This is a genomic window from Sphingomonas sp. Leaf28 (assembly GCF_001421685.1).
Classification (GTDB): domain Bacteria; phylum Pseudomonadota; class Alphaproteobacteria; order Sphingomonadales; family Sphingomonadaceae; genus Sphingomonas; species Sphingomonas aurantiaca.
In genome coordinates this window covers 56,358-114,028 of the sequence record NZ_LMKX01000008.1, presented here as the reverse complement: position 1 = coordinate 114,028, position 57,671 = coordinate 56,358, and the positions used below count along the sequence as shown (strand labels likewise).

The following is a 57,671-nucleotide window of genomic DNA, read 5'->3' as shown; positions in this document are numbered from 1 at the left end:
CCTGACGTCGCCCCTCCAGGGCTGGGCATCGCCTCTCGAGGCGGTCCCCGACCCGGTCTTCGCCGAACGGATGATGGGCGACGGGATCGCCGTCGACCCGACCGGCGATTGCCTCCATGCGCCGTGCGACGCGGTCGTGCTGAGCGTCCATGCCAGCGGCCACGCGATCACGCTGCGGACGGCCGAGGGCGCCGAGCTCCTGATGCATATCGGGCTCGACACGGTCGCGCTCGGCGGCCGCGGGTTCAGCCCCTGCGTCACCGAAGGCGCGACCGTCGAACGCGGCGACCCGCTGATCCGCTTCGATCTCGACCTGCTGGTCTGCGAAGCGCGCGCGGTCATCACGCCGGTGATCGTCACCAACCCCGAGCGCTTCACGATTCTTCGCCGCGAAACCGACAGACTGGTCGGCGTCGGCGAGGCGCTGATGACGCTCGAACCGCGCGACGGTGCCGCCGATGTCGCGATCGTCGAGGGTGACACCGTCCGCCGTACGATCGTTGTGCCTTTGGTCCACGGCATCCACGCGCGGCCCGCCGCGCGGATCGGCGAGATCGCGCGGAAATTCGTGTCCGAGGTGAAGATCACCAAAGACGAGCGCGACGGCAACGTCCGCAGCCCGGTCGCGCTGATGGCGCTGGGCGTAAAGCTCGGCGACGAGATCACGATCGCCGCCACCGGCCCGGACGCCGCCGACGCGCTCGCAGCGATCGGCGACCTGATCCTCGGCGGCATGGGCGAGAAGGCGCCCCCGGGCGTAAACGCACCCGCCCCAACCGCCCCCTCGTTCCCCCGCGAAGGCGGGGGCCCAGGAATCTCGAACGATAGCGCCCCTGACTCCTGGCCCCCCGCCTCCGCGGGGGAACAGCCAGTCGCCGTGGGGAAGGTTTTGACCCTCCCCGCCGACGGCCGCCTCCCCGGCGTCACCGCCTCCCCCGGTATCGCGATCGGCCAGGCCGGACTCTTCCGCCTCGCCGAGATCGCCGTCGTCCGCGAAGGCGCCGACGCAACCACCGAACGCACCGCGCTCGACGCCGCGCTCGCCACCGTCGCAGACCGGCTCGCTACCAAGTCGGCAACCGCAACCGGTGCCGAACTCGCGATCCTGACCGCGCATACCGCGCTGCTCGACGACCCCACGCTGACCGACGACGCACACGCGGCGATCACCCGCGGCGACAGCGCCGCCTATGCCTTCCGCACCGCGATCCGCGCGCAGGCCGATGCGCTCCACGCCACCGGCGACGCACGTCTCGCCGAGCGCGCCGACGACATGCTCGATCTCGAACGCCAGGTGCTCCGCGCACTCGCCGGCGAGGATCTCGACGAACGCCTCAGCTTCCCGCCCGGCACGATCCTGCTGGCGGACGACCTGCTCCCCTCGCATCTGCTCGGGCTCGACACCGCGTCGATCGTCGGCTTCTGCGTCGAGCGCGGCGGGCCCACGTCGCACGTCGCGATCCTCGCCGCGACGATGGGCCTCCCCGCGCTCGTCGCGATGGGCCCCGCGCTCGCGGAGATCGCCGCCGGCACGCCGCTGGTACTCGACGCCGGCGCGGGACTGCTCCACGTCGCCCCCGACGCCGCGACGCGCGCCACCGCACAGACCGCGTTCGACGCACAGACCGAACGCCGCCGCGCCGCGCTCGCCAACGCCGCGCGCGAATGCCGCACGCAGGACGGCGTCCGTATCGAGGCGTTCGCCAATCTCGGCTCGGCCGACGATGCCGAGTCCGCGGCCCGCAACGGCGCCGAAGGCTGCGGCCTGCTCCGCACCGAATTCCTGTTCCTCGAACGCGACAGCGCGCCGAGCGTCGAGGAACAGACCGCAGACTACCAGCGCATCGCCGACACGCTCGACGGCCGCCCGCTGATCGTCCGCCTGCTCGACATCGGCGGCGACAAACCCGCGCCCTATCTGCCGATCGCAGCGGAGGAAAACCCCGCACTCGGCCTGCGCGGCATCCGCGTCGGGCTCGCGCACCCCGAGATGCTCGACGCACAGCTGCGCGCGATCCTCGCGGTCCGCCCCGCGGGCCAGTGCCGCATCATGGTGCCGATGATCGCAAGCCTCGCCGAACTGCGCGCGGTCCGCACCGCGCTCGACGCCGCCGCTGCCGCGACCGGCCATACCGAGCCTGTCGCGCTCGGGATCATGATCGAGACGCCCGCCGCCGCGATCACCGCCGACCTGCTTGCCAGCGAAGCCGACTTCCTCTCGATCGGCACCAACGACCTGACGCAATACGCGCTCGCGATGGACCGCGGCAATCCGGCGGTCGCCAGCGACCTCGACGGGCTCCACCCCGCCGTCCTCCGCCTGATCGCGCGCACCTGCGAAGGCGGTGCGGTCCACGGCAAATGGACCGGGGTCTGCGGTGGGCTCGCCTCCGATCCGCTCGCGGTGCCGATCCTGATCGGGCTCGGCGTCACCGAATTGTCGTCCGCGCCCGCGCTCGTGCCCGAGATCAAGGCGCTGGTCGCGACGCTCACGATCGACGCCTGCCGCGCGCATGCCGCGGCGGCGATGTCCTGTATCTCAGCCGCGGACGTGCGAACGCTCGCCCGGAGTTTCCGCCCATGAAGTCGCTGCTCGAAGCCCTCCAGCCGCTCGGCCGCGCGCTCATGCTGCCGATCGCGGTGCTCCCCGTCGCAGGGCTCTTGCTACGCCTCGGCCAGCCCGACCTGCTCGACATCGCGGTGCTCAGCGCCGCGGGCGACGCGATCTTCTCGCATCTCGGCCTGCTGTTCGCGATCGGCGTCGCGACCGGCTTCGCGCGCGACGGCAATGGCGCGGCGTGTCTCGCGGGCGTGGTCTGCTACCTCGTCACCACGCAGGGCGCGCAGGCGCTGATGACCGTGCCTGCCGACGCGCTGAAAGGCCTGACCGGCGACACGATCGCGCTCGCCATCGCGGCGTGGAAGGCCAAGGCGATCGCGCGGCTCGACGTGCCGATCGGCATCCTGTCAGGGCTGATCGGCGGGAGTTTCTACAACCGCTTCTCCGCCATCGCGTTGCCCGAATATCTCGCCTTCTTCGGCGGACGCCGGTTCGTGCCGATCGTCAGCGGTCTCGCGGGGCTCGCGCTCGGGATCATCGTCGGCCTTGGCTTCGGCGCGCTGAGCACGGGCATCGACGGCCTGAGCTACGGGATCAGCGGTGCGGGCGGGTTCGGCCTGTTCGCGTTCGGGCTGCTCAACCGGCTGCTGCTCGTCACCGGGCTGCACCATCTGCTCAACAACATCGTCTGGTTCGTCGCGGGCGACTATCACGGCACGACCGGTGATCTCCGGCGCTTCTTCGCAGGCGATCCGGAGGCCGGCGGGTTCATGGCCGGGTTCTTCCCGGTGATGATGTTCGGCCTGCCCGCCGCGTGCCTCGCCATGTACCATGCGGCGCTGCCCGAGCGGCGGAAGGCGGTCGGCGGCATGCTGCTCAGCCTCGCGCTCACATCGGCGCTGACCGGCGTGACCGAGCCGATCGAGTTCAGCTTCATGTTCCTCGCGCCCGTGCTCTACGCGATCCACGCGGTGCTGACGGGCGTGTCGATGGCGCTGATGAACGCGCTGGGCGTCAAGCTCGGCTTCGGCTTCTCCGCCGGGCTGTTCGATTACGTGCTGAACTACGGCAAGGCGACCAAGCCGCTGCTGCTGCTCCCGGTCGGCCTCGCCTATGCCGCGATCTACTACGTCCTGTTCCGCACCGTCATCAAGCGCCTCGACCTCCCGACCCCGGGTCGCGAGCGCGATGCGCCGGTAGCGGCGGTGCCGATCGCAAAGAGCGAACGCGGCGCCGCGTTTGCCGAAGCGCTCGGCGGCGCCGCGAACCTCACCAGCGTCGGCGCATGCACCACCCGCCTGCGCCTGATCGTCGCCGACCAGGGGGCGGTCGACGAGGCACGGCTGAAGGCGCTCGGCGCGCGCGGCCTGATCCGGCCATCGGACAACGCGCTCCAGATCGTGCTCGGCCCGATCGCCGATTCGGTCGCGGTCGAGATCCGCGATGCGATCGCGGCGGGTGGCGTCACGCCCGTGGCGGCCGCTCCGCTGCCCGGGGTTGCCGACATCCGCCTCACGCCGGCGACTCTGGTCGCGCTGGGCGGCGCGGACAATGTCGAGGCCGCGACGCAGCATGGCACGCGCCTGCGCATCCGCCTCAAGGACACCGACCGCGCGTCGGCGACCGCGCTCGAAGCGCTCGGCGTCCACGCGATCGCGCGCCCCGCCCCCGGCCTGCTGCATCTGCTGACGACCCCGGGCGCAACAGTCGTCGCGTGACACACAGATAGACACATACGAGATGTTTCATATAAATCGGCAATACGGCCTGACATATGAGACATGATCGGACACATACCGGGACATCCCTACAACAACGATCCAGCAAAACATCGCTGGATAATCTTAGACCCTATACTGTCATCTTCGCTCCATATCGGATCGATCGGACTGCGGCCGCAATCAGCGGATCGCAGGTCGATCGATCTTCAAAGGGGTTTAGATGCGTAAGACTTTATTCTGCGGCGCGGCGCTCGCGGCGCTGATCCTGCCCGCGATGGCACAGGCGCAGTCGACCGGCACGGTCGACGCGGAATCGGATATCGTCGTCAGCGGGTCGCGGGCCAAGCCCGACGTCAACGGGATCCAGACGCCCGACACGCCCAAGGCCAAGGCGGTGCTGACTCAGGAACTGATCGAGCGTCGCACGCCCGGCCAGACGATCCTCGACACGATCAACCTGGTGCCCGGCGTCAACTTCACCAACAGCGATCCTTACGGCGGCTCGGGTGGCCAGCTGCGCATCCGTGGGTTCGACGGCAATCGCATCTCGCTGACGTTCGACGGCATTCCGCTCAACGATTCGGGCAATTACGCGATCTATTCGAACCAGCAGCTCGACCCTGAGCTGATCGAGCAGGTCAACGTCAACTTCGGCGCGACCGATGTCGATTCGCCGACCGCGAGCGCGTCGGGCGGCACGGTGAACTACCGGTCGGTGATGCCGAAGGACAAGCTGGGCGCGACCGTCGCCTATTCGCACGGCACCAACGACATGAACCGCGTCTTCGCCAAGATCGATACCGGCGTGTTCACCTCGTTCGGCACCAAGGCCTGGGTCTCCGCCAGCGAGCAGCGCTACGACCAGTTCCGCGGATCGGGCGAGATCAACCGCCAGCAATATAACGCCAAGCTCTACCAGCCGATCGGCAGCAAGGGCGATTTCATTGCGTTCGGCGCGAACTACAACCAGAACCGCAACAGCTCGTACAGCAACCCGACCCTGGCCAATATCCGCACCAAGCTGGGCGCGTCGGTCGTGCCCTCGACCGGGGTGAGTGCCGACACGCCCTACACGCTCGACCTCAACAAGGCCCAGTATGACGCGGTCTTCGACGACACGTCGAACGCCTATCTGTACGACCAGAGCTGTTCGCTGCCCTCGGCGAGCGGCGTGAACGGCACCAGCCAGAACGACCGGTCGTCGTGCGGGAATGCTTCGGGCACGGCGATCAACCCGTCGAACACCGGCAATTTTCGCATCAATTCGCGCTACACGCTGAGCGAGAAGCTCGTCTTCACGTTCGACGGTGCGTACAGCTTCACGCGCGCCAATGGCGGCGGCTCCGCGGTCTTCGCCGAGAGCAACGCCAACGCGACCAACGGCGCGGGCACGGCGGCGGCGACCAGCGTCTACACCTATCAGCTCCAGCGATTGGGTGCCGGCACCGCGGCGGGCGTCGATATCAACGGCGATGGCGACACGCTCGACTACGTCCGCGCCTATTTCCCGTCCAACACGCGCACGCAGCGTTTCACCGCGATCGCCGGGCTTCGCTATGACATCGACGCCGACAATGCGGTCCGCTTCGCCTATACCTGGGACCGCGCGCGCCACCGCCAGACCGGCGAGGCAAGCCAGCTCGACTCGACCGGCAATCCGTACGACGTGTTCAGCGCGCTCGACGGCGAGGGCAGTTCGGCGATCCTCGACGCCGCGGGCAACGTGGTCAACAAGCGCAACCGCCTGTCCTATGCGATCCTCCACCAGGTCTCGGGCGAGTATCGCGGGTCGTATTTCGGGGATGCGCTCAAACTGACGCTCGGCCTGCGCGCGCCGTTCTTCCGCCGCAACCTGACCAACTATTGCTACACGATCCCCGGCAATTCGAGCGACGGCTATTGCACCTCGCAGACCGCCGCGCAGGTTGCCGCCAACCCGACCACCGCCACCTATGGTGCGCCGTACAAGAACCGCATCAAGTCGTACAACGCGGTGCTGCCCAACGTCGGGCTGACCTATGCCTTCACCCCGAACGCGAGCATCTTCGCCAGCTACGCCAAGGGCTTCTCGGCACCGCGCACCGACAATCTCTATGCGTTCGACGACGTGAAGATCGCGCCGGTGAACGAGGTGAAGCCCGAGAAGACCGACTCGTTCGATCTCGGCCTGCGCTATTCGTCGCGACTGATCCAGGCGCAGCTCGCCGGCTGGTACATCCATTACGACAACCGCATCATCTCGACGCTGACCACGCTCGAGGGCGGCGGCACGCTGACCACCGATCGCAACGTCGGCACGGTCAAGAGCAAGGGCGTCGACGCGAGCCTCGGCATCACCCCGATCCGCAACGTCTCGCTCTACGGGTTCGCCTCGTACATCGACGCCAAGCTGCAGGACGATGCGGTCGACCCGACCACCGGCGCGATCACCGCGGCGACCGCGGGCAAGTTCGTCGTCGAAACGCCGAAATGGCAATTTGGCGGCCGCGTCCAGGCATCGTTCGATCCGGTTTCGATCGGCGCGCAGGTCAAGCATGTCGGCAAGCGCTACGTCACCGACGTCAACGACCTGATCGCGGCGGGCTATACCACGGTCGATCTCGACGCGCGGTTCGACCTGGCATTTGCCGGGCTCGACAAGAGTTTCTTCCAGCTGAACGTCTCGAACCTGTTCAACGAACGCTATTTCGGCAATCTGAGCACCGGCACCTCGTCGGCGAGCACGACGCGCTACACGTTCGGTGCCCCGCGCACCGTGATCGGCTCGGTCCACTTCGAGTTCTGACCCGAAACCGCCCCGTCGTCCTGCGGGATGACGGGGCGGCCTTCGAAAAGGCGGCGCATGAAAAAGGGCGGGGTGGTGACCACCCCGCCCTTTTTCATGCCGACCGGCGCTGTCCCCCTTCCCTTGCGTGGGGAGGGGGACGGGTTCGCCTAGAACTTGACGTTCGTGCTGACGAAGAACGCCCGGCCATACGGGTCGTAGGTCGACGGATAGGTGTTCGCCTGCTGCTGGTTGTCGCCCATGATCGGCGGCTGCTTGTCGAAGATGTTGTTCACGCCGACCGACCAGGTGAAGCCCGGCTTGATGTCGAACGCCGCGGTCAGGTCGAAATAGTGATACGCCTTGATCCGCTCGACCGCATAGACCGTACCGCTGTCGTCGTCCTTCACCGGCGAGAGGTAGCGATAGAGCACCGACACGGTCACCGGACCGGTCGAATAGGTCGTCCGCGACGACAGCCGCCACTTCGCATAGGGGTTGCCGCAGGTCTGGCCGAACTTGCCCGCGCAGTTGATCGTCAGATCGGGAATCGCGGCAAGCGGGTTGTAGTTGAACGCGATCAACCGGGTTCCGCTGACTCGGAAATCGAGCTTGCTGCTCTCCGCACCGAACGCACCGAAGCCGAGTGGCAGGCCGTAGCGCGCCTCGAAATCGACGCCGCGGGTGGTGACGCCGCCGGTATTGGCCAGCGTGTTGACCGCATCGGTGATCGCATAGCTGTTGGAATCGCGCGGCAGCGACGAGCAATAGCTGGCGTTGTACGGCGTGTAGCCATTGTCCGCATCGCCGTAGCAGGCGCGGATCAGGTTCGTGGTGCCGACCGTCGAGATGTAGTTGGCGATCTTGATCTTGTAGTAATCCACCGTCAGCGAGAAGCGCGGCAGGAAGCGCGGCTGCAGGACGATGCCGCCCGTATAGGTATCGGAGGTTTCCTCGCGCAGCGCGGGGTTGCCGCCGTTGACCGTCTGGATCTGCGTGCTGCCGCCGTCATAGGCGGTACCGATCAACGACGCCGGGACGCCCGTCGACACGCAGCTTGCGTTGAGGTTGGTGTTCGTCACCGCGACCGCGGTCGTGCACGGATCGGTTGCCGCCGGGAAATCCTGCGACGAGCCGCTGTAGAGATCGGACACGGTCGGTGCGCGGACGGCCCGCGAATACTGGCCGCGCAGCGACAGGTCGTCGATCAGCGACCAGACCACGCCACCCGAATAGGTGTTCACCGACTTCGCCGCGGTCGAATAATAGGAATAGCGATAGGCGCCATTCACTTCGAGCTTCTTGATCAGCGGGATGTTCGCCAGCAGCGGGACCGCGAGCTCGGTATAGGCTTCCTTGACGTCATAGCCGCCGCTCAGCCCCTCGCCCGCGTTGAAGCCGACGACGTCGCCCGACGACAGCGCGAAGTCGGGATTGTAGCTGCCATGTTCGCGGCGATATTCGGTACCGAACACGATGCCGACCGGGCCTGCACCCAGATCGAACAGGTTGCGGTTCGAGATCGACGCGCTGGCGACCTGCTCGCTGATCGTGCTGGTGTTCTGCGCGGGGATGGTGATGAAATCGGCCGCTGCCGCGCTGATGTTGCCCGCGCCGAAGATGTTGAGCGGCACGCACCCGTTGCTGGTATCCGAGCAGACCAGGTTGCCGCTCGCATCATAGGTCGTCCGCAGCGCCTGCAGCACGCGGCTGCGCGAGACGTTGCCCGACTGCGTCTCGGTCGATCGGGTGCGCGAATAGCTGTAATAGGCGTCGTAGTTCCAGCCGCCGCCGATATCGCCATTGGCACCGAGCACCGCGCGATAGGCGGTGTTGTCGAGGCTCGACACGCGCGCGCCGACTTCGGTCAGGCGGCGGTAGATCGTCGAGGTGACATAGCCGTCGCCGTCGGTATCGCGGCCGCGGAGCAGCGCCTGCGAGCTGGGCGACAGGAACGACGAATCGACGTCGAGCGCGACCGATCCGGTGAACGGCGTCGGCGCGAGCTGGTTCTTCACGCGGTTGTTGATGAGCTGGCCCTCGGCATACACGTTCAGCGCGGGGCTGACCTCGTAATGCGTCTGCGCGCTCATCAGGAACCGCTGCTGCGGGACCTGGAGATAGTTGGACGGCGCGTAGTTATACGCGTCGGTCGACGCATTGTACGGCGTGTAGCTGCCATCGGTCTCGAACTTGCGGTTGACGCCGCCGAGCGCGAACCGCGTGCCCTCGATCGAGCCCGAACCGCCGGCGATCAGCCCGCCCGCACCATCGTCGACCAGCGCCTGCCGCGAATAATCGCGCGCGGACTGAAGGATGCCGTTGCGCTTGGTATAATCGAAATAGATCGTCGCATTGCCGCGGCCGTCCTCGAAATTGCCGCCGATCAGCAGGTTGCCGTTGAAGGTGCCGCCGTCGCCCGCCTCGTTGATGCGGTAGTTCGCCCCCGCCGCGACGCCGCTGAAGTCCTTCTTCATCACGAAGTTGACGACGCCCGAGATCGCATCCGAACCATAGACCGCCGAGCGGCCGCCGGTGACGATGTCGACGCGCTCGATCAGCGCGGCGGGGATGGTGTTCAGATCGACGACCTGGTTCGAATCATACGCGACGTACCGGCGGTTGTTGACGAGCACGAGCGTGCGCGTCGACCCGAGCCCGCGCAGATCCGCGGTCGCGACGCCGCCCCCGGGGTTGTTCGAGGCCGCGGTGGTGCTGGGGATCAGCTGCGGCAGGTCCTTCAGGACGCTCTCGACGTTGATCTGGCCCGACAGCGCGATCTCCTTAGCGCTGACGACCGAGATCGGCGAGGCCTGCCTGAGGCTTTCGCCGCCAAGCCGCGAACCGGTCACGACGATCGTGTCGCCGTCGGCGGGCTCCGCCTGACCCGCGGCGTCGGGCGCAACGGCCGATGCGGGTGCGGCGGGCTCGGCCGGCGTCGTGTCAGCAGTTTGGGCCCAAGCCGGACCGGCGATACCCAACAGTAGAGAGGACGCCAAAAGGCGTGCGCGGAAATCGAGACGCATGAATATACTCCCTGAACCGCGATCCTTGACCGCCGCGGCAGATGTTGTGGGGTACGGATAAGGTCCGCCACTCAGGTCTGCGATGCGATTTCCCGCGCGACAAGCGGTGTTCCAGTGTTCGCCGGATTAGGCCGCCGGGTGTCGTCTTGCGAACACGGTTCTATTCATGCCCTTTCATCAAACTGTCATACCGTTACAGTTGTTACAAGATTGTAACGGATGGCGGACCAGCCCACACTCTTCGCGACGACCAGACGCCGGGGCCGGACATCCGACAGGGGCTGTATGCTCCAGCGCGCGCGTTTGGCGATCGCCTGGCCGGGCCGCGCGACGGCATCGAACCGGACCGTCCGGCAGATCGAGGGATAGTCCGCCCCGCTCACTGGCGCCCCGCTCACTGGAACGTCGCCCCGCCGGCGATCGCCTTGGACGGGCTCAACCCCTGCTGTTCGAGGAACTGGTTGAGCCCCGCGACCAGATCCTGCGCGGCGCTGCTGGTGAGCGCGATCCGGCCGACGACGACGCGGTCGATGCCCGGCGGCTGGCGGGTATGGTCGCAGCGCGCGCTCTCCAGCGTCAGCACGATCACGCCGCTCAAATTCGCCAGCCCGGCGAACCCGGTCGCGAAGATTTCGGGCGCGAAGGGATTGTCGACGATCGGCGGCGAGGCGGCGGGACGGATGGGGTCGGGTGCGGATACACCCTTGATGGCAACGCGCATGATCGGCCTTTCCTGAAGCAGGCGCGGCAGCGGCCTGCGGGGCAGTAGCTAGGGCGCGGGAATGTCCTGGAAATGTCCCCGCGGGCGATCCGTGACACGCCTGCGACATATGCGCGTTCCGGCGGGCCGGACGGTCGGCGGCGGCAGCGTGGACGCGGCGATATGTTGCACGCCTGCGATCTGGCGAAACACGGGAACATCCCGGGGAAACATGCTCCCCATAGCGCCGCGGCTCACTCCCGGAGACGCAGGCATGATGTTCGATTTAGGCGCCGGTTCCCTGGCCTTGGCCATGGCTGGAACACTGGCGACGCCGGTCGCTGCCGCCCAGACCCCCGGACCGCCCCCCGGGCAGCCCCTCGGGTCTACCGCCCCGGCCCCCCTGCCCGTCGGCCGCACGATCAAGACGCTCCGTGTCGAGGGCGCGCAGCGGATCGAGGCGGAAACCGTCCTGAGCTACACCAAGCTGCGCGTCGGCAAGCCCTATACCACCGAGACGCTCGACCAGGCGCTGAAAGACCTGCAGGCCAGCGACCTGTTCGCCGATTATTCGATCGCGGGCGTCGCGGACGGCAACATCGTGCTGCGCGTGCGCGAGAACCCGATCATCAACCGCATCCTGATCGAGGGGAACAAGGCGCTGAAGAGCGACAAGATCACGAAAGAGATCAAGCTCGCCCCGCGCCAGATCTTCACGCGCACCGCGGTCCGCCAGGATATCGCGCGGATCCTCGAACTCTATCGCCGCCAGGGCCGGTTCGCCGCGGTCATCGACCCGAAGATGGTGACGCTCGACCAGAACCGGGTCGATGTCGTGTTCGTCGTCAGCGAGGGCCCCAAGTCCAAGGTCCGCCAGATCAACATCCTCGGCAACACCGTGTTTTCGGAAAGCCAGATCCGCGCGCAGATGGCGACCAAGCAGGCGCGCCTGAGCCGCCTGCTGTCGTCGGCGACCAGCTACGACCAGGACCGCCTCAGCTATGACCAGCAGAAGCTGCGGCAATTCTATCTGACGCAAGGCTATGCCGATTTCCGCGTGACCTCCGCCGTCGCCGAACTGACGCCCGACAAGAAGGATTTCATCATCACCTATGTGGTGGAGGAGGGGAAACGCTACAAATTCGGCGACGTCAGCGTCGACAGCCAGATCCGCGACTTCGACAGCAAGAAGCTGGCGGCCACGTTGCCGCTCAAGAAGGGTGACTGGTACAATGCCAAGCTCGTCGAGGATTCGGTCGACAACCTCAGCCAGACCGCGGGCCTGTTCGGCTATGCCTTTTCGGAAGTGAACCCGGAGTTCCAGAAGGACGCCGACACGCTGACGATGGGGATCAACTTCAACATCGCCGAAGCCAAGCGCACCTATGTCGAGCGCGTCGAGATCAACGGCAACACGCAGACCAAGGACAAGGTCGTCCGCCGCGAGATCCGCCTGGCGGAGGGGGACGCCTTCAACAGCTTCCAGGTCAAGCGGTCGGAGGACCGGATCAACTCGCTCGGCTATTTCCAGGACAAGATGACGATCAAGCAGCTGCCGGGCTCGGCGCCCGACCGCGTGATCCTCGAGACCAACCTGGAGGAGAAATCGAGCGGCGAGCTGCAGCTGTCGGCGGGCTATTCGAGCCTCGAGAGCTTCATCGCCTCGGCCAGCATCACGCAGCGCAATTTCCGCGGCATGGGCCAGGAGCTGCGCGCCAATGCCAGCCTGTCGAGCTATTCCAAATCGGTCAGCCTGGGCTTTACCGAGCCGTATATGTTCGACACCAACGTCGCGCTCGGCGGCGATATCTTCCGCCGCGACTACAGCTCGTACAGCACGACCGGCGACAGCAACGACACCACCTACGAACAGGTCTCGACCGGCTTCCAGATCCGCGCCGCGGTGCCGCTCACCGAATATTGGTCCGCCACCGCGCGCTACGGGCTGTCCTATGACCAGGTCACGCTAGACGAGGACACCTATTACACCAACGGCGCGTGCGACCCGGCGATCGCCGGCGCGTATCTGTGCGACGCGGTGGGCAATCGCTGGACCTCGTCGATCGGCTATTCGCTGGTGTTCGACAACACCAACAGCCGGATGCGCCCGACCAAGGGCAGCAAGCTGAGCATCAGCCAGGATTTCGCCGGGCTGGGCGGCGATACGAAATATATCCGCAGCACCGCCAACTACACCAAATACATGAACCTCGGGTCGAGCTTCATCCTGTCGGCGCATGCCGAAGGGGGCTATATCAAGGGGCTGGGGCAGGACGTCCGGCTGACCGACCGCTTCTACCTCGGCGACCCGCAGATGCGCGGCTTCGACATTCGCGGCGTCGGCCCGCGCGTGACGCGGACCTATTACGACACGTCGACCGTCCCTGCGACGCTGTCGAGCACGAACAGCTCGAACACCCAGACCGCGCTGGGCGGCACGACCTATTACCAGGCGCGGCTCGAGCTCGAACTGCCGCTCGGCGCGGGTGCGCGCGAACTGGGTCTTCGTCCGTCGATCTACATGGATGTCGGCGCGGTGTTCGGCGGCAAGCAACCCACCCTCACCGACACCTGCGCCGCCGCCAACACCGCCTCGATCGCGTGCGTCGCGGGCACGCGCCAATATACCAACACGTCGGGCGAGCTGCTGTATCTGGATTCCGCGGGCTCCAGCACGACCACCAACACCGGCACGCCCTACACCTATTCGCTGGGCACCTATAAGGAGACCTATTCGGGCAACACCGCCAGCCCGCGGCTGTCGGTCGGCGTGGGCGTCAACTGGACCTCGCCGTTCGGCCCCTTGCGGATCGATCTGGCCAAGGCGCTGCTCAAGGCGCCGGGCGACGACAGCAAGCTGATCACCTTCAACATCGGCGGCCAGTTCTAGACGAGGCTTGTCGCGCGTGGCGTCCCGCGTCAGAACGCGGCAACCTCAAGAGGAAGGATGCCCCATGTCCGTCAAGATCATCGCCTTCGTCACCGTGAAGCCCGGCAGCGAGGACGCGTTTGTCGACGCCGCGCGCATCTGCGTCGCCGCATCGCGCGCCGAGCCCGGCGTGCTGCACTACGACCTGTGGCGCGAAGCCGATGGCGAGCGCCGCTACGTGTTCAACGAGCTCTATGCCGACGACGCCGCGGTCCAGCAGCACATGGCATCGGACCATTTCAAGGCATTCGGGCTGGCCGCGCGCGATCTCGCCGCCGCGCGCCCGGTGATCATCCAGAACCACGCGATCGACGTCGCCGAATAAGCGGCACGGCGCGATGCGCGTGATCATGGCAGGGCTCGGCGACATTGCGCGCAAGGCCTATCTCCCGGTGCTGGCAGCGACGCCGGGGATCGAGCTCCATCTGGTCACGCGCGATCGCGCCGTGCTCGCCGCGCTGGGCGAGACGTACCGGATAGCGCACTTGCACGACAGTCTCGACTCGGCGCTGTCCGCGACGCGCTTCGATGCCGCGTTCGTCCATTCGGCAACGCCCGCGCACCCCGAGATGGTCGAGACGCTGCTTGGCCATGGTGCCGCGGTGCTGGTCGACAAGCCGCTCGCGGACACGTTCGACGCGGCCGCACGGCTGGTCGATCTCGCGCACCGCCAGCGCCGCCTGCTCGCCATCGGGTTCAACCGCCGCTTCGCACCCGATTATGCCGCGCTGCGCAGCGAACCCCGCGCGTTCATGCTGATGCAGAAGCATCGCCACGCGCAGCCCGACACCCCGCGCCGCGTGGTGTTCGACGACTTCATCCACGTCGTCGACACGCTGCGGTTCCTCGCCCCCGGACCGATCGCCCGGACGCAGATCGAGACGATCGTCCGTGACGGCCTGCTCAGCGGGATCACGCTGACGCTCGCGGGCGATGGCCATCACGCGATCGGCACGATGCAGCGCGACTCCGGCCTCGACGAGGAGCGGCTCGACGTCATCGCCGCCGACCGCCGCCGCTCGGTCCTCAACCTCTCCGAAACGCGCGACCAGGCCGGCACCGACACGCACGCGCGGCGCGGCGACTGGACCCCGGTCACCCGCCAACGCGGCTTCGAAGCGATGTGCGCCGACTTCCTCGCCGGCGTCCGCGAAGCCCGCCCGACTGCGGCCGAAGACATCCTCGCCACCCACCGCCTCTGCGAAGACATCGTCCGCCATGCCGAGGCGATCACGCGATAGAATCAACAGGCCTCGCACGCACCGTCTGGTTTGGGGAGGTTAGCTGCCATTCACCCGTTCGAACGTGTGGGAAGGCGCATCACTCCTATCCATTATCTCAAGGCTGAAAGGGCCACCCTGACGATCAAGTCGTAATTTCAGCGGGTTCGCGCTTCTATCAATGTCGAGGCGGCCGCTTGCGACACTTACTAAAGCATTAGGCAGCACATAGGCCCCGCCCTTATCGTATTCGACCGTATACTCGAGAATCTCGCGATCGTGTCTCATCTCACCGTTCCGGAAGGCGATCGAGCCACAACACGCATTTGCGTATGAACCGTTTGCAGTTCCAATCGGTAGCGTTGGTGGGAACGCCCACCAATAGAGCGGAAGCCCGCCGAAAACGGCGGCCAAGCCGACAAGCCGGATAATATTAACCGTACGCATCTTCGAGATATTGGCCGGTTCCGCGGGGCCGTCAACGTCCGACTCTGGGCGAAACACGAACCAAACCGCCGACCGGACGATCCCCCAAAAGACGACAATCCGTGTATAGGGGCGCCTCGACATCAACCGAGGGCCTTCCGTTTTGCAGATCGTTACCCTGTGCCTGTTCCTGTTGCTCGCCGTCGTCATCAGCGGGATGGCGTCGCGGATGTTGCCGTCCGCCTTGCCGCGGCCGCTCGTTCAGATCGCGCTGGGGGCCCTGATCGGCATGGTCGCGCATGTCCGCGTCGAGCTCGATCCCGAACTGTTCTTCCTGCTGCTCGTTCCCCCATTGCTGTTCCTCGACGGCTGGCGGATTCCGAAGGACGAGCTGGTCCGCGATCGCGGCGCGGTGCTCGGGCTCGCGCTCGGGCTCGTCTTCCTGACCGTGCTGGGCATGGGCGTGTTCATCCACTGGCTGATCCCGACGATGCCGCTGGGCGTCGCGTTCGCGCTGGCGGCGGTCGTCTCGCCGACCGATCCGATCGCGGTGTCCGCGGTCGCGCAGAAGGCGCCGATCCCGAAGCGGATGATGCACATTCTGGAGGGCGAGGCGTTGCTGAACGATGCGTCGGGGCTGGTCTGCGTGCGCTTCGCGATCGCCGCGGTACTGACGGGCAGCTTCTCGCTCGGCGAAGCGACGCTGACCTTTGCGTGGATGGCGCTCGCCGGCGTCGCGATCGGCGTCGGCGTCACCTGGGCGATCGTCGCGAGCAAGGCGGCGTTCGCGCGGCGGTTCGGCGACGAGACCGGCTCGAACATCCTGGTCAGCCTGCTGATCCCGTTCGCCGCCTATCTCGCGGCCGAGCATGTCCATGCCTCGGGCGTCCTGGCCGCCGCCGCCGCGGGCATCGCGATGACCTTCACCGGTGCGACCAGCGGAGTCGCCGCCGGCACGCGGATCCGTCGCCGCGCGGTGTGGGACATGCTGCAATTCACGCTCAACGGCGTGATCTTCGTGCTGCTCGGCGAGCAATTGCCCGAGGTGTTCGTGCGCGCGCGCGATACCGTCACCGCGACCGGGCATGTCAGCCCGTGGTGGCTGGCGATCTATGTCTTCGCAGTCGTGCTCGGCCTCGCGGTGCTGCGCTATGGCTGGGTGTGGGTGTCGATGCAGTTGACGCTGCTGCGCGCGCGGCGGCACGATGACGCCGCGGTCAGCCCGCCGCGCCGGATCATCGCGGCGATGTCGGCGGCGGGCGCACGCGGTGCGATCACGCTGGCGGGTGCGCTGACTCTGCCACTCACGCTGAACGACGGGACGCCGTTCCCGGCGCGCGATCTGGTGATCTTCCTCGCGTCGGGCGTGATCCTGTCGTCGCTCGTGATCGCCGCGGTCGCGCTGCCGCTGCTGCTGCGCGGATTGAACCTGCCGCCCGACGAAGGCATCGCGGCGGCGCGCGATCGGGCCCGGCTGGTCTCCGCCAAGGCGGCGATCGCCGAGCTCGATCGTGTCCAGCACCAGATGGCGGAGGGGCGCGACGATCCGGATCGCTTCACCGACATCGCCGCGCGGCTGATGGACCAGTATCGCGAGCGGATCGACAGCCTGGCGACGCTGCCCGAGGACCGCACCGGCCAGGCGGATGCGCCGATCGAGCGCGACATGCGGCTGGCCGCGGTCCGTGCCGAGCGCAATGCGATCTTCGATCTGGCGCGGCGGCGGGAAATCGGCGTCACGCTGGCGGAGCAGCTCGGCCGCGAGCTCGACCTGATCGACGCGCGTCTCTCGCGCCAGGGGCTTGCATAGCACGGACGGGACAGAGGTTTTGCGCTCCGCCTGTCCGTGTGACTGAAACCGGCGGAGCGCAGAAGGTACGCATTACTAAGCGAATCCTCTGCGGACCGCTTTGCAAGGACTTGGTGAATTTCTGGTGAACGGTGGCGCCCCGCCCGTCCGTGCGACACTCTCGTATCCGGGCGGGGCGCCAAGGACGCAGCGCCATGAAGCGCGCATCACTGGTGATAAGCTAGCATTAGATCGCCGGAGCGGAAGCACGGTCCGTCACGCGTGCGGCTCGCTTGGTCCGATATGTGTCCAAACCATGTCCGCCGCAGCGCGTTTCGCGCCGCAAGGACGTCGCGAAGGGCCGAACCGTCAGTCCTTCGTCGGCGTCTGCGCGTCGACCGAGGCGGGCATTTTCAGCTTCCGCAGCCGCGCGATCACGTCGCGCGCGCCCGCCGGGGCGACCTGCAGGAACAGCGCGAACAGCGCCTCGTCGTCGAACGTCTCGAGCGCCGTGGCGATCGGCAGCGCGATCGCCTGACGGCTGCGTGCACCCGGCTGCGCCTCCAGCACGATCGTCCGCCACGCCATGCCGACCGGCGCCGCACCTGTGACGTCGGCGAACTCGCCCGGCACCATGTTGCGGATCCGCAAGCGCCGCGTCGACGCCTTGGCGAACCACGCCGCGTCGCCTGCCGTCGCGATCTCCACCGCCAAATCCCGTCCGTTCATCGCCTGCCTCATATCCCGTCGATCGTCCTTGATGCCGCGCGGTGCTGCGGAAGCGCTCGCGATGCAACCCGCGCTCGGCGAAGCGGCGCAAACTGATGCCCGGATACCACAGCCGCTGCCCTCGGACAGCAACCGCGATATTCGCTATTGATAATAGTTATCAAGAACGGTAGCCGGCGCGCATTACGAAAGGGATCCCATGACACGACGTTTCGGCATAGCCGTCCTGCTGGCCTCGGCGACGACCGCCGCCCCCGGACTGGCGCAGACCGCCCCGGAGGCGCCCGCCGCCAGTCTCGACACCGGGATCGTCGTCGTCACCGGCCAGCATGCGCGCAACCAGGCGTCGTCGGGTACCAAGACGGACACGCCGCTGGCCGAGACGCCGCAGTCGATCACCGTCATCACCAGCGACGATATCGCGGGTCGCAGCCTCCAGAACCTCAACCAGGCGCTGCGCTTCGTCGCCGGCGTCACCCCCGAAACGCGCGGCGCGAGCGCGGAGGTGTACGACCAGTTCAAGCTGCGCGGGTTCGATGCGCCGGTATATCTCGACGGCCTGAAGCAGTTCGGCAGCAGCTCGGGCTATGCGGTGCCGCAGGTCGACGTCTCGCGGCTCGACCGGATCGAGGTCATCAAGGGGCCCGCGTCGGTGCTGTACGGCCAGTCGAGCCCGGGCGGCCTCGTCGCCGAATCGAGCAAGCTCCCGCTCGACCAGGCGTTGTACGGCGCGATCAGCGGGACCTATGGCAATTACGATCTCTACCGCGTCGATGCCGATCTCGGCGGGCGCGCGGGCGAGGGCGTGCTGTGGCGGATCAACGGCAGCGCGAACGGCGCCGACACGCAGCAGAAATTCGGCAAGCGCGAACGCCAGACGATCTCGGCCGCGGTGACCGCGGGTGCGGGCAGCTCGACCAGCTTCACGCTGCTCGGCGCCTATTCGCATGATCCTTACAACGGCGATTACGGCGTGTTCCCGGCCAGCGGCACGCTGCTCGCAAGCCCCAATGGCAAGCTGCCGACCAGCTTCGACGGCGGCGAGGCGGGCAACCGGTTCAGCCGCGACCAGGCCGCGCTCACCTACATTTTCCGCCATGATTTAGGCGGCGGCTGGGCGTTCCGCTCCTCGGGCCGCTATCAATATGTGAAGGCGAATCTGGGGCTGATCTACACCGCGGGCGGGCTCGATTCGCGCGATCCGACCGGCCAGACATTCCTCCGCGCGTCTTACGCGACGCGCGAAAAGCTCAACAACTGGACGTTCGACAACCAGCTGAGCGGCACGGTCCAGACCGGGCCGATCAAGCACACGCTTCTCTTCGGCGTCGACCGCCAGGTCGCGCATTCGATCGAGGACGCCGCGTTCGGATCGGCGCCGTCTCTCAACGGCTATGCCCCGGTCTACGGCACCGTGACAGTCCCGCGGACGCCAGCGGCGGTGCCCGATCCGTTCGGGGGCTATACCGTGATCCGCCAGCGCCAGCAGGGCGTTTACGTGCAGGACCAGATGGCCCTCGGTGAACTCCGTGTCGTCCTGAGCGGCCGACAGGATTGGGCACGCGCGAAGCAGGTCAACCTCGGCGTCAAGCACGACGAGCGGTTCACGTATCGCGCCGCTGCGCTCTACACTCTGCCGTTCGGGCTGGCGCCGTATGTCAGCTATTCGACCTCCTTCGAACAGCAGCCCAGCCTGATAGAGCTCAGCGATGGATCGTCGGGTCTCGCTGATCCATCGCTTGGCAAACAGCTCGAAGCGGGCGCCAAGTTCACAGTACCGGGCACGCAGATCCTGCTCTCGGGCGCGTGGTTCCGGATCGAACAGACCAACGTTCTCACCTCGACGCCGAACTTCTCGCGATCGCGGCAGACCGGTGGCGTACGTTCGCAGGGCGTTGAGTTCGAGGGTACCGCACCGCTGCCTTACGGCTTCACTGCCCGCGCCGCGTTCAGCCGCCAGCGCGTCAAGGTCACCGAAGACGCCGACGCTCCGCAGCGCGTCGGCCGGGGTCTGGAGACCGTCGGCCGTGGCGGCGCATCGCTCGGGCTGGACTGGGCCGCACCGGAGGGCGCGCTCGCGGGGCTGACGATCGGCGGCGCGGTGCGGCATGTCGACCAGGTCTATGCCGGCGTCACGCCGGGCGAGACGCAGGGCCGCAACAGCCCGTCCTACACGGTCTATGACGCGCTGGTCCGCTACGACCTGGAGAAGCTCGCGCCGTCGCTGCGCGGGCTGAGCCTGGCGGTCAACGGCGCCAACATCTTCGACAAGAAGTATCTGACGTCGTGCTTCGCCAACTATAACTGGTGCTGGTACGGTAACCGTCGCACCGCCCAGGCGACGATCGGCTATCGCTTCTAGCGTTCCTTACACGGTCCGTTCGCGATCCTCCCCGGCCAAGGGAGGATCGCTGCAAAAATGTACCGCGTTTCCTGATGCGTGAGGGAAATTCGGGGGGCGCGAAGCTGCCGCCCTCTGGAAAACCGGCTGCCGCGACGGCACTTGGGGCTCGTCACTCCGGGCTCACGCCGGGTTGACGTGGCTACCCCGACGCCGCCACCCTCGTACGCGTACACGTAAGGATCCCGGTTTCCCCATGCAGCTTGTCATCGTCGAATCGCCTGCCAAGGCCAAAACCATCGAGAAGTATCTCGGCAGCGACTATCGCGTGCTGGCCAGCTACGGCCATGTCCGCGACCTGCCGCCCAAGGACGGCTCGGTGGATCCCGACGACCAGTTCGCGATGACGTGGGAGAATTACGCCGACAAGTCGAAGCAGCTCAAAGCGATCACCGATCTCGCCAAGCTCGCCGACCGCCTGATCCTCGCGACCGATCCGGATCGCGAGGGCGAAGCGATTTCGTGGCACGTCCGCGAAGTGCTGCGTGCGCGCAAAGCGCTGCCGAAGGAGGTCGAGCGAGTCACGTTCAACGCGATCACCAAGGCGACCGTCACCGAGGCGATGAAGAACCCGCGCGAGCTCGACGACGACCTGATCGACGCCTACCGCGCGCGCCGTGCGCTCGATTACCTCGTCGGCTTCACGCTCTCGCCGGTGCTGTGGCGCAAGCTGCCCGGCGCCAAGTCCGCCGGCCGAGTCCAGTCCGTCTCGCTGCGCCTGATCGTCCAGCGCGAGCGTGAGATCGACGTGTTCAAGCCGCAGGAATATTGGTCCGTCACGGCCGAGATGGAGCATGACGGCACCGCGTTCCAGTCGCGCCTGACGCAGTTCGAGGGCAACAAGCTCGATCGCCTGTCGATCGGCAACGAAGGCGACGCGCTGCGCGCCAAGCAGGCGGTGCTCGACGGCAATTTCTCGGTCCAGACGGTCGAGACCAAGCCCGCGACGCGCAACCCGCCGCCGCCGTTCACCACGTCGACGCTCCAGCAGGAGGCGTCGCGCAAGCTCGGCTTCTCCGCCGATCACACGATGCGGATCGCGCAGGGCCTCTACGAGGACGGCGCGATCACCTATATGCGTACCGACGGTGTCCAGATGGACGGCAGCGCGATCAGCGCCGCGCGCCACGCGGTCGCGAACCGCTTCGACGCGAGCTACGTCCCCGACAAGCCGCGCCAGTATCAGTCGAAGGCGAAGAACGCGCAGGAAGCGCATGAGGCGATCCGCCCGACCGATTTCGGCAAGGACAAGGCCGGCGGCGGCGATCATGCGCGGCTGTACGACCTGATCTTCAAGCGCGCGCTCGCCAGCCAGATGGCGTCGGCGCGGATGGAGCGCACCACGGTCGAGATGGCCGACGGGACGGGGCGCAACATCCTGCGCGCCACCGGTCAGGTCGTGCTCTTCCCCGGCTATCTCGCGCTGTACGAGGAAGGCGCGGACGACACGCAGGACGAGGACGCGCGTCGCCTGCCGCGGATGAAGGAGGGCGATGCCCCCGCCAAGAAGAAGGTCGACGCCGAGCAGCACTTCACGCAGCCGCCGCCGCGCTTCTCCGAAGCCTCGCTGGTCAAGCGGATGGAGGAGCTCGGCATCGGCCGTCCATCCACCTACGCCTCGATCATCAAGACGTTGAAGGACCGCGCCTATGTCCGGATCGAGAAGAACCGCTTCTTCGCCGAGGAGAGCGGGCGCCTCGTGACGGCGTTCCTCGAACGCTTCTTCGAGAAATATGTCGGTTACGACTACACCGCCGAACTCGAGGAGGAGCTCGACGACGTCTCGGGCGGCCGCGCGCAGTGGCAGTCGGTGCTCGACGCGTTCTGGCGCGATTTCAAGCCGCGCACCAACGAGGTGATGGAGCAGCAGCCCAGCGCGATCACCGCCGAGCTCGACACCTTCCTCGCGCCCTACCTCTTCCCCGCCAAGGCGGACGGCGGCGATCCCCGCCTCTGCCCGAATTGCGGCGAGGGACAGCTGGCGCTGCGCGGTGGCAAGTTCGGCGCGTTCATCGCCTGCTCCAACTATCCCGAGTGCAAATATACCCGCCGCTTCGCGCAGCCCGGCGGTGACGCGGAGGCGGATGCGGGTCCGTCGACGCTCGGCACGCATCCCGACACCGGCCAGCCGATCGAGCGCAAGTCGGGGCGCTTCGGCCCGTATCTGCAGATCGGCGAGGGCGAAGACCGCAAGATGGCGTCGATCCCGAAGGATATCGGCGAGCTCAACCTCGAATGGGCGATCAAGCTGCTCTCGCTCCCGCGGACGGTCGGCAATCACCCCGAGACCGGCGAGCCGATCATCGCGACGATCGGCAAGTTCGGGCCGTATCTCAAGCATGAGGGCAAATATGCGCGTCTCACGACCACCGCGGACGTGTTCGAGACGGGCATGAACGCGGCGGTCGTGAAGCTCGCCGAAGCCGCGGCGGGCGGCGGTCGCACCGCGCGCGGGGCGCAGGCGCCGCTCAAGATACTGGGCAACCATCCGCGCACCGAGGCGGAGATCAAGCTGATGGAGGGGCGTTACGGCCCCTACGTCACCGACGGCACGACGAATGCGACGTTGCCCAAGTCGATCGAGAAGGACCAGCTGACGCTGGAGGAAGCCGCCTCGCTGATCGACGCGCGCGCGGCGGCAGCGCCCGCGACCAAGAAGAAGAAGGCCCCCGCCAAGAAGCCGGCGGCGAAGAAGGCACCGGCCAAGGCTGTAGCCGCCAAGGATGGGGAGACGAAGGCGGCGCCTGCAAAGAAGGCTCCGGCGAAAAAGGCCCCCGCCAAGAAAGCCGCGCCAAAGAAGAAAGCGGAAGCCTAATCCTCCCCTGCAAGGGGAGGGGGACCATCCGAAGGATGGTGGAGGGGGGCTTCCCCGAGCGTACCGGTTCGTAAACCGAGCCCCAACAACGCTACAGTCCGCGGCGAGCCCCCTCCACCCTTCGCCAAGCGGCGAACGGTCCCCCTCCCCGTTCCGGGGAGGATCAGGCCGCGCGGCGCTGGGTCAGTTGCATCCAGTCGCGCGCGGCGCGCTGTGCCACCGAGATTTCGCGCGCGGTCATGTCCTCGGCGATCTGCGCGCGGCATTCCTGCGCCGCGATGTTGCCCGACACCGCCGCCAGGTTGAACCACTTGTGCGCCTCGATCAGGTCGAGGACTACGCCCGACGCGCCGGTCGAATAGACCATGCCGAGTTCGTAGCACGCCCGGTCGTCGCCGCGCGCGGCGTCCTTCAGACGGCGTTCGATCAGGAAATTCGCGCTCTTGAGACTGCTACCCATGGTCTGCCCCCAATGTTCGTTGGGGCAGACTGCGACGATTCCCACTACGGAATGGTTAATGGGTTAACGTCTCAATTTTACAACGCGTTGCGCTATTCGATCGCGATGTTGTCGATCAGCCGGGTCGCGCCCATCCGGGCCGCCGCCAGCAACCGCCGCGGACGGTCCGCCGCGGGGTTCTCGAAGAGCGTCTCCGCATCCGCAAGCGCGACGTAGTCGATCGCGAACCCCGCGCCGACCAGAGTCGTCCGCGCATCGTCGAGCACCGAATCGACATCCTCGCCCTTCGCGATCGCGCGCGCGGCCACGCCCAGCGCGCGTGGCAGCGCAACCGCCTGCTTGCGCTGCTCGTCGTCGAGATAGATGTTGCGCGACGACATCGCGAGGCCGTCGTCGTCGCGCTGCGTCGGCACGCCGACGATATCGATCGCGAAGTCGAGATCGGTGACGAACCGCCGGACGACCGCGAGCTGCTGGTAATCCTTCTCGCCGAAATACGCCGCGTCGGGGCCGACCTGGTTGAACAGCTTGGACACCACGGTCGCGACGCCGTCGAAATGGCCGGGCCGGGCCGCGCCGTCGAACCCGTCGCTGACGCCCGAGACTCGCACCGTCGTCGCGAAACCGTCGGGATACATCGCCTCGACCGACGGCAACCAGAGCAGGTCGCATCCCGCCTCGGTGAGCATCCGGACATCGGCCATCTCGCGCCGCGGATAGCGCGACAGATCCTCGTTCGGCCCGAACTGCTTGGGGTTCACGAAGATCGACGCGACGACCCTGGTCCCCGGCCGTTTCGCCGCCTCGATCAGCGCGACATGGCCGGCGTGGAGCGCCCCCATCGTCGGGACGAGCGCCACGCGCTGCCCCGCCGCACGGAAGGCGGCGACGCTGTCGCGCAACGTATTCAGGTCCCGGACGATGTCCACGCGAAACTCCTACTCGATAAGTGCGGTCGCGGCTTCTATGAAGGGTGACAGTTACGATCAATAAGGAAACGCGCGTTGGCCACGGGCCCGGATTCTTCCCTACCTTCGACGCACGTCATCGTGTTCGCCAACGAGAAGGGCGGCACCGGCAAGTCGACGACCGCGGTGCACGTCGCGATCGCGCTCGCCGCCAAGGGCGCACGCGTCGCGTGTCTCGATCTGGATCATCGCCAGCGCACCGTCGGCCGCTATCTCGACAACCGCGCGGAGACGATGCGGCGCAACGGATCGGTGCTGCCGATGCCGCGGCACGCGACGCTGTCGGCGCAGAGCGAGGACCAGTTCGAGGATCTGTGGCATTCGCTGTGCGAGGGATCGGACTTCCTCGTCGTCGACACGCCGGGCCGCGACGATCCGTTCGCGCGCACCGCCGCCGCGCTGTCGAACACGCTGGTCACGCCGATGAACGACAGCTTCGTCGACTTCGACCTGATCGGGCAGGTCGATCCCGAAACCTATCAGGTCACGCGGCCGAGCTTCTATTCAGAACTCATCTGGGATGCGCGCAAGCAGCGGGCGCGTGCCGATGGCACGACGATCGATTGGGTCGTGCTGCGCAACCGCCTCCAGCATATCGAGGCGCGCAACATGCGCCGCGTGTCGGATGCGCTGGCGCAACTGGCCAAGCGGGTCGGCTTCCGGATCATCCCGGGCCTCGGCGAGCGCGTCATCTACCGCGAGATGTTTCCCGCCGGGCTGACGATGATCGATTCGAAGGAATTCGGCAGCATGGGCCTCGGCCATGTCGCCGCGCGCCAGGAACTGCGCGAGATGATGGCGGCGCTGCAGCTGCCCGATATCGCCGCGGAGCAGCCCCCGGTGCCCGGCGTCGCTGCGTGAAGTGGATCGTCGCCGCCGTCTTCATCTGGCTGGCCTGGCATTATCTTCGCCCCAAGCCGAAGGCCAAATCTGAACGCGCGGTGGTGACGGACGAAGCCGAGGCGCGCTCGATCCTCGGCATCGATCGCACCGCGGACGCCGACGCGATCCGCAGCGCGCACCGCCGCCTGATCGCCTCGGTCCACCCCGACCGCGGCGGCTCGACCGACCTGACCCGCCGGGTGAACGCCGCGCGCGATCTGCTGCTGAAGCGCGCGCGCTAACCTTCCGTTCTCCTGCGAGCGCAGGAGCCCAGGGTTACGAATGCTATCGCTCTTGGCCCTGGGCCCCCGCCTTCGCAGGGGAACACTCGTGAGACATAATCGTCGAGAGGCCCATGACCCACCAGTTCGATCCGACCTCGCTGCGCGAATACGACATCCGCGGGATCGTCGGCAAAGCGCTCGGCCCCGCCGACGCGGTCGCGATCGGCCGCGGCTTCGCCACCCGTATCCGCGAGGCCGGCGGTCGCCGCGTCGTCGTCGGCTATGACGGCCGCCTCTCCTCCCCCGAACTCGAAGCCGCGCTAGTGTCCGGCCTGACCGCGGGCGGCGTCGACGTCGTCCGGATCGGGCTGAGCACCTCGCCGATGCTCTATTACGCCGAGGCCACGCTAGAAGTGGATGGCGGCATCCAGGTAACCGGCAGCCATAATCCCCCCGAGTATAATGGCTGCAAGATCGTACAGGCGCATGCGCCATTTTTCGGCGACGCCATCCAGGGGCTCGCCACGCTTGCCGCGACGGGTGCCTGGAGCGAAGGCGCGGGCATTGTGACGACCGCCGACGTCCTCGATGCCTATGTGTCGCGGCTCGTGGCGGGCTATGCCGGGGGCGCGTACCGGATCGGCTGGGACACCGGCAACGGTGCCTCCGGCCCGGCGATCGAGAAGCTCGTCAAGCTCCTCCCCGGTGAGCATCATGTGCTGTTCGCCGATGTAGACGGCAATTTTCCCAACCATCATCCCGATCCTACCGTGGAATCCAATCTTGCCGATCTGAAGCGGCTTGTGGTGGAGAAGAACCTCCATTTCGGATTAGCCTTTGACGGGGACGGCGACCGGATCGGCGCGGTCGACGGGCTGGGACGCGTGATTTGGGGCGATCAGATCCTCTCCATATTGGTCGAACCTGCGCTGCGCGAGCATCCCGGCGCACCGATCGTCGCCGACGTGAAATCCTCGCAAGCGCTGTTCGATCGAATCGCGGCATTGGGCGGCGAGCCGGTGATGGCACCCACCGGCCACAGCCTGATGAAGACCGCGATGACTCGCACGGGGGCGCCGATCGGCGGCGAACTGAGCGGGCACCTGTTCTTCGCGGGCGAATATTACGGCTTCGACGACGCGCACTACGCAGCGGTACGGCTGATCCGTGCGGTTCACCTGTCCGGGCAGTCGCTGACCGAACTCTGCGACGCGATGCCCGCGCTGGTGGCGACGCCCGACCTGCGCTTTCCGGTCGACGACGCGCGCAAGTTCGCGGTGGTGGACGAGGTGATCGCGCGGTTGCAGGCGGATGGCGCCGAGATGACCCTCACCGACGGCGCACGCGTGACGACCGCCGACGGCTGGTGGCTGCTGCGCGCGTCGAACACGCAGGCGATGCTGACCGTGCGCGCGGAAGCGAAGGACCAGGCGGCGCTCGATGCGTTGCTGGCGGAGGTCGATGCGCAGCTGGCGGCGAGCGGTGTGATCCGCGACGGACAGCCCAGATAGACCACCACCCCGGCGGAGGCCGGGGCCCAAGTGGAAAGGTGGAAATAACGAAGCGCCGGCATCGGTTAGCACCGTTACCCAATTGGACCCCGGCCTTCGCCGGGGTGGTGCAGGTTGAGAGCTTGCCCTCATAATTGAGTACCGACTTAGCGGGAATGTCGACAACGCGGGGAATGGTCGCAGGAATTAAGGCGACGGCCAGACCCGATTGACACGCCATCCCCCTCGCCTACCGTCCCGCCACCACCCCAAGGAGTCCCCCCGTGGAGCGCCCAGTCGATGAATTCCGGTCCAGCACGCGCCGCTGGCTGCTCGGCAGCTTTGCCGGCTGGGGAACGCTGCTCACCTGCCTGGTCGGAATCGGCTTCGTCCTGATCGGCGTCCGCTGGCTCAGGAACCGCAGCGCGACGTACGAGATCACCGACCAGCGGCTGATCATCAAGCGCGGCATCCTGTTCAAGACGATCGACGAGGTCGAACTCTACCGCATCAAGGACGTCCGGCTCGGCTATTCGCTGCTCAACCAGATGACCGATATCGGCACGATCACGCTCACCTCGAGCGATCGCACGACGGCGGGGGGCGAGTTCAGTCTCCGCGATATTCCGATGGCGCGCGAGCGTCGCGAAGGCCTGCGCAAGCTCGTCGACCGCGCCCGCCAGCGCCGCGGCGTCCGCGAACTCGATGTCGATGACGCATACGCGCTGGATTAAGCGCGCTTTTATCCCCACATGACGGGCATGGCGCCCTCCTATCCCAAGCCCAAACAGCAACCGCAGATGATCCGGGTCGTCGACCTGGAGACCACCGGCTCCGCGCCGCCCGCGCACGGAGTCTGCGAGATCGGCTGGCAGGACGTCGCGCTCGCCGAGAATGGCCGCTGGGAGATTTACGGCGAAGGCGGCAGCCTGCTCGTCAATCCCGGCCGGCTGATCCCGCCGGTCACGCAGGCGATCCACCATATCCTCGACGAGCATGTCGCCGACGCGCCGTGGTGGCATGACTGCGCGCGGCAGGTGCTCGATCCGTGGCCGCGCCGCCTCGCGCTGGCCGCGCACCGCGCCGATTTCGAGCAGAAATTCTGCACCCCCGCGCTGACCCGCGACGCCGAGTGGATCTGCACCTGGAAATGCGCGCTGCGGCTCTGGCCCGACAGCCCGAGCTTCTCGAACCAGGTGCTGCGCTACTGGCGCAAGCCACAGGGCATGGAGCATGAGCGCGGCCTGCCCGCGCACCGCGCCTTCCCCGACGCCTATGTCACCGCGTTCCACCTGCGCGACATGCTCAACGAGGCGAGCTTTGCGCAGCTGGTCGAATGGTCGCGCGATCCGGGGCTGATCCCGCGAGTCCGTTACGGCCCCGATCGCGGCAAGGAATGGTCCGAGCTCGATCACGAGACGCTGATGGCGTTTATGACCGACCGCGATCCCGATATCCGCTTCACCGCCAACCACGAAATGGACCGCCGCAGCGGTGGCGGGCGGGTCGGCAAGGCCAGCGCACAGGACCTGCTGCTGTAGCTGCCTGTCCTCCCCTGCAAGGGGGAGGATCATGCGGCAAACGCCCTTGCTTTGCGTCATGACAGTATCGCTGGCGTAACGACCGGCGGTACCGTAGATCAATAACCCATGGTAAGCGTACGCTTGAAATTGCCCTCGTCCGAGGGGCGGGTCGCCCGGTGGCTGGTCGCGTTCATGACGCTCGGTTTTATCGCGCTCGCCGCCGCCGCCGTCGCGATCGGCTGGATTACGGTCCGCAACCAGAGCTACACCGCCGAGATCCTCCACACGCAGGACGTCCGCCAGGCGATCGCGACGCTCCAGGTCGAGATGGAGCAGTCCGAGACTGCGCGGCGCGGCTATATTCTGGTTGGCACGCCACTGTTCGCCACCGCTTATGCGCGGACCGCGGGCAACATCGTCCCCTCGATCCGCGCGATCCGCCACCTGACCAGCGACAACCCCGCGCAGACCACCCGGATCGACCGGATCGAGTCGAGGTTCGTCCGGTTGCGCGCGCTGCGTACGCAGTCGATGACGCTGGTCGCGACCGGCCGGATCGCGGAGGCACGGCGCCGGTTCGCGGTCGATGCCAGCGTGCCGCTGATGCGCGGCATCCGCTACCGCCTGCAGGCGATGGCCGCCGACGAGGTTCGCCTGCTCGCGATCCGCACCGGGCACCAGCAACGCAGCAGCGCGCTGTTCCTCTCGGTCGCAGGGCTCGCCGCCGCGCTGCTCCTGGTCGTCGCGATCCTCGCGATCCTCGTGATCCGCCGCTACACCACCGATCTGGCGGGCTCGCGCGACAGCCTGCGCGATCTGAACGAGACGCTCGAGGATCAGGTCGCGACTCGCACCGCCGATCTCAGCCGCGCGAACGAGGAGATCCAGCGCTTCGCCTATATCGTCAGCCACGATCTGCGCTCGCCGCTGGTGAACGTCATGGGCTTCACCGCCGAACTCGCCACCGCCGCAGGCCCGCTCGCCGAGCTGATCGACCGCGCCGAGGCCGAAGCGCCGCATATCCTGACGCAGGACGCAAAGCTGGCCGCGCGCGAGGACCTGCCCGAGGCGATCGGCTTCATCCGCACCTCGACGCAGAAGATGGACCGGCTGATCAACGCCATCCTCAAGCTGTCGCGCGAGGGGCGCCGGACGATCGCGCCCGAACATATCGACCCCGCGCAGCTGGTCGACACGATCATCGGTTCGATGCAGCACATCGTCGATGATCGCGGTGCGGTCGTCCGCGTCGAACGGCCGATGCCCGCGATCGTCACCGATCGCCTCGCGCTCGAACAGATCCTGTCGAACCTGATCGAGAACGCGACCAAGTATCTAAAGCCCGGCCGTCCCGGCGAGATCGTCGTGCGTGGGCACAAGGAGCGCAGCCGGGTCATCCTGTCGGTGATCGACAATGGCCGCGGTATCGATGTGCGCGATCATCAGCGCGTGTTCGACCTGTTCCGTCGCTCGGGGCCGCAGGACCAGCCCGGCGAAGGGATCGGCCTCGCGCATGTCCGCGCGCTGGCCTATCGTCTCGGCGGCACGATCGACGTGCAGTCGACGCTCGGCGACGGTGCCACCTTCCGCCTCAACCTTCCCAGCGCAATGACGATTCAGGATAGCACGCCATGAACCAGCACCAGACCGTCGGGATCGTCATGATCGAGGACGACGAAGGCCATGCCCGGCTGATCGAGAAGAACATCCGTCGCGCAGGCATCCTGAACGACATCAAGCACTTCACCGACGGCACCAGTGCGCTCGATTTCCTGTTCAACGCGGTCGACGGTCCCGCCAAGAGCGGCCCGGCGATGATCCTGCTCGATCTCAACCTGCCCGACATGAGCGGGACGGACATCCTCACGCGAATCAAGGCGGAGGGCAGCCCGCTGCGCCGCACGCCCGTCGTCGTGCTGACCACCACCGACGACAAGATCGAGATCGAGCGCTGCTATGATCTGGGCTGCAACGTCTACATCACCAAGCCGGTCAACTATGAGAGTTTCGCGCAGGCGATCCGCCAGCTCGGGCTGTTCCTGTCGGTGATCCAGGTTCCCGACGCCGAGTGAGCGGGCCGAGCGTTCTCTACATCGACGACGACGCCGGGATCCGGCGGCTGGCGGCGCGTGCGCTCGAACGCCGCGGCTACCGCATGACCGTTGCCGAGACCGGCGCGGAAGGCGTGGTCAAGGCGGCGGCCGAGCGGTTCGACCTGATCGCGGTCGATCACTACATGCCCGGCATGGACGGCCTCGAAACGCTCGAGGCGCTGCGCCGCCTGCCCGATCCGCCCCCGGTCGTGTACGTCACCGGCTCCGAGGAAGGCCGCATCGCGGTCGCGGCGCTCAAGGCCGGCGCGGCGGACTATGTCGTGAAGACCGTCGGCGAGGATTTCTTCGACCTGCTCGACGCCTCGTTCGACCAGGTGCGCGCGCGCGCGCTGCTCGAACGCGACAAGGCGGCCGCCGAAGCCGATCTGCGTGCCAGCAACGCGCGGCTCGAGGCGCTGCTCGGCGAGGTGAACCACCGGGTCGCCAACTCGCTGCAGCTCGTCTCGGCGATGGTCCGCCTGCAGGCGACCGCGCTTACCGACCCGTCCGCGCGCGAGGCGCTGGAGGATACGCAGCGCCGCATCCAGGCGATCGCGCAGGTCCACCGGCGGCTCTACACGAGCAACGATGTCGAGAATGTCGACATGCAGGAATATCTCGGCGCGCTGGTCGACGAACTCGCCGAGACCTGGTCGACCGACGCGCTCCCACGCGCGCTGACGCTGCTCGCCGAGCCGATCCGCCTGCCGACCGACCGCGCCGTGTCGCTCGGCGTGATCGTCACCGAGCTCGTCACCAACGCGTGCAAATACGCCTATCCCACCAGCGGCGGCGAAGTCCGCGTCGTGCTGCGCCGGATCGACGACGACATCGTCCTGCTCGCGGTCGAGGACGATGGCTGCGGCATTCCGGAAGATGCGGTGCCGCGCGGGACGGGGCTCGGCACGAAACTGATCCGCGCGATGGCGCAGAGCCTGCAGACGATCGTCGAATACGACCCGACGCACACCGGCGTCCGCGCCACCCTGCGCGCGACGGTAAAGTAGCGAGCCCCACCTGATCCTCCCCCGCAAGGGGGAGGTGGCGCCGCAGGCGACGGAGGGGGAGGACACGGAACAGAGGTTGCCCTTCCCGCCCCCTCCGTCAGGCTAAAGCCTGCCACCTCCCCCTGGCGGGGGAGGATTGTAGGACTCGCCCCATCGACGAGCGTCGGCTCGACCGCGCGAAAACTCTGTTCGTGCTGTATCCCGTTCGTGCTGAGTAGCGACCGAGTAGCTTCGCAGAAGCGTATCGAGGGCGCGTATCGAAGCACAGGTTCCGCGCGCCAACCTGTCCTTCGATACGCCGCTTCGACAGGCTCAGCAGCTACTCAGGATGAACGGATGAGGACGAACGGATCAGGACCATTCGGCTTCGATCAGTTCGCCGGCTCGGACAACGGCGCGAACCGTGCGACCTGGTGGCCGACCAGCCGCAACTGCTCGATCACCGCAGGGTCGTTCGCGCCGCCCTCGTCGTCGAACTTCGTGACCTGCGTATTGATCGCCGCCGCAAACGGGGTCGGCCAGCCGCGCAGCGCGTGGACGATCGAGCGGAGCGCCGCAATCGTGCTGCCCGTCGCCTGCCAGCCATAGGCCGTCGCGATCAGCCCGACCGGCATGTCGGCCAGATACGGACGCTCGTCGCGCGCGGTTTCCTCGAGCAGGTCGAGCGCGTTCTTTACCACGCCCGAGATGCTGCCGTGATAGCCCGGGCTCGCGATGATCACCGCCGACGCCCCGCGCACCGCCTCGACGAACGCCTGCTCGTCCGCGGTCCGGGTCGTCGCCTTGGGGTCGTAGAGCGGCAGCCGCGCCATGTCGGCGCCGCCGAACATCTGCGTGCGATAGCCCTGCTTTTCGACCGCATCGAGCGCGATCCGCAGCGCGCGCTCGGTCGACGACACGCCGCCGATCGTGCCGCCGATGCCAACGACCAGCGGGAGAGTCTCGGAAGCGGCCACGGTTTCATCCTGTTCGAACGTCATCGACATGCTCTTCCCCGTTTCGTCGCGCGATGACAACCGGTCTTGGACACCAGGGGCGTCGCGCCATTCTGACTGACGAACGCTGTCGCTAAGCCTCCGTACACGTTAAGCATGGCCATACGCCTGACGCAGGCAAAGTCTTGCCCGAACTGTCGTAGAACGATAATACACCTGATGTCCGCCGCTTGGCCGACCCGCTGGAACGACCGATGCGCCCCGATCCCTTCGATACCAACCGTTCCAGCGCCGGCTCGCAGGGTGACCGAGAGCCCTATGCCTATGAACGCGAACGGCTGAGCACCGAACGCGAACGCCTCCGCCAGAAATACGAGCGTGAGCGCGATGGCGAGGACTTCGAGCCGTATGACGATCGCGACGCGACGCCGCCCTATGCCGCGCCACGCCGCAAGCGTCCGATCGGCCGGTGGATCCTGCGCGGGCTCGGCATCGGCATCGTCCTTCTGGTGATCGCGATCATCTGGCTGGCGATCACCGCGCCGCTCTCGAAATCGCTCCAGCCGCCGACGCCGCCTTCGATCACGCTCACCGCGGACGACGGCACGCCGATCGCGCGGCGCGGGGCGATCATCGGCAAGTCGGTCGATGCCGCCAAGCTGCCGCCGCACGTGACCCAGGCCTTCCTCGCGATCGAGGATCGGCGCTTCTATTCGCACTGGGGCGTCGATCCGCGCGGCATCGCGCGCGCGGCGTGGGCGAACATGGGCTCGGGCGGTGTGCGCCAGGGCGGCTCGACGATCACGCAACAGCTCGCGAAGAACGCGTTCCTCGATTCGGACCGCACCGCGACGCGGAAAATCCGCGAGGCGATGATCGCCTTCTGGCTCGAGGCGTGGCTGTCGAAGGACGAAATTCTCTCGCGCTATCTTTCGAACGTCTATTTTGGCGACAACACCTACGGGATCAGCGCGGCGGCCAAGCATTATTTCGGCCGCACCCCCGACAAGCTCAACGTCGGCCAGGCGGCGATGCTGGCCGGCCTGGTCAAGGCGCCCTCGCGGCTCGCCCCCACCTCGAACCTCGAAGGCGCGCGCAAGCGCGAAGCCGTCGTGGTCGGTGCGATGGTCGATGCGGGCTTCCTCACGAAGGCGGAGGGCGACGCCGTCCGGCCGCAGCGCGTGCTCGGCAGCCGCCCGTCGCAATTGCCCAACGGCACCTATTTCGCCGACTGGATCCTGCCCGAGGCGCGCGACCAGGCGGGCGAGATCAAGACCGAGGCGACCGTCCAGACCACGCTCGATCCGAGATTGCAGCGTGCGGCGGAGCGCACCGTCGCGCGCGCCGGGCTACGGCAGGCGCAGGTCGCGCTGGTGGCGATGCGCCCGGATGGCCGGGTCGTCGCGATGATCGGCGGCAAGGACTATCGCAAGAGCCCGTTCAACCGCGCGACGCAGGCGCGGCGCCAGCCCGGCTCAACTTTCAAGCTGTTCGTGTATCTCGCCGCGATGCGTTCGGGGCTGACGCCCGATTCGACGATCGAGGACCGGCCGGTGACGATCGGCGACTGGACGCCCAAGAACAGCGACGGCCGCTATCAGGGGACGATCACGCTGCGCCAGGCGTTTGCGCGCTCGTCCAACGTCGCGGCGGCGCGGCTGACGCAGCAGGTCGGCGTGAAGGCGGTGATCAAGGCGGCGCGCGACCTCGGCATCTCGACGCCCATCCCGAGCGAGGCGACGATCGGCCTCGGCACCTCGACCGTGTCGCTGCTCGAACTGACCGCCGCCTATGCCGCGATCGCGCGCGAGCAATATCCCGTGCAGCCGCGCGGGCTGGCCGACGTCCGCGAGAAGGGCTGGTACCAGTCGCTGACCGGCGGCGCGACCGAGATACCGTCGAAGATCCATGACGAGATGCTCGATCTGCTCGCGGCGTCGATCCGGAACGGCACCGGGCGGCAGGCGAACCTGACGGTCGATGCGTTCGGCAAGACCGGCACGACCTCGGACAACAAGGATGCGCTGTTCGTCGGCTTCGCGCGCGATCTGGTGGTCGGCGTGTGGGTTGGCAACGACGACAACAGCTCGAACCCCGGGCTGTCGGGCGGCGGCATCCCGGCGCGGATCTGGCGCGACTTCATGCAGTCCGCACTCGGCATCGCGCCCGTCGCCGCGCCGCCACCCGCGGTCGAGGAGGTCGATCCGGACGCGCTGCCCGCGGACGAGGAGGGCAATGCCGGGCTGCCGTTGGGCGGCGAGATCGAAGGGATGGGCTTCAACCTGAAGATGGGCGAGGACGGCACGATCTCGGTCGGCCCCTCGCGCCGCGACCGGCAGGAGGGCCCGCCGCCCCGCGACGATCGCCGCCCGCCCGAGGACGAGCCGGGGTATGACGGGGAGCAGTGACACGCTCCACCGTCCTCCTGACGAGGGGCAGCGATCCCCTCCCCCGCCGTCATCCTGACGAAAGTCAGGACCCAGAGCCAGGAATGACACGCCTCGTGGCTCTGGATCCTGGGTCGAGCCCAGGATGACGAAGCAGACGAGTGCGTCGCAGCCGAAGCCCCCGTTGGGCAAGGGGCTGCGCGCCCCTCCCTCCCCCCGTCATCCTGACGAAAGTCAGGATCCAGAGCCACGAATGACCCCGCCCGTGGCTCTGGATCCTGGGTCGAGCCCAGGATGACGAAGCAGAAGGGGACGGCTCGGTCGAAGCCCCCGCTGGGCAAGGGGCTGCGATCCCCTCCCTCCCCCCGTCATCCTGACGACAGTCAGGATCCAGAGCCACGAATGACCCCGCCCGTGGCTCTGGATCCTGGGTCGAGCCCAGGATGACGAAGCAGAACGAGACGGCTCGGTCGCCCCCCCCCGTTGACGGCATCACCGCATCGCAGCATGTCCTGACCATGCGCTTTTTCTCCGACAACGCCGCCCAGGTCCACCCGCTTGTCATGGCCGCGATCGCCGCGGCCGACACGCTCGACACCGCCTATGCAGGCGATGCGTGGAGCCAGCAGCTCGACGGCCGCCTGTCGGCGCTGTTCGAGACCGAGGTCGCGGTCCTCTGGGTTCCCACCGGCACCGCCGCCAACTGCCTCGCACTCGCCGCGCTCTGCCCCCCGCATGGCGGGATCGTCTGCCACCGCGACGCGCACATCCAGAACGACGAGGGCGGCGCGCCTGAATTCTACACCCACGGCGCCAAGCTGTTCCTTGCCGACGGCATCGGCGCGAAGCTGACGCCCGAGACGATCCGGACCGTTCTCGATGCGATCCCCGACGACGTCCACCGCGTCCAGCCGCACGCGATCTCGATCACCAACGCCACCGAATATGGCCGCGTCTACCAGCCGCACGAGGTCGCCGCGATCGGCGCGCTGGCAAAGGACCGCGGGCTCGGCTTCCACATGGACGGCGCGCGGTTCGCCAACGCGATCGCGCGCGTCGGTTGCTCGCCCGCCGACATGACGTGGCGCGCAGGGGTCGACGCGCTCAGCTTCGGCTTCGTCAAGAACGGCGCGATGAGCGCGGAGGCACTGGTCTTCTTCAAGCCCGACCTCGCCGCCGTCACGCAGTATCGCCGCAAGCGCGCGGGCCTGCTGCTGTCGAAGGGGCGCTATCTCGCCGCACAGATCCTGGCGATGCTCGACGACCATCTCTGGCTCGCCACCGCCAGCGCTGCGAACGACGCCGCCGCCACGCTCGCCGCCGCAGCCGGCGACCGCCTCGTCCACCCCGTCGAGGCGAACGAAGTCTTCTTGCGCGCCACGCCAGAGGAAGCCGCAGCCCTGCGCGCGCGCGGCTTCGACTTCTACGACTGGGCGGCGGGCGAGATCCGTCTCGTCACCGCCTGGGACAGCCCGGCGGACGCGGTCGGCCTGCTCGCCGACGCGATCCGGGAGTTATGACCCCCGCCCCGGCCACCCCGCCGCTACCGCCGATCCAGTCGACCCGCGCGGCGGTGCTGATCCCGTTCGGCATCGTCACGCTGATCTGGGGGTCGACCTGGCTCGTCATCCGCGATCAGATCGCGGTGGTGCCGCCGAGCTGGTCGATCAGCTACCGCTTCCTCGTCGCCGGCATCGCGATGGCGATCTATGCGAGCATCAAGCGCGAGAGCTTCCGGTTCGACGCGCGCGGCTATGCGTTCGCCGCCGTCATCGGCGTCGCGCTGTTCACGTTCAACTTCAACTTCGTCTACCGTGCCGAGCATTACGTCACCTCGGGGCTGGTCGCGGTGGTGTTCGCGCTGCTCCTCGTCCCCAACGCGATCTTCGGCCGCATCTTCCTCAAGCAACGGCTCGGGCGACAGCTGATGCTCGGCTGCGCGGTCGCGATGGCGGGGGTCGCGCTGTTGTTCATCAACGAGGCGCGGGTCGATCCGCATGGGCCGCGCTCGGCGACGATCGGCATCGTGCTCACCCTGTGCGGCGTGATGGCGGCCTCGGTCGCCAACGTCATCCAGGGCAGCGCGTTCGCCAAACGCTATCCGATGGCGCCCGTGCTCGCGATCGCGATGCTGATCGGCGCGTGCCTCGATGCGGCGTTCGCGTGGATCACCACCGGGCCGCCGGTGTTCGAGCCGCGGCTCGGCTATGTTGCCGGCATCCTGTACCTCGGCGTGTTCGCGTCGGCGCTCGCCTTCCCGCTCTATTTCAACGTCATCCGCGCGATCGGCCCGGCGAAAGCCGCCTATTCGGGCGTGATCGTGCCGGTGATCGCGATGCTGCTATCGACGCTGTTCGAGCGCTATCACTGGTCGACGCTGGCGGTCGCCGGCGCGGTGCTGTCTGGCATCGGGCTGGTCATCGCACTCAGCGCGCGCAGACCCGCGCGGTAATCGCGCCAGGCGGGCGTCCAGCCGAGCACGCGCTTCGCCTTGCCGTTCGCCACCCGCCGGTTCTCGTTATAGAATCCGCGCCCCATCGCCGACAGTTCGTCGAGCGTCACGAACGGCGGCGCGGGCATGCCGAGCAGCATCGCGGCGAACGCCACGACGTCGTTCTGCGACGCAGGCACGTCGTCCGCGAGATTATACGCCCCCGCCGGCGCATCGAACCCGGCGATCACGCCCGAGACGATATCGTCGACATGCGCGCGGCTGAACACCTGCCCCGGCTGCTCGATCCGGTGCGCCTTGCCCGCGCGTACGCGGTCGAGCGGCGAGCGTCCCGGCCCATAGATCCCGGGCAACCGGAACGTCCGCGCGCCAAGCGCGAGCCAGTCCGCATCCGCCGCCGCGCGTGCGCTGCGCCGCCCGCCGCCGATCGGCGCGGTCTCGTCCACCCACGCGCCGCGCGCATCGCCGTACACACCCGTCGACGACAGATAGCCGACCCATGCCCGAGTCCGCAGCAGGAGCGCGCCATAGCGGCCGAGCACCGGGTCCGCCTCATGCTCGGGCGGCACCGACGACAGGATATGCGTCGCCGCGGCGATCTCCGCGGTCACCGCATCGCTATCGTCGAACCGGATCGATTCGCCGCGGCCGTCGCGCGTGGTGCCGACGACATGCCAGCCGTCCGCCGCCAGTCGATCGCCAAGCCGCCCGGCGGTGTAGCCCAGCCCGAAGATCAGCAGCCTGCTCATTTGCGCACCGCCTTATCCGCCATCGGCCCCTTGTAGAGCGTCCCGAAATAATCGCCCGCATTCCACACCGGCCGCTGCGCGCCGTCGGCGATCTCGCGCGCGATCCGGTAGTTCGCATCGACGAACCGCACGCCCTGATCCCACAGGATCGGCTGCGACAGGTCGTCAGACGGCTTGTGGTAATTGTTCGCCATGAAATAGGCGACCGCGGCCTTGCCCGGCCCCTTCTGGCCCGGCCACAGGAACACTGCCGGAATGCCCTTCTGGACGAAGCGGAAATGGTCGGAGCGGACGAAGATTCCCTCCTCCGGCATCGGATCGGGCGACAGGCCGACGCCGATCGCCGCCACCGCCTTCTGCACGATCGGGCCGATCGTCGAGCGCTCGGCGCCGAACACCACCATGTCCTCGAACTTGTAGGTCAGGATCGGCATGTCGAGATTCACGTCCGCGACGATCGAGGTCAGCGGCACGGTCGGGTGGTTGGTGAAATAGTCGCTGCCGACCAGCCCCTTCTCCTCCCCGGTGACCGCGAGGAACATGATCGTCCGCTTGGGCGCCTGACCGCTGGCGGTGAAGCGCCTGGCCTCCTCGATCAGGCTGGCGATGCCGATCGCGTTGTCGAGCGCGCCGTTGTTCAGCGCGTCGCCCTTCACCGGTTTGGTGATGCCGATGTGATCGAGATGCGCCGAGAGCACGACGACCTCCTTGCCGACCACCGCATCGCTGCCGGGGATCATGCCGACGACGTTGCTGCTGGCGGCGGGTACGAAGCTCGTCTTGGTGGCGACGGTCAGCGTGCCGGGCAGCGGCATCGCCTTGAACTTGGCGTTGTCGCTGTCCGCCTGCTTGGCGATCCTGGTCCACGGCGTCTTCGCACCGGCGAACAGCTTGGCCGCGCCGGCCATGCTGACCGTGCCGAGCGACGGCGCGCCGGGCGCATCGACCTTGCCGGTGCCGTCGGGGTTCGCCCACGTCATCCGCGGCGTCGCGTAGGACTCCGCCATCTTGGCGAACGTGCGGACCTTGGCCGAGCGCGGGCTCTCCAGCGTGATCACGCCGACCGCGCCCTTGGCCTGCGCGATCGCCGCCTTGGTCCCGCCCGAACCGAAGAATGCGCGCTCCTCGCCACCGAACCGCGCGGGCGAGCCGCCGAAATAGGCGACGATCTTGCCGCGCACGTCGACGCCCTTGTAATCGTCCTGGCCATATTGCGGCGCGTCGATGCCGTAGCCGACGAACACGACCGGGGCCGACACGCTGGTTTCGGCCTTCGCGCCGTTCGCCGCAGGAACGTAGTCCTCACCGAACACGAGCGGCTGCGCCGCGCCGCGACCGGTCCACACGAAATCGCCCTTGCTCGCCGCCTTGTAGCTGACCAGCGGCACCGTCTGGAGATAGCCGCCCGCATCGCCGCCCGGACGAAGCCCCGCGGCATAGAATTGCGCGGCGACATATTGCGCGGCGATGTCGAATTCGGGACTCCCGGCCTCGCGCCCCTTCATCGCATCGGAGGCGAGGAACAGCACATGCGCCTTCATCGCCGCCTGATCCGCGGGCAGCGGCGCAGCGAGCTTTGCGTTCAACGCGGCGACCGGCGCCACGACCGGCGCAGTCTGGGGCGCCGTCTGGGCAAGGGCCGACGTAGAAAGCGCGAGCACCGCGAGCGCGCCGAGAGGACGATACATCCGGAAATCCTTGCAAAGGGAACGTGTTGCAGCGGCGTAGCATGCACCGACTCCCACGCAAGCTTTGGGTCGCGGGATCAAAGACGTTCCATACCGAGAAACACCTCCCCGGCGGAGGCCGGGGTCCAGTTGGGAGACAGTGCTGAACATAGGCTGCGCTTCGTCACCGCGACCTCTCCAACTGGACCCCGGCCTCCGCCGGGGAGGCGCAATGTTCGAATGAATGCGCACCAAGCTTTGGCTGGCGATAGATCGGCGCGGCCCTATATTCGCAAAGATATGCTCGACATCCAGAACAGTCTCGCCCACCCGCTCGTCATTCGCCGCGAGGATTACACCCCGCCCGAGTGGCTGGTCCCCGAGACGAGCCTGGATTTCGTCCTCGATCCGTCGACCACGCGCGTGACGGCAACGCTGTCGGTGACCCGCAACGGCGATCATGACGGCCCGCTGCGGCTCGACGGCGCGGGGCAGAAGCCGCTGTCGGTCACGGTCGACGGCGTCGCGATCAACGACTGGCGGATCGACGGCGAACAGCTGGTCATCCCGCTTGCCGGCGCGGCGCATGTCATCGAGACGCAGGTCGAGATCGCGCCCGATCGCAACACGCAGCTGATGGGGCTCTACGCGTCGGGCGGCAATCTCTGCACGCAGTGCGAGGCGGAGGGCTTTCGCCGCATCACCTATTTCCCCGATCGCCCCGACGTGCTCAGCGTCTATTCGGTCAGGATGACCGCGGACAGGACGCACTTCCCCGTGCTGCTCGCGAACGGCGATCCGGTCGCGCAAGGGCAGCTCGACGACGGCCGCCACTGGGCGACGTGGCACGATCCCTTCCCCAAGCCCTCCTATCTGTTCGCGCTGGTCGCGGGCGATCTCGCGGTCAACCGCGGCCGCTTCACGACGATGTCGGGCCGCGAGGTGTCGCTCGGCATCTGGGTGCGTGAGGCCGACCTGCCCAAGACCGACCATGCGCTGAAAGCGCTCGAACTCGCGATGGCGTGGGACGAGACGACCTATGGCCGCGAATATGACCTCGACGTGTTCAACATCGTCGCGGTCGACGATTTCAACTTTGGCGCGATGGAGAACAAGGGCCTCAACATCTTCAACTCGCGCTACATCCTGGCCGATCCGGATACCGCGACCGATTATGATTACGACGCGATCGCCGCAGTCGTCGCGCACGAATATTTCCACAACTGGTCGGGCAACCGGATCACCTGCCGCGACTGGTTCCAGCTGTCGCTGAAGGAAGGCTTCACCGTCTATCGCGACCAGGGCTTCTCCGCCGACCAGGGGTCGCGCGCCGTCAAGCGGATCGAGGACGTCCGGGGCCTGCGCGCGTCGCAGTTCCCCGAGGATTCAGGGCCGCTCGCGCATCCCGTGCGCCCCGAATCCTATCAGGAGATCTCGAACTTCTACACTGCGACCATCTACAACAAGGGCGCCGAGCTGATCCGGATGATGGCCGCGATCCTCGGCCCGCAGGGCTTCCGCGCAGGCACCGACCTGTATTTCGATCGCTATGACGGCACCGCGGCGACCTGCGAGGATTTCGTCACGTCGATGGAGGAAGGCGGCAAGGTCGACCTGACCCAGTTCCGCCTCTGGTATTCGCAGGCGGGCACCCCGCGCGTCTCCGCCAATCTTACCTACGAAACGGGCGTGTCGCCGGACGGCGATCGCGCGATGCTGCGCCTCGCCCAGCAGGTCCCCTCCACCCCCGGCCAGCCGGTGAAGTCGCCGATGGTGCTGCCACTCAGGGTCCGGCTGTTCGGTGCGGATTCGGGCCTGCCGCTGACCGACGAGCGCCTCATCCTGTTCGACGACACGCTCGAGACGGTCGTGTTCGACGGCATCACCGAACGCCCGGTGCTGTCGATCAACCGCGGCTTCTCGGCCCCCGTGGTGGTCGAGAGCAATCGCAGCGCGGCCGATCTTGCCTTCCTCAGCGCGCATGACGACGATCCGTTCGCGCGCTACGAGGCGATGCAGCAGCTGATGCTCGATACTTTGGTCGCCTCGGCGCAGGGCCGGCCCGATCATGCCGACGTGATCGCCGCGGTTGCCAACACGCTCGACGATGCCGAACTCGATCTCGCCTTCGTCGCCGAGGCGGTGCTGCTGCCGTCCGAAAGCTTCATCGGCGACCAGATGCGCGTCGTCGATCCCGAGGCGATCTTCCGTGCGCGTGAATCATTGCGCCGCGATCTCGGAACGCAGCTCGAGGCGCAGTGGCGCACCGCCTATGCGCGCGCCGATGGGCAGCCCTACGCCTATACGCCCGAGGGCAAGGGCCTGCGTCGCCTGCGCACCGTCGCGCTCGGCTATATCGCCGCGAGCGGCGCAGACGATGCCGCCGACCTGGCGTTCGCGCAGTTCGAATCGGCGGACAACATGACCGACCGGATGGGCGCGCTGACCACGCTGGTGAGCAGCGAGTCGGCAATCCGCACGACCGCGCTCGACATCTTCTACAGCCAATATTGCGACAACGCGCTGGTGCTCGACAAGTGGTTCCAGGCGCAGGCGCTGTCGTCGCGCGACGATACCGGCGCGATCGTCGCAGGCCTTGCCGACCATGCCGATTTCAGCCTGAGCAACCCCAACCGCGCGCGATCGCTGATCGGGGCGTTCGGCGCCAACCAGCGCGCCTTTAATACCGCGGATGGGAGCGGGTATCGGTTCCTCGCCGACCAGCTGGTTGCGCTCGACCGCCTCAACCCGCAGACCGCGGCGAAGCTCCTGCCGCCGCTCGGCCGCTGGCGGCGGTTCGATTCGGCGCGCGCCGGGCTGATGTGCGCAGAACTGGAGCGGATCGTGGCCACGCCGGGGTTGTCGAAGGATCTGTTCGAGCAGGCATCGAAAAGCCTGGAGGGGTGATCCTGATCCTCCCCCGCCAGGGGGAGGTGTCTGGCACTCGCCAGACGGAGGGGGCGGACGGGGAAACCGCTGTTCCGTGTCCTCCCCCTCCGACGCCTTCGGCGCCACCTCCCCCTGGCGGGGGAGGATTAGGGATCAGGTGACCTACCGCCGCGCGCCGAAGAACGCGCGCAGGATCCCGGCCGCTTCGGTCTCGGCAATGCCCGCATAGATTTCGGGCCGGTGGTGACAGGTCGGCTGACCGAAGAACCGCGGCCCGTGCTCGACCGCACCGCCCTTCGCATCGGGCGCCCCATAATAAAGCCGCGCGATTCGGGCATGCGCGATGGCGCCGGCGCACATCGCGCAGGGCTCGAGCGTCACCCATAGATCGCAGCCTTCGAGCCGATCGCTGCCCAGGGCCAGCGCAGCGGCACGAATCGCCTGGATCTCGGCGTGCGCGGTCGGATCGGACAAGGTTCGCGGCGCATTGGCCGCCACGGCTATAATAAGGCCGTCCTTCACGACGACCGCACCGACCGGGACTTCACCGGCCAGCGCAGCATCGCGCGCCGCGTCGAGCGCGCGGCGCATGGGGTCGGGGACGGGGAACATGGCCAAACGCCCTGCCCGCCCCGCCCCGTCAGGTAAAGATCAGTTCGGCGCCTGACTGTTGGCGGGCTTCTCGACGTTGATCGTCGGGACCGCGACGGTCTTGTTCTCGGTACCGAGCGTGACCTTGGCGACGTCCGCCTGGAACTTCGGCGCCTGGACGACGCCCTGGCGGGTCTGGTCGATGTTGATGATTCCGAAATACATAAGGCCGACCACGACCAGCACGACGATCGCGAGCAGCGACAAGAGCGTACGCATAAGACATCCCCTTTTCTTGAACAGTTCGATAGCGTAACAACGTCCGCGAACGCAGCGGGTTGCAAGACCCGTACTGCGCGGATCGCAAGACACGTTTTGCGTGAATCGGTTGACGAAAGCCGGCGTGCCAGCTATCCGCGCGCCTTTCCGGGGTTCCTCCCGACACTTGAATAGGTAATCACATGTCGCGCATTTGCGAACTGACCGGCAAGGGCCGGATGGTCGGGAACAACGTCTCCCACGCCAACAACAAGACCAAGCGCACGTTCCTGCCGAACCTGCAGAACGTCACGCTGCTTTCCGATTCGCTCGAAAAGGGCGTCAAGCTGCGCGTTTCGACGCACGGCCTGCGCACCGTCGAGCATAATGGCGGCCTCGACAACTGGCTGGTGAAGACCTCGGACGACAAGCTGTCGCTCCGCGTTCGTCGCCTCAAGCGCGAAGTCGTCAAGAAGATCGCAGCCTCGGCAGTCGCCGCCTAACAGCGACGGTTGTCGGTTGCCGCTCGGTAGAGCGGCGGGCGAGACGATCACCGCGGCCCGCCCTGCATATCGCAGGGCGGGCCGTCGGCGTTTGTGCGTCTAGCGATCGAGCCGGAACTTCAGCAGCAGCGTGCGCTGGAGGACCAGCTGGTTGTCGTCGGACACGATCCAGACGATCGTCGCGCCATTCTCGATCGTGGTGTCGATCCCCTCGAAATTGTCGTGGATCAGCGGCGCGTCGATCGTCGCGACCAGGCGCCCCCTGGCGATTCGCCCCGCCGCCACGTCGCGCCGGTCGATTCGCGATATCCGCGCGGAGAATCGGAACGGCAGGCGGAATCCGCGATCGAGCGCCAGCAGGTCGCCGTTCGGCAACGCGGTGACGTCCGACGGATCGTACCGGCCATAGGGCGTGTAGGCGAATCGCGCCGGCGCCCCGCCCGCGGTCGGATCGCGGCCGAAGATCAGCGCCTGTCGCGTGTGCAGCCGGTCCGCCTCCGACCCGGTCCAGTCGGGGCGCCGCACATGCGCCTCCTCGCTGATGACGACGAATCGACCGTCGGGCAGCCGCGCCATTGATTCGGGGCCGCCATTGGCCGGCCACTTGCGCATCGCCTCCGGAGCGACCCGCGCCTCGTACCGGGCGAACCCCGGCGCATAGCGCCAGATCGAATTGCTATCCTCGAACCCGACCCAGATCTGGCCCGTCTTCGGATCGATCGCCATCGATTCGCTGTCGCGGTCGCGCTTCTCCCAGCCGATGCCGGGTCCGGCGGGCAGGTTGCTGAACGCGATTCGATGCGGGCGCCAGTCGCCCCCCATGTCGAACTGGACGATGTTGCCGCCGTCGCTCAGCAACGTGAAGCGATGGCCGCCCGCGGCGCTGCTGACGTCGAGCGACGAGAATCCGCCGAACGCCGGATCGCGGCTGTCGAGCGCGACCCCGCCGAGATAGGTGAGCCCGCCGACGCGCACGTGCCGCGGATTGGTGCGATCGAGCATCACGCGGGTCGCGGTCAGCTGCGCGCGCTCGCCGAGCAGATCGAGCCGCGATTCGCCCGACCAGCCCGGCACGATCGCGCATACGCTGACGCAGACGAACAGGGCGGTGATCAGGCGTCGCATCGCGCCCTCATAGGGCCCCGCACGGTCCGCGGAAGCATGAACAGCGGATAACGGAGGCATTCAGGCTCGGCTCAATGCGAATCACCCATAAGCCTCTCATCGAGGATGGAAGCACGGCCACCGCCGCCGCCGAAATCCCCAACGGGAGACGCACGATGTTCAAGACTTTTACCCTCGCCGCCAGTGCCCTCGCATTGGGTGCAACCGCCCTCGTTCCCGCCGCCGCCGATGCGCAGCGCTACGGCTCGCGCTACGAGCGTGGCTACGATGGCTATCAGGGCGGCTATCGCGGATACGATCGCGGTTACGACCGGAGCGACTATCGCGAGTATCGCGGCAACGATCGCCGCTACAATGCGCGCAACCGTCGCGGTTGCGACAACACCGGCGGCACGATCATCGGCGCGCTCGCCGGCGGCCTGCTCGGACACACCATCGCCGGCCGTGGTGACCGGACGCTCGGCGCGGTCCTCGGCGCAGCGGGTGGCGGCCTCGCCGGCAACGCGATCGATAAGTCGGACAACCCGGGGTATTGCCGGCGGTAAGCCCGGCAACGGGCCGGTGCTCGCCGCGAAAGCGGTCGAGCAACCGCCGGCACGGACGGCGGGCAGGCAGCGCCTGACCCGACCGACGACGGCTTTGCCGACGTCCCGTCCGCCCCAGCCCAACCAGTTTCCCAGTTCCCTCGCGTAGCGTATCGAGGGCGAGGGCCGGCTTCCCGTATGGAGGCCGGCCCTTTGTTCGTCTGCGCCGCACACCCACGCAGGCACCGGTCGCGCTAGGCGATCCGATCCGGCACCTCGGCGGCATCCTGCGCGATCGCCGCGCTCGGCGCGACGGCCTCCCACGGGAACACGAACCAGTCCTTGGTCACCGTCCGGTCGATCGTCCGCGCGCTATACTCGATCCGCTCGGCCGAGCTGACATTGTCGATCAGCATCGCGAACCGCACCGCGCCGTCCACCGCACCCGCCGCCGCGAGCGCGCCACGCAGGTGCGTGATGGTCCGCCCCGAATCGTTGATGTCGTCGAGAAACAGCAGCCGCTCGCCATCGCGAGTCCGCTTGGCGAGTTTCACCAGCGGCGCGTCGGCAAAGTCCTTCACCTGGCTCGAATAATCGACCGACAAAGTCGGCAGGCCGATCGCGTGGCTGAGGAACACCGCGGGCACGAGCCCGCCGCGGCCGATGCCGATGATGAAATCGGGGGTCCAGGCGGTGTCCTCGGCCAGCTTGGCGGCGAGGACGTGGATCGCAGCGACGAAGTCGTCCTGCGGGATAGGGGTGAAGATCGGCATCGACCGATGCTAGCCGGTCGGGCCGACGACTTCACCCCAAAACCTGCCCCATCCCTTCGCGGGAGAACAAGGAGGCGGCAGATGGCCCTTCAGGATCAGATCGTCTCCAGCGCCTGCTCGAAATCGGCGATCAGGTCGTCCGGATCCTCCACGCCGATCGAGATGCGGACGAGGTTGTCGGTAATCCCCAGCGCCTGCTTGCGCGCATCGGGCACCGACAGGTGCGTCATGCCTGCCGGGTGGCTCGCCAGCGTCTCGGTCCCGCCGAGCGACACCGCGAGCTTGGCGATCTTCAGCGCGTCGAGGAACGCGAAGCTCTCGCGCTCGCCGCCCTTGAGGTACAGCGAGAAGGTCGAGCCGCCGCCGGTGCAATGGCGGCGATAAATGTCGGCCTGCCGCTCCATGCCGGGCTCGTCCTCGAGGAAGCCGAGATACGCGACACGCTCGACCTTCGGGTGATGCCGCAGGAAGCCGCAGACCTTCGCCGCATTCTCACCCGCGCGGCTCATCCGCAGTTCGAGCGTCTCGAGGCTGCGCAACAGCATCCACGCGGTGTTCGGATCGGTGATCGTGCCGATCGTGTTGCGCATCGTCCGGATCGTGTTGATGTGCTCCTTCGATCCGAGCACGCCGCCAGCGACCAGATCCGAATGCCCGCCGACATATTTGGTCAGCGAATAGACGACGATGTCCGCGCCGTGCTTGAGCGGCTGGAACCAGAGCGGCCCGAGGAACGTGTTGTCGATCGCGATCGGCGGCTTTTCACCCTTGAAGATCGCATCCCGGCTGGCGGCGACCGCCTCGACATCGACCAATGCGTTCGTCGGATTAGCCGGGCTTTCGAGATAGATCAGCGCGACGTTGCCGGTCGCGGCCTCGGTCATCACCGCGTCGATCTCCTCGCGCGTCGCACCCGCCGGGAAGTCGAGCCACTTCACCCCGAACTTGCCGAGCACGCGGCCGATCAGCGTCTCGGTCGCCGCATAAAGCGGGCCCGAATGGACGATCGTGTCGCCGGGCTTGACCATCGCGAGGAACAGCGTCGCGATCGCCGACATGCCGCTCGAGAAGGCGAGCGCGTCCTCCGCCTCTTCCCACACGCCGAGGCGATCCTCGAGGATCTCCTGGTTCGGGCCGTTGAAGCGCGAATAGACAAGGCCCTCGGCCCCGCCCGGACGCTTGCCGGTGACGCCTTCGAAATGGCGCTTGCCCGCCGCCGCATTGGGGAAGACGAAGGTCGAGGTGAGGAAGATCGGCGGCTTCAGCGAGCCTTCAGATAGCGACGGATCATAGCCATGCCCCATCATCAGCGTCGACGGCTTCAGCTTGCGCCCACCGATCTTCTCGACCTCTGGCTTGGGCGCGACTCGCGCGGCGACGCCGGTCAGGTCGGCTTCGGTCTCGGCGGGGATGGCGCCTGCGTTATCGGGGGTATCGGACATTCATGAGCTCCTGCGTGGCCCGTCTGGCGCGGACCGATCTGTCGAGCCTAAACGAGCGATGCAGGATTTGGGACCCGTTACAGCCCGATGATGCTGATCTGGCGGCCATAAGAGGGTTCGTCACGATGGGTCGCGCGGCGGTAGCTGAAGAAGCGCTCCCGGTCGGCGTAGGTGTCGAGCCCGAGCGCCTCGATCCGGCCGATCCCGGCGACCGCGAGACGGCTGACGACATAGGCCTCCAGGTCGAACTGATAATGGTCCGCGCGGCCATCCGCGAAGAAGCGCTCATTCTCCGGATCCGATTCGCAGAACCGGCGGATGAACGCGTCGTCGACCTCGTAGCTCGCGCGCGCGATGCACGGACCGACCGCGGCGACGATGCGGTCGCGGCGCGCGCCGATCGCCTCCATCGCGAGGATCGTCGCATCGGTGACGCCGCCGAGCGCCCCCTTCCACCCGGCATGCGCGGCGGCGACGACGCCGGCTTCCGCGTCGGCGAACAGCACCGGCGCGCAGTCCGCAGTGAGGATGCCGAGCGCCACGCCGGGTCGGTTGGTGACCAGCGCATCGCCGCGGGGACGCAGCGAGTCGTCGAACGGCGCGATCACGGTGACGACGTCGGCGGAATGGATCTGGTAGAGCCCGACGAGCGTGCCGCCCGGCAGCACCGCCTCGCTCGCACGCCGGCGGTTCTCGGCGATCGCGGCGGGGTCGTCGTCGGAGCCGATACCGACGTTGAGGCTCGCATAGGCGCCGGTCGACACGCCCCCGCGACGGCCGAGAAAGCCGTGGCGGACGTCGCCAAGCGACTTGGCGCGGATGACGTCGATGGTCATGCCGAACGATTTCCTCGTGGATCCACCCCGGCGAAGGCCGGGGCCCAAATGGGGGACAATGCTGACAGAGGACGGCGCATCGTTACTCCAACCTTTCCAATTGGGCCTCGGCCTGCGCCGGGGTGGTACTCATTTGCGGCACTATCGATCATCACAGGACGAGCCGCATGATCCGATCGTCGTCGGGCTGCTCGCCGACCATGAACACGTACCGGCCGATCTCGACGAACCCATAGCGCTGGTAGAATCGGATCGCGCGCGCGTTGTCGACATAGACGCTGAGGATCATTTCCGTCCGCCCGTCAGCCTGCGCGGCATCGATCGCCCAGTCCATCAGCGCGGGACCGACGCCCGCGCCATGCTGGTCGGCGCGAACATAGAGCTGGTAGAGTTCGACCGCCGTCCCGGGCCAGTCGCCGGGGAAGGCCACGGGGCCGATCTTGGCGAACCCGACGACCGCCGCGCCGTCGGTGGCGAGGCGGATCGTGTAGCTAGGGTCGCCGATCTGCGCGGGTAGCCCGTTCTCGCCGAACGCCTCGTCGAGAAACGTGGCGAGGTCCTGCGGGCGGTACAGCGTGCCGAACGTCTCGGTGAACGACTGCGTCGCCATCGCGGCGAGTGCCGGGCCGTCGGCGGGCACCGCATGGCGATAGGCGATCACGCGCCCATCCCTGCGAACGCCGCCGGGGTCGGCCAGGACGGCGCGGTGATCGCGAGCGCTTTGAAGAGCGTCCCCATGTCGTCCATCAACCGGCGGCGATCCGACGCCAGCGAGTCGGCGCGCGCGGGCGCCGCCTTGGCGAGCGCCGAGGTGCGCGAATCGATGCCGAGCCCGCCGAGCAGGTCGCGCTGGCTGACCGGCCCCCAGGCGACCGCGCCCTCGGCCTGCGCGGCGGCGGCGAGCGTGGTGAAGTCGACATGCGCGGTAAGGTCATGCTCGCCCGGCGCCTCGAACGGGTTGGCAAACGCATGGCCGCGGACCGCCTGCAAGCTGTCGCCGAGCGCTGGCCCCTCATAGCCATAATCGATCGCGATCAGCGCGCCGCCCTGGCGGGCGATCCGCTGCGCGAGGCCGCGGACGATCGCCACCGCCGCGGGCGAGGTCTCCAGGATCGAGCCCGCAGGCGCATCGCGGAACGGCTCGGGAATGACCGCGTCGGGCAGCGGCTTGCCCGCGATCGGCAGGAACAGCAGATCCTGCGCGGCAACGAGGCGTTCGTGCCACTGTTGGCGCTTGACGAGCTGGCGGATCGGCAGCGCGTCGAAAAACTCGTTGGCCACGACGATCAGCGGACGATCGGTGGGCAGCGTGTCGATCGTATCGTGCCACGTCGCACCGGGGACCCGCTCGGCCTGCGCGGTGCGGAGCGCCGGGCTGGTCTCGACGAAATGGACCGGGGGTTCGAGCCCCGCCTTCGCCATCGCGCGCGCTGCGTCGGCGGCGAGCGTCCCGCGACCGGGGCCGAGCTCGACCCACGCCACGTCCGGCCGCCCCGCCCGGTCCCACAGGTCCGCGCACCACAGGCCGACGAGTTCGCCGAACATCTGGCTGATCTCGGGCGCGGTGGTGAAATCCCCCGCGGCGCCGAGCGGGTCGCGCGTCGCGTAATAGTGCGCGTTGGCCGCCGCCATGTACTGCGCAACAGGGATCGGCCCCGCGAGTGCAATCGCGCGTGCGAGGCGTTCGGGAAGGGCGGCTTCGATTCCCCTTCCGCTTGCGGGAGGGGTTAGGGGAGGGGCTGGAGTATCGTTGGCCATGACGTTTGCGGCCATGCCCTCCCCCGCCCCCTCCCGCAAGCGGGCTGGGAGTCAGGCGACGCTCTGCGTCCCCGCGATCGACTCGACCCGCACGCGGCGCTTGGCCGAGGTCGCGACCAGATAGGCGCCGCCGACGATCATCGGCACGCACAGCCACTGGCCCATGTGCAGCCCGGTATGTTCGGCAAAGGCGCGCAGCTGCGAATCAGGTTCGCGGAAGAACTCGACGGTGAAGCGCGCGAGCCCGTAGCCCAGCACGAACAGCCCGACGAGCTTGCCCGGATCATAGCGCGCCTTGGTCTTCCAGAACGCGAACCACAGCAGCGCGAACAGGAGGATGCCCTCGAGCCCCGCCTCGTACAGCTGGCTCGGGTGGCGCGCCGGCTCGATCATGCCGAACGGCACGGTGCGCTCGAAGATGATGCCCCAGGCGACGTCGGTCGGCTTACCCCAGAGCTCGCCGTTGACGAAGTTGGCGAGCCGCCCGAAGAACAGCCCGAACGGGACGGCGCAGGCGATATAATCGTGCACGCGCAACCAGTTGAGCTGGTGCTTGCGCGCGAACAGGATCAACCCGATCGAGGTGCCGATGACCCCGCCGTGGAACGACATGCCGCCGTCCCACAGCCGGAAGATCCGCAACGGATGCAGGAACATCTCGGGCGCATAGAAGATCACATAGCCGAGTCGCCCGCCCAGGATGATGCCGAGCGTCGCGTAGAACACCAGGTCGTCGGCATGCCGCCGCGCCATCGGTGCGCCGGGCTGTGCGAGCAGCTTGAGCAGATACCACCAGCCCAGCAGGATCCCGCCGATATAGGCCAGGCTATACCAGCGCAGCGTGAAGAACCCGATCGAGAAGACATCGGGGTGCAAACCCAAGTCCTCGAAGCGGATATGACTGCCGACGGCAGCAGAAATGGTCGACAGGATCAAAGGCTTTTCCCCACGCGTTCGCCCCTGCATAAAGACGAGTAACGATAAGACCAAGTAGGAGAGCGATATGCGGACCGAGCTCGATGCGGCTATGGATTCGACGATGGCCGCGCTGACCGCGCCCGACGGCATGCTGGCGCTCGGTTCGGCCGAGCGGTTCGGGGTCGCGCTCCCGACGATCGCCGCCGCGCCGCCCGCGCTCAGTTACTATTTTGCGCATTATGCCAACGAGCATCGCGACGCCGTCTTCCTCGTGTCGGGCCCCGAGCGGCTGACGTTCGGCGAGGTCCATGCCGCGGCGGAGCGGGTCGCGCGCGCGCTGGTCGGCGGGCACGGCGTGGCGAAGGGCGACCGGGTCGGCATCGCGATGCGCAATTCGCCGTCGTGGATCGTGCTCTACATGGGCATCGTCATGGCCGGTGGCGTCGCGACGTTGCTCAACGGCTGGTGGCAGGCGGAGGAACTGGAAGCGGCGATCCGCGACGTCGATTGCGCGCTCGTCTTCGCCGACCCGCCGCGCGTGAAGCGGCTCGCGCAGATCGCGGGCCTTGCCGCGCCGGTGATCGAGATCGACGATACGCGCCCGATCACCGAGGCACTCGCGGTCGTGCTCGCCAGCGACGATCACACCGCGGACCTGCCGCCGCTCGGGCCCGAGGATCATGCGACGATCCTGTTCACAAGCGGGTCGACCGGCCAGTCGAAGGGCGCGCTGTCCGAGCATCGCGCGATCGTGCAGGGCATCTTCAACTATCTCGCCCAGGCGATGATGATGGTCGGCATCGCCACCGCGCAGGGCAATCCGCCGGTCGGCCAGCCGGTCACGCTGCTGACGATCCCGCTGTTCCACATCACCGGCGAAGTGCCCGTCTTCCTCCAGAGCTTCGCGATGGGACGGAAACTCGTGCTGATGCCGAAATGGGATGCGGGCGAGGCGATGCGGCTGATCGAGGCGGAGGGCGTCACCTATTTCGTCGGCGTCCCGCTGATGAGCTTCGAGATCCTCAACCACCCCGATCGCGCGAAGTACGACCTGTCCACCGTCACCGATTTCGCCGCGGGCGGTGCGCCGCGCCCGGTCGATCATGTCCGCCGGATCGACGCGGAGATGGGGGGCGGCGCGCCGCTGATCGGCTACGGCCTGACCGAGACCAACGCGGTCGGTACGGGCAACTGGCGCGGCAACTATCTCGCCAAGCCCAATTCCGCTGGCCGCGCGGGCGCGCCGCTGGTCGATCTCGCGATCCTCGACGATGCCGGCCACCCGGTCGACCAGGGTCAGCGCGGCGAGGTGTGCATCCGCACGATCTGCAACTTCAAGGAATATTGGAACCGCCCCGACGCGACCGCCGCGGCGTTCACCGCGGACGGCTATTTCCGCACCGGCGACATCGGCTATCTCGACGAGGACGATTATCTGTTCATCGTCGACCGCAAGAAGGACATCATCATCCGCGGCGGCGAGAATATCTCGTGCCAGGAGGTCGAGGCGGCGCTGTACGAGCATCCGGCGGTGGCGGAAGCCGCGGTGTTCGGGCTGGCGGACGAGCGGTTCGGCGAGGTCCCCGGCGCGGTGGTCGTGGTGCGCGACGGCGAGACGCTGACCCCCGACGATCTCTGCGCGTTCCTCTACCAGCACATCGCCGCGTTCAAGGTGCCGCAGCGGATCTGGATCTCGGACGCGCCACTGCCGCGGCTCGGGACGGAAAAGATCGACAAGGTCTCGCTCAAGGCCACCTACCGCGCGCTGGCCTGACTGTCCCTCGCCCCTACGGGGAGAGGGAGGGAGGAGCCGTAGGCGACGGAAGGGAGAGGGGTAGTGAGTCTCCCGGCACGGTCCCGGAGACCCACGCCCCCTCATCCGACGCTGCCGCGCCACCTTCTCCCCGTGGGGGAGAAGGGTTAGGGGCCACGGCATGATCAGCAGGCGCAGCATAATCGTCGGCGGCGGCGCGGGAATCGGCCTCGTCGTCGCCTGGGGCCTCTGGCCCCGCCGCTACGCGCCCACCCTCGTCGCTAACCCCGGCGAAACCCCGTTCGGCGCCTGGCTGAAGATCGGCACCGACGGCCATGTCACCGTAGCCGTCCCGCAGGTCGAGCACGGGCAGGGCGTCTACACCACCCTCCCCCAGATCGTCGCGGACGAGCTCGGCGCGGACTGGCGTACCGTCGGCGTCGAACCCGCCCCGCTCAACCCGCTCTATGCCAACCCCGTCGGCCTGCACGACCTGTTCGAAGGGCTGTTCGACCGCCTGCCCGGTCGCGTCGCACAGCCGCCGATGCTGACCGGCGGATCGAGTTCGATCCGGATGTTCGAACAGGCCTGTCGCGAGGCGGGCGCGGGCGCGCGCGCGCTGCTATGCATGGCGGCGGCAAAACGCTGGGATGCCGACTGGACCGAGGTGACCGTCGAGGCGGGCTTCTGCACGCATGCGGGCAAGCGCATCCGCTTCGCCGAACTGGCGGAGGCGGCGGCAAGCTTCGCCCTCCCCGATCCACTCCCGCTCGGGATCCAGGGCGCGGGCAAGCTCGCCGGCACGTCGGTGCCGCGGATCGACGCCGCCGCGAAGGTGGATGGCTCGGCGAATTTCGCGGGCGACGTCCGGCTTGCCGATATGGTGCATGCCGCGATCCGGCAGGGCCCGGTCGGCGGACGCCTGACCAAGGTCGATCGCGCGGCGGCCGACCGCATCCGCGGCGTGCTGTCGGTGGTCGACAACCCGCGCTGGGTCGCGGCGGTGGCGACGACATGGTGGGCGGCGCACAAGGCGCTCGACGCGCTCGCGCCGCGGTTCGAAAATGCCGCCCCCCTCCCCGATACCCGCTCGATCGACGCAGCGCTGGACGCCGCCCTCGCGCGTCCCGGCACGACGATGACGTCGGTCGGCGATGTCGCGGCGACCTTCCAGGGCGCCAAGCTCGTCACCGCGACCTATCGCGCGGGGCTCGGCCTGCACGCAGGCATCGAGACACGCAGTGCCACCGCGTCCTTCTCGAACGGCCGGCTCGAACTCTGGCTCGCGACCCAGGCACCCGGCCTCGCGCGAACCGCAGCGGCGCGTGCGGCGGGTCTCGGCGAGGACTCGGTCGTCGTCCACCCGATGCTGATCGGCGGGTCATTCGGCGCCGCACTCGAACCCGACATCGCCGAACAAGCCGCGATCCTCGCGGTCAAGCTCAGGCGCCCCGTCAGCCTCGTCTGGTCGCGCGGCGAGGAGTCGCTCCACGATCACTACCGCGCGCCGGCGGTGGCGAAGATGACGGCGCGGCTCGCCCCCAATGGCGCGATTCTGGGCTGGAGCGCAAAGATCGCGGCGCCGTCGACTGGGGCGGAGATGGCACGCCGGATGATGCCGGGCCTGGCGACCGAGGCCGCGCTGATCGGGGTGCGCGGCGACCGCTACGCCGTGGCAGGCGCGACGCCCGCCTATCGCATCCCGGCCTATGCGATCGATCACCACCCCGCCGAGATCGGCATCCCGACCGGCCATCTGCGCGGCGGCGCGCATGGCTACACCGCGTTCTTCACCGAATGCTTCCTCGACGAACTCGCGCATGTCGCGCAGTCCGAGCCGATGTCGTTCCGGATCGGCATGCTCGGCAGCGCGCCGCGCCTCGCGCGCTGCCTGTCGACCGCGGCGGCGCTCGGCGGGTGGAACGGCGGTGTCGCGGGCAGCGGCCAAGGAATCGCGGCGCATGCCTTTCGCGGCAGCTACATCGCGGTCGTGGCGGAGGCGCATCTGGGGCCCGACCAGCGCCCGGTCGTCGACCGCCTCGTCGCCGCGGTCGATTGCGGCGCGCAGATCAATCCCGACATCGTCCGCCAGCAGATCGAGGGCGGGCTGATCTTCGGGCTGGCCGGCGCGCTCGGCGCATCGACCGGGATCACCCGCGGGCTCGCCGACGCACGCGGGTTCGACACGATCGCGCTGCCGCGGCTGGCCGACACGCCCGACATCACCGTCGAGCTGATCCGCAGCGAGGAGGCCCCCGGCGGCGTCGGCGAACTCGGCGTCCCCGCGGTCGCGCCCGCGATCGCCAACGCGCTCCATGCGTCAACGGGCTTTCGCATCCGCAATTTGCCCTTAAGACCGGCAGCATGACCCTGCCCCCCGATCATCCGCCGATTCCTGCCCCCAAGATCGGCGTGCTGCTGATGAACCTCGGCACGCCCGATGGCCCCGATGCCAAATCGGTGAAGCGCTATCTCGGCGAATTCCTGTCCGATTCGCGCGTCGTCGAAATCCCGCAGATCGCGTGGCAGCCGATCCTGCGCGGGATCATTCTGAACACGCGCCCGAAAAAGTCCGCGCACGCCTATGCGCAGGTCTGGCGCGACGACGGATCGCCGCTCGCCGCGATCACCCGGTTGCAGGCGGCGGCGCTGAAGGACGCGTTCGGCCCCACGGTCCTGGTCGACTGGGCGATGCGCTATGGCAATCCATCGATTTCGGACCGGCTTGTCGCGATGAAGGCGGCGGGCTGCGAGCGCATTTTGCTCGCGCCGCTCTATCCGCAATATTGCGCAGCAACGACCGCGACCGCGAACGACAAGGCGTTCAAGCATCTGGCCGGCCTGCGCTGGCAGCCGGCGATCCGCACGCTGCCACCCTATTACGATGACGCGCTGTATATCGATGCGCTGAAGGATTCGCTGGAGGCAGGGCTCACCGCGCTCGACTTCACGCCGGATGCGATCGTCGCGAGCTTCCACGGGATGCCGAAGCGGACGTTGCAGCAGGGCGATCCCTATCATTGCCACTGCCAGAAGACCGCCCGGTTGCTCGGCGAGCGGATGGGGCGCGAGCTGACGATCGCCTTCCAGTCGCGGTTCGGGCCGCAAAAGTGGTTGGGCCCAGCGACCGACGAGACGCTCGTCGCGCTCGCCAAGGCCGGCAAGACGAAGGTCGCGATCTTCGCGCCGGGCTTCTCCGCCGACTGTCTGGAGACGCTCGAGGAGCTGTCGATCCGCGGGCGCGAGAGCTTCGAGGAGGCCGGCGGCACGCATTTCGCCTACCTCCCGTGCCTCAACGACAGCCCGGTCGGCGTCGAAATGCTGCGCAGCATTTTGGCACGCGAGCTTGAAGGATGGGTGCGGGCTGGCTAGCCTTTGCAAAAGGACGAACCTGAGGAGAGACTGATGGCACGCGTTGCAATTGTAACCGGTGGTACGCGCGGCATCGGCGAGGCGATCAGTCTCGCGCTTCAGGACATGGGGCTGACCGTCGCGGCGACCTATGCCGGCAACGATGACCGCGCGCGGGAGTTCACCGAGCGCACCGGCATCAAGGCGTATAAATGGGACGTCGCCGACTATGATGCGTGCCAGGCAGGCTGCGCGCAGGTCGCCGCCGATCTGGGCGACGTCGATATCGTCGTGAACAATGCGGGCATCACCCGCGACGGCACCATCCTGAAGATGACGTATCAGGATTGGAAAGAGGTGATGGACACCAACCTCGGCGGTTGCTTCAACATGGCCAAGGCGGTGTTCCCGGGCATGCGCACGCGCAAATGGGGGCGGATCGTCAACATCGGCTCGATCAACGGCCAGGCCGGGCAGTACGGCCAGGTCAACTATGCCGCGGCGAAATCTGGGATCCACGGCTTCACCAAGGCGCTGGCGCAGGAGGGCGCGCGGGCCGGCGTCACGGTCAACGCGATCGCGCCCGGCTATATCGACACGGACATGGTGGCGGCGGTGCCGGCGGACGTGCTGGAGAAGATCGTCGCGAAGATCCCCGTCGGGCGGCTGGGTCAGGCGACCGAGATCGCGCGCGGCGTGGCGTTTCTGTGCTCAGAGGAGGGCGGGTTCGTGACCGGGTCGACGCTGAGCATCAATGGCGGGCAGCATATGTACTGACGGGCACTGCCCGCAAGCGAAGCGAGCGGGCAGTGCCCGGCACGGCCGGCGGGTCGGTTTACCGAACCCGTCCGACGGCGGCTTTGCCGGCGGCGCTGCGTAGATGTCTACCGGACTACCAAGGGTAACTGCTTGATCCTGGGCCCCCGCCTTCGCGGGGTAACTAGCGGGGCAGCGCTGCTTGGACCGCCCCCCAGCGTCCGTGAACCACAAGAATGCCACCGCAAGACCCAGCAACCTGCTCCCTCTCCCCTCC

General features: G+C 67.5%; 45 protein-coding genes (1 of these 45 only partly in view). 27 read left to right on the top strand and 18 right to left on the bottom strand.

The window, feature by feature from the left end:
• The 3 genes from ptsP to ASE79_RS10995 form a co-directional block, all read left to right on the top strand.
• Positions 1-2,584: the 3' portion of a phosphoenolpyruvate--protein phosphotransferase gene (ptsP, locus tag ASE79_RS11005; RefSeq protein ID WP_056416165.1), read on the top strand. 14 nt of this gene lie to the left of the window's left edge; only the last 2,584 of its 2,598 coding nucleotides appear in the window; its start codon lies beyond the left edge, outside the window; it ends in the stop codon at positions 2,582-2,584.
• Positions 2,581-4,278: an N-acetylglucosamine-specific PTS transporter subunit IIBC gene (nagE, locus tag ASE79_RS11000; protein WP_056416162.1), complete on the top strand. Its 1,698-nt coding sequence runs from the start codon at positions 2,581-2,583 to the stop codon at positions 4,276-4,278. Before ptsP ends, nagE begins: the two co-directional genes overlap by 4 nt.
• A 223-nt stretch (positions 4,279-4,501) precedes the next feature.
• Entirely contained in the window at positions 4,502-7,066 is a 2,565-nt protein-coding gene (locus ASE79_RS10995) for a TonB-dependent receptor (RefSeq protein ID WP_056416159.1), read from the top strand.
• 149 nt (positions 7,067-7,215) lie between these two features.
• Here ASE79_RS10995 and ASE79_RS10990 read toward each other — a convergent pair whose 3' ends face one another.
• Complete coding sequence (locus ASE79_RS10990) at positions 7,216-10,071, bottom strand: TonB-dependent receptor (protein WP_056416156.1); 2,856 nt, start codon at positions 10,069-10,071, stop codon at positions 7,216-7,218.
• Positions 10,072-10,465: 394 nt separating this feature from the next.
• The gene (locus ASE79_RS10985; protein WP_056416154.1) at positions 10,466-10,792 is read right to left on the bottom strand and encodes a hypothetical protein; all 327 of its coding nucleotides are present in this window, start codon (positions 10,790-10,792) and stop codon (positions 10,466-10,468) included.
• Between the two features lie 253 nt (positions 10,793-11,045).
• On the opposite strand from ASE79_RS10985, the gene bamA reads away from it, so the two are divergent.
• From bamA to ASE79_RS10970, 3 genes are all read left to right on the top strand, one after another.
• A complete protein-coding gene (gene bamA / locus ASE79_RS10980; RefSeq protein WP_082445255.1) occupies positions 11,046-13,661 on the top strand; it encodes an outer membrane protein assembly factor BamA in 2,616 nt (871 codons plus the stop codon).
• A 64-nt stretch (positions 13,662-13,725) separates the two neighbouring features.
• A complete protein-coding gene (locus ASE79_RS10975) occupies positions 13,726-14,025 on the top strand; it encodes a putative quinol monooxygenase (protein ID WP_056416151.1) in 300 nt (99 codons plus the stop codon).
• Positions 14,026-14,038: 13 nt separating this feature from the next.
• Positions 14,039-14,941, top strand: coding sequence for a Gfo/Idh/MocA family protein (locus ASE79_RS10970; RefSeq protein WP_056416148.1), 903 nt, complete (start codon positions 14,039-14,041; stop codon positions 14,939-14,941).
• Between the two features lie 39 nt (positions 14,942-14,980).
• Here ASE79_RS10970 and ASE79_RS21285 read toward each other — a convergent pair whose 3' ends face one another.
• Positions 14,981-15,367: a hypothetical protein gene (locus ASE79_RS21285; protein ID WP_162237037.1), complete on the bottom strand. Its 387-nt coding sequence runs from the start codon at positions 15,365-15,367 to the stop codon at positions 14,981-14,983.
• Between the two features lie 142 nt (positions 15,368-15,509).
• Here ASE79_RS21285 and ASE79_RS10960 point away from each other — a divergent pair, with 142 nt between their 5' ends.
• Positions 15,510-17,156 carry a Na+/H+ antiporter gene (locus tag ASE79_RS10960; protein WP_056416143.1) on the top strand — a complete coding sequence of 549 codons (1,647 nt, stop codon included), beginning with the start codon at positions 15,510-15,512 and terminating at the stop codon, positions 17,154-17,156.
• 348 nt (positions 17,157-17,504) lie between these two features.
• Here the strand turns inward: ASE79_RS10960 and ASE79_RS10955 are convergent, their stop codons facing one another.
• The gene (locus tag ASE79_RS10955; RefSeq protein ID WP_146168803.1) at positions 17,505-17,864 is read right to left on the bottom strand and encodes a hypothetical protein; all 360 of its coding nucleotides are present in this window, start codon (positions 17,862-17,864) and stop codon (positions 17,505-17,507) included.
• Between the two features lie 199 nt (positions 17,865-18,063).
• Between ASE79_RS10955 and ASE79_RS10950 the strand changes: the two genes are divergently transcribed.
• On the top strand, positions 18,064-20,226 hold the full coding sequence (locus tag ASE79_RS10950; RefSeq protein ID WP_056416136.1) for a TonB-dependent siderophore receptor: 2,163 nt from the start codon (positions 18,064-18,066) through the stop codon (positions 20,224-20,226).
• Between the two features lie 235 nt (positions 20,227-20,461).
• On the top strand, positions 20,462-23,080 hold the full coding sequence (gene topA, locus ASE79_RS10945) for a type I DNA topoisomerase (protein ID WP_056416131.1): 2,619 nt from the start codon (positions 20,462-20,464) through the stop codon (positions 23,078-23,080).
• A 163-nt stretch (positions 23,081-23,243) separates the two neighbouring features.
• Here the strand turns inward: topA and ASE79_RS10940 are convergent, their stop codons facing one another.
• Both ASE79_RS10940 and panC read right to left on the bottom strand, forming a co-directional pair.
• The gene (locus ASE79_RS10940; RefSeq protein ID WP_056416128.1) at positions 23,244-23,540 is read right to left on the bottom strand and encodes a sel1 repeat family protein; all 297 of its coding nucleotides are present in this window, start codon (positions 23,538-23,540) and stop codon (positions 23,244-23,246) included.
• Positions 23,541-23,632: 92 nt separating this feature from the next.
• Positions 23,633-24,469 (bottom strand): pantoate--beta-alanine ligase, encoded by an 837-nt coding sequence (panC, locus tag ASE79_RS10935; RefSeq protein ID WP_056416125.1) that lies wholly within the window; start codon positions 24,467-24,469, stop codon positions 23,633-23,635.
• Positions 24,470-24,544: 75 nt separating this feature from the next.
• On the opposite strand from panC, the gene ASE79_RS10930 reads away from it, so the two are divergent.
• The 8 genes from ASE79_RS10930 (at position 24,545) to ASE79_RS10895 (ending at position 31,727) form a co-directional block, all read left to right on the top strand.
• Positions 24,545-25,369, top strand: coding sequence for a division plane positioning ATPase MipZ (locus ASE79_RS10930; protein WP_056416120.1), 825 nt, complete (start codon positions 24,545-24,547; stop codon positions 25,367-25,369).
• Positions 25,366-25,632, top strand: a complete 267-nt coding sequence (locus ASE79_RS10925) for a DnaJ domain-containing protein (protein WP_056416118.1) — start codon at positions 25,366-25,368, stop codon at positions 25,630-25,632. Before ASE79_RS10930 ends, ASE79_RS10925 begins: the two co-directional genes overlap by 4 nt.
• A 113-nt stretch (positions 25,633-25,745) precedes the next feature.
• Positions 25,746-27,125, top strand: a complete 1,380-nt coding sequence (gene pgmG, locus ASE79_RS10920; RefSeq protein ID WP_056416115.1) for a phosphoglucomutase/phosphomannomutase PgmG — start codon at positions 25,746-25,748, stop codon at positions 27,123-27,125.
• Positions 27,126-27,388: 263 nt separating this feature from the next.
• Positions 27,389-27,838 carry a PH domain-containing protein gene (locus tag ASE79_RS10915; RefSeq protein WP_056416112.1) on the top strand — a complete coding sequence of 150 codons (450 nt, stop codon included), beginning with the start codon at positions 27,389-27,391 and terminating at the stop codon, positions 27,836-27,838.
• 27 nt (positions 27,839-27,865) lie between these two features.
• Positions 27,866-28,645 (top strand): exonuclease domain-containing protein, encoded by a 780-nt coding sequence (locus ASE79_RS10910; RefSeq protein ID WP_056417200.1) that lies wholly within the window; start codon positions 27,866-27,868, stop codon positions 28,643-28,645.
• A 108-nt stretch (positions 28,646-28,753) separates the two neighbouring features.
• The gene (locus ASE79_RS10905; RefSeq protein ID WP_056416109.1) at positions 28,754-30,262 is read left to right on the top strand and encodes a sensor histidine kinase; all 1,509 of its coding nucleotides are present in this window, start codon (positions 28,754-28,756) and stop codon (positions 30,260-30,262) included.
• Positions 30,259-30,699, top strand: coding sequence for a response regulator (locus ASE79_RS10900; RefSeq protein WP_056416106.1), 441 nt, complete (start codon positions 30,259-30,261; stop codon positions 30,697-30,699). Before ASE79_RS10905 ends, ASE79_RS10900 begins: the two co-directional genes overlap by 4 nt.
• Complete coding sequence (locus ASE79_RS10895; RefSeq protein ID WP_056416105.1) at positions 30,696-31,727, top strand: sensor histidine kinase; 1,032 nt, start codon at positions 30,696-30,698, stop codon at positions 31,725-31,727. Before ASE79_RS10900 ends, ASE79_RS10895 begins: the two co-directional genes overlap by 4 nt.
• A gap of 371 nt (positions 31,728-32,098) precedes the next feature.
• On the opposite strand, the gene ASE79_RS10890 is transcribed toward ASE79_RS10895, so the two are convergent.
• The gene (locus tag ASE79_RS10890) at positions 32,099-32,707 is read right to left on the bottom strand and encodes an NADPH-dependent FMN reductase (RefSeq protein ID WP_056417197.1); all 609 of its coding nucleotides are present in this window, start codon (positions 32,705-32,707) and stop codon (positions 32,099-32,101) included.
• A gap of 209 nt (positions 32,708-32,916) precedes the next feature.
• On the opposite strand from ASE79_RS10890, the gene ASE79_RS10885 reads away from it, so the two are divergent.
• The 3 genes from ASE79_RS10885 to ASE79_RS10875 all read left to right on the top strand — a co-directional run bounded on the left by ASE79_RS10885 (position 32,917) and on the right by ASE79_RS10875 (position 37,501).
• Positions 32,917-35,070 carry a transglycosylase domain-containing protein gene (locus ASE79_RS10885; protein ID WP_082445290.1) on the top strand — a complete coding sequence of 718 codons (2,154 nt, stop codon included), beginning with the start codon at positions 32,917-32,919 and terminating at the stop codon, positions 35,068-35,070.
• A gap of 497 nt (positions 35,071-35,567) precedes the next feature.
• Entirely contained in the window at positions 35,568-36,569 is a 1,002-nt protein-coding gene (locus tag ASE79_RS10880) for a threonine aldolase family protein (RefSeq protein WP_056417188.1), read from the top strand.
• Complete coding sequence (locus tag ASE79_RS10875; RefSeq protein WP_056416100.1) at positions 36,566-37,501, top strand: DMT family transporter; 936 nt, start codon at positions 36,566-36,568, stop codon at positions 37,499-37,501. Before ASE79_RS10880 ends, ASE79_RS10875 begins: the two co-directional genes overlap by 4 nt.
• Here the strand turns inward: ASE79_RS10875 and ASE79_RS10870 are convergent.
• Both ASE79_RS10870 and ASE79_RS10865 read right to left on the bottom strand, forming a co-directional pair.
• Complete coding sequence (locus tag ASE79_RS10870; protein ID WP_056416097.1) at positions 37,414-38,250, bottom strand: hypothetical protein; 837 nt, start codon at positions 38,248-38,250, stop codon at positions 37,414-37,416. The genes ASE79_RS10875 and ASE79_RS10870 overlap by 88 nt on opposite strands.
• Positions 38,247-39,938 (bottom strand): M28 family metallopeptidase, encoded by a 1,692-nt coding sequence (locus ASE79_RS10865; RefSeq protein ID WP_056416094.1) that lies wholly within the window; start codon positions 39,936-39,938, stop codon positions 38,247-38,249. Before ASE79_RS10865 ends, ASE79_RS10870 begins: the two co-directional genes overlap by 4 nt.
• A gap of 279 nt (positions 39,939-40,217) precedes the next feature.
• On the opposite strand from ASE79_RS10865, the gene pepN reads away from it, so the two are divergent.
• A complete protein-coding gene (gene pepN / locus ASE79_RS10860; protein WP_056416092.1) occupies positions 40,218-42,824 on the top strand; it encodes an aminopeptidase N in 2,607 nt (868 codons plus the stop codon).
• A gap of 144 nt (positions 42,825-42,968) precedes the next feature.
• Here the strand turns inward: pepN and ASE79_RS10855 are convergent, their stop codons facing one another.
• Positions 42,969-43,397, bottom strand: coding sequence for a nucleoside deaminase (locus tag ASE79_RS10855; RefSeq protein WP_056417181.1), 429 nt, complete (start codon positions 43,395-43,397; stop codon positions 42,969-42,971).
• A 60-nt stretch (positions 43,398-43,457) separates the two neighbouring features.
• On the bottom strand, positions 43,458-43,676 hold the full coding sequence (locus ASE79_RS10850; RefSeq protein WP_056416086.1) for a hypothetical protein: 219 nt from the start codon (positions 43,674-43,676) through the stop codon (positions 43,458-43,460).
• Between the two features lie 182 nt (positions 43,677-43,858).
• On the opposite strand from ASE79_RS10850, the gene rpmB reads away from it, so the two are divergent.
• Entirely contained in the window at positions 43,859-44,158 is a 300-nt protein-coding gene (gene rpmB, locus ASE79_RS10845; RefSeq protein WP_055874131.1) for a 50S ribosomal protein L28, read from the top strand.
• Positions 44,159-44,257: 99 nt separating this feature from the next.
• On the opposite strand, the gene ASE79_RS10840 is transcribed toward rpmB, so the two are convergent.
• Positions 44,258-45,283 carry an esterase-like activity of phytase family protein gene (locus ASE79_RS10840; protein ID WP_056416082.1) on the bottom strand — a complete coding sequence of 342 codons (1,026 nt, stop codon included), beginning with the start codon at positions 45,281-45,283 and terminating at the stop codon, positions 44,258-44,260.
• Between the two features lie 155 nt (positions 45,284-45,438).
• Here ASE79_RS10840 and ASE79_RS10835 point away from each other — a divergent pair, with 155 nt between their 5' ends.
• Positions 45,439-45,828 carry a glycine zipper 2TM domain-containing protein gene (locus ASE79_RS10835; protein ID WP_056417178.1) on the top strand — a complete coding sequence of 130 codons (390 nt, stop codon included), beginning with the start codon at positions 45,439-45,441 and terminating at the stop codon, positions 45,826-45,828.
• A 233-nt stretch (positions 45,829-46,061) separates the two neighbouring features.
• Here ASE79_RS10835 and ASE79_RS10830 read toward each other — a convergent pair whose 3' ends face one another.
• The 6 genes from ASE79_RS10830 to lgt all read right to left on the bottom strand — a co-directional run bounded on the left by ASE79_RS10830 (position 46,062) and on the right by lgt (position 51,582).
• Entirely contained in the window at positions 46,062-46,580 is a 519-nt protein-coding gene (locus ASE79_RS10830) for a phosphoribosyltransferase (protein WP_056416080.1), read from the bottom strand.
• 95 nt (positions 46,581-46,675) lie between these two features.
• Positions 46,676-48,022 carry a cystathionine gamma-synthase family protein gene (locus ASE79_RS10825; protein WP_056416078.1) on the bottom strand — a complete coding sequence of 449 codons (1,347 nt, stop codon included), beginning with the start codon at positions 48,020-48,022 and terminating at the stop codon, positions 46,676-46,678.
• A 77-nt stretch (positions 48,023-48,099) separates the two neighbouring features.
• A complete protein-coding gene (gene pgeF, locus ASE79_RS10820; protein WP_056416074.1) occupies positions 48,100-48,858 on the bottom strand; it encodes a peptidoglycan editing factor PgeF in 759 nt (252 codons plus the stop codon).
• Between the two features lie 151 nt (positions 48,859-49,009).
• Positions 49,010-49,519, bottom strand: a complete 510-nt coding sequence (locus ASE79_RS10815; protein WP_056416071.1) for a GNAT family N-acetyltransferase — start codon at positions 49,517-49,519, stop codon at positions 49,010-49,012.
• A complete protein-coding gene (locus ASE79_RS10810; protein ID WP_056417175.1) occupies positions 49,516-50,616 on the bottom strand; it encodes a class I SAM-dependent methyltransferase in 1,101 nt (366 codons plus the stop codon). The genes ASE79_RS10815 and ASE79_RS10810 overlap by 4 nt, the downstream gene beginning before the upstream one ends.
• Positions 50,617-50,667: 51 nt before the next feature.
• Positions 50,668-51,582: a prolipoprotein diacylglyceryl transferase gene (gene lgt, locus ASE79_RS10805; RefSeq protein ID WP_056416068.1), complete on the bottom strand. Its 915-nt coding sequence runs from the start codon at positions 51,580-51,582 to the stop codon at positions 50,668-50,670.
• Between the two features lie 37 nt (positions 51,583-51,619).
• Between lgt and ASE79_RS10800 the strand changes: the two genes are divergently transcribed.
• The 4 genes from ASE79_RS10800 to phbB all read left to right on the top strand — a co-directional run bounded on the left by ASE79_RS10800 (position 51,620) and on the right by phbB (position 57,415).
• Positions 51,620-53,308 carry a class I adenylate-forming enzyme family protein gene (locus ASE79_RS10800; protein WP_200910364.1) on the top strand — a complete coding sequence of 563 codons (1,689 nt, stop codon included), beginning with the start codon at positions 51,620-51,622 and terminating at the stop codon, positions 53,306-53,308.
• Positions 53,309-53,468: 160 nt separating this feature from the next.
• Positions 53,469-55,655: a xanthine dehydrogenase family protein molybdopterin-binding subunit gene (locus ASE79_RS10795; protein ID WP_056416064.1), complete on the top strand. Its 2,187-nt coding sequence runs from the start codon at positions 53,469-53,471 to the stop codon at positions 55,653-55,655.
• A complete protein-coding gene (gene hemH / locus ASE79_RS10790) occupies positions 55,652-56,659 on the top strand; it encodes a ferrochelatase (RefSeq protein WP_056416061.1) in 1,008 nt (335 codons plus the stop codon). Before ASE79_RS10795 ends, hemH begins: the two co-directional genes overlap by 4 nt.
• Before the next feature lie 33 nt (positions 56,660-56,692).
• Positions 56,693-57,415, top strand: coding sequence for an acetoacetyl-CoA reductase (gene phbB / locus ASE79_RS10785; protein WP_056066403.1), 723 nt, complete (start codon positions 56,693-56,695; stop codon positions 57,413-57,415).
• Positions 57,416-57,671 lie beyond the last annotated feature (256 nt).

Excerpts from the sequence above, each read along its gene's own strand:
- nagE (WP_056416162.1), top strand. The coding sequence starts at position 2,581 with ATGAAGTCGCTGCTCGAAGCCCTCCAGCCGCTCGGCCGCGCGCTCATG.
- ASE79_RS10995 (WP_056416159.1), top strand. The coding sequence starts at position 4,502 with ATGCGTAAGACTTTATTCTGCGGCGCGGCGCTCGCGGCGCTGATCCTG.
- ASE79_RS10990 (WP_056416156.1), bottom strand. The coding sequence starts at position 10,071 with ATGCGTCTCGATTTCCGCGCACGCCTTTTGGCGTCCTCTCTACTGTTG.
- ASE79_RS10985 (WP_056416154.1), bottom strand. The coding sequence starts at position 10,792 with ATGCGCGTTGCCATCAAGGGTGTATCCGCACCCGACCCCATCCGTCCC.
- bamA (WP_082445255.1), top strand. The coding sequence starts at position 11,046 with ATGATGTTCGATTTAGGCGCCGGTTCCCTGGCCTTGGCCATGGCTGGA.
- ASE79_RS10975 (WP_056416151.1), top strand. The coding sequence starts at position 13,726 with ATGTCCGTCAAGATCATCGCCTTCGTCACCGTGAAGCCCGGCAGCGAG.
- ASE79_RS10970 (WP_056416148.1), top strand. The coding sequence starts at position 14,039 with ATGCGCGTGATCATGGCAGGGCTCGGCGACATTGCGCGCAAGGCCTAT.
- ASE79_RS21285 (WP_162237037.1), bottom strand. The coding sequence starts at position 15,367 with ATGCGTACGGTTAATATTATCCGGCTTGTCGGCTTGGCCGCCGTTTTC.
- ASE79_RS10955 (WP_146168803.1), bottom strand. The coding sequence starts at position 17,864 with ATGAACGGACGGGATTTGGCGGTGGAGATCGCGACGGCAGGCGACGCG.
- ASE79_RS10950 (WP_056416136.1), top strand. The coding sequence starts at position 18,064 with ATGACACGACGTTTCGGCATAGCCGTCCTGCTGGCCTCGGCGACGACC.
- topA (WP_056416131.1), top strand. The coding sequence starts at position 20,462 with ATGCAGCTTGTCATCGTCGAATCGCCTGCCAAGGCCAAAACCATCGAG.
- ASE79_RS10940 (WP_056416128.1), bottom strand. The coding sequence starts at position 23,540 with ATGGGTAGCAGTCTCAAGAGCGCGAATTTCCTGATCGAACGCCGTCTG.
- pgmG (WP_056416115.1), top strand. The coding sequence starts at position 25,746 with ATGACCCACCAGTTCGATCCGACCTCGCTGCGCGAATACGACATCCGC.
- ASE79_RS10910 (WP_056417200.1), top strand. The coding sequence starts at position 27,866 with ATGGCGCCCTCCTATCCCAAGCCCAAACAGCAACCGCAGATGATCCGG.
- ASE79_RS10905 (WP_056416109.1), top strand. The coding sequence starts at position 28,754 with ATGGTAAGCGTACGCTTGAAATTGCCCTCGTCCGAGGGGCGGGTCGCC.
- ASE79_RS10900 (WP_056416106.1), top strand. The coding sequence starts at position 30,259 with ATGAACCAGCACCAGACCGTCGGGATCGTCATGATCGAGGACGACGAA.
- ASE79_RS10890 (WP_056417197.1), bottom strand. The coding sequence starts at position 32,707 with ATGACGTTCGAACAGGATGAAACCGTGGCCGCTTCCGAGACTCTCCCG.
- ASE79_RS10885 (WP_082445290.1), top strand. The coding sequence starts at position 32,917 with ATGCGCCCCGATCCCTTCGATACCAACCGTTCCAGCGCCGGCTCGCAG.
- ASE79_RS10880 (WP_056417188.1), top strand. The coding sequence starts at position 35,568 with ATGCGCTTTTTCTCCGACAACGCCGCCCAGGTCCACCCGCTTGTCATG.
- ASE79_RS10875 (WP_056416100.1), top strand. The coding sequence starts at position 36,566 with ATGACCCCCGCCCCGGCCACCCCGCCGCTACCGCCGATCCAGTCGACC.
- ASE79_RS10870 (WP_056416097.1), bottom strand. The coding sequence starts at position 38,250 with ATGAGCAGGCTGCTGATCTTCGGGCTGGGCTACACCGCCGGGCGGCTT.
- ASE79_RS10865 (WP_056416094.1), bottom strand. The coding sequence starts at position 39,938 with ATGTATCGTCCTCTCGGCGCGCTCGCGGTGCTCGCGCTTTCTACGTCG.
- pepN (WP_056416092.1), top strand. The coding sequence starts at position 40,218 with ATGCTCGACATCCAGAACAGTCTCGCCCACCCGCTCGTCATTCGCCGC.
- ASE79_RS10855 (WP_056417181.1), bottom strand. The coding sequence starts at position 43,397 with ATGCGCCGCGCGCTCGACGCGGCGCGCGATGCTGCGCTGGCCGGTGAA.
- ASE79_RS10850 (WP_056416086.1), bottom strand. The coding sequence starts at position 43,676 with ATGCGTACGCTCTTGTCGCTGCTCGCGATCGTCGTGCTGGTCGTGGTC.
- rpmB (WP_055874131.1), top strand. The coding sequence starts at position 43,859 with ATGTCGCGCATTTGCGAACTGACCGGCAAGGGCCGGATGGTCGGGAAC.
- ASE79_RS10840 (WP_056416082.1), bottom strand. The coding sequence starts at position 45,283 with ATGCGACGCCTGATCACCGCCCTGTTCGTCTGCGTCAGCGTATGCGCG.
- ASE79_RS10835 (WP_056417178.1), top strand. The coding sequence starts at position 45,439 with ATGTTCAAGACTTTTACCCTCGCCGCCAGTGCCCTCGCATTGGGTGCA.
- ASE79_RS10830 (WP_056416080.1), bottom strand. The coding sequence starts at position 46,580 with ATGCCGATCTTCACCCCTATCCCGCAGGACGACTTCGTCGCTGCGATC.
- ASE79_RS10825 (WP_056416078.1), bottom strand. The coding sequence starts at position 48,022 with ATGTCCGATACCCCCGATAACGCAGGCGCCATCCCCGCCGAGACCGAA.
- pgeF (WP_056416074.1), bottom strand. The coding sequence starts at position 48,858 with ATGACCATCGACGTCATCCGCGCCAAGTCGCTTGGCGACGTCCGCCAC.
- ASE79_RS10810 (WP_056417175.1), bottom strand. The coding sequence starts at position 50,616 with ATGGCCAACGATACTCCAGCCCCTCCCCTAACCCCTCCCGCAAGCGGA.
- lgt (WP_056416068.1), bottom strand. The coding sequence starts at position 51,582 with ATGCAGGGGCGAACGCGTGGGGAAAAGCCTTTGATCCTGTCGACCATT.
- ASE79_RS10800 (WP_200910364.1), top strand. The coding sequence starts at position 51,620 with ATGCGGACCGAGCTCGATGCGGCTATGGATTCGACGATGGCCGCGCTG.
- ASE79_RS10795 (WP_056416064.1), top strand. The coding sequence starts at position 53,469 with ATGATCAGCAGGCGCAGCATAATCGTCGGCGGCGGCGCGGGAATCGGC.
- hemH (WP_056416061.1), top strand. The coding sequence starts at position 55,652 with ATGACCCTGCCCCCCGATCATCCGCCGATTCCTGCCCCCAAGATCGGC.
- phbB (WP_056066403.1), top strand. The coding sequence starts at position 56,693 with ATGGCACGCGTTGCAATTGTAACCGGTGGTACGCGCGGCATCGGCGAG.